At 40.8% G+C, this 50262-nt stretch carries 44 protein-coding genes, 4 tRNA genes and 1 riboswitch; of the genes, 27 read left to right on the top strand and 21 right to left on the bottom strand.

Annotated features, from left to right (window positions below):
* Positions 1-18 precede the first annotated feature (18 nt).
* The 7 genes from P255_RS14600 (at position 19) to rfbC (ending at position 6378) form a co-directional block, all read left to right on the top strand.
* Entirely contained in the window at positions 19-792 is a 774-nt protein-coding gene (locus tag P255_RS14600; RefSeq protein ID WP_051353641.1) for a polysaccharide deacetylase family protein, read from the top strand.
* A gap of 12 nt (positions 793-804) precedes the next feature.
* Positions 805-1800 (top strand): glycosyltransferase, encoded by a 996-nt coding sequence (locus P255_RS14595; RefSeq protein ID WP_004902154.1) that lies wholly within the window; start codon positions 805-807, stop codon positions 1798-1800.
* Positions 1793-2824 (top strand): ELM1/GtrOC1 family putative glycosyltransferase, encoded by a 1032-nt coding sequence (locus P255_RS14590; protein WP_004902151.1) that lies wholly within the window; start codon positions 1793-1795, stop codon positions 2822-2824. The genes P255_RS14595 and P255_RS14590 overlap by 8 nt, the downstream gene beginning before the upstream one ends.
* 83 nt (positions 2825-2907) lie before the next feature.
* Positions 2908-3987 (top strand): dTDP-glucose 4,6-dehydratase, encoded by a 1080-nt coding sequence (rfbB, locus tag P255_RS14585; protein WP_004902149.1) that lies wholly within the window; start codon positions 2908-2910, stop codon positions 3985-3987.
* Between the two features lie 10 nt (positions 3988-3997).
* Positions 3998-4906 (top strand): dTDP-4-dehydrorhamnose reductase, encoded by a 909-nt coding sequence (rfbD, locus tag P255_RS14580; RefSeq protein WP_004902146.1) that lies wholly within the window; start codon positions 3998-4000, stop codon positions 4904-4906.
* Positions 4903-5796, top strand: a complete 894-nt coding sequence (rfbA, locus tag P255_RS14575; RefSeq protein ID WP_004902145.1) for a glucose-1-phosphate thymidylyltransferase RfbA — start codon at positions 4903-4905, stop codon at positions 5794-5796. Before rfbD ends, rfbA begins: the two co-directional genes overlap by 4 nt.
* 30 nt (positions 5797-5826) lie before the next feature.
* The gene (rfbC, locus tag P255_RS14570) at positions 5827-6378 is read left to right on the top strand and encodes a dTDP-4-dehydrorhamnose 3,5-epimerase (RefSeq protein ID WP_004902144.1); all 552 of its coding nucleotides are present in this window, start codon (positions 5827-5829) and stop codon (positions 6376-6378) included.
* A gap of 61 nt (positions 6379-6439) precedes the next feature.
* Here the strand turns inward: rfbC and rffA are convergent, their stop codons facing one another.
* Genes rffA through P255_RS14555 form a run of 3 tightly spaced genes read right to left on the bottom strand, consistent with a single transcriptional unit; the run spans position 6440 to position 9092 of the window.
* Positions 6440-7573 carry a dTDP-4-amino-4,6-dideoxygalactose transaminase gene (gene rffA / locus P255_RS14565; RefSeq protein WP_004902143.1) on the bottom strand — a complete coding sequence of 378 codons (1134 nt, stop codon included), beginning with the start codon at positions 7571-7573 and terminating at the stop codon, positions 6440-6442.
* The gene (locus P255_RS14560) at positions 7560-8129 is read right to left on the bottom strand and encodes an acyltransferase (protein ID WP_004902142.1); all 570 of its coding nucleotides are present in this window, start codon (positions 8127-8129) and stop codon (positions 7560-7562) included. The genes rffA and P255_RS14560 overlap by 14 nt, the downstream gene beginning before the upstream one ends.
* A gap of 39 nt (positions 8130-8168) precedes the next feature.
* Positions 8169-9092 carry a hypothetical protein gene (locus tag P255_RS14555; protein WP_004902141.1) on the bottom strand — a complete coding sequence of 308 codons (924 nt, stop codon included), beginning with the start codon at positions 9090-9092 and terminating at the stop codon, positions 8169-8171.
* Positions 9093-9500: 408 nt separating this feature from the next.
* Between P255_RS14555 and P255_RS15670 the strand changes: the two genes are divergently transcribed.
* The 3 genes from P255_RS15670 (at position 9501) to P255_RS14540 (ending at position 11945) form a co-directional block, all read left to right on the top strand.
* Complete coding sequence (locus tag P255_RS15670; protein WP_051065280.1) at positions 9501-9680, top strand: hypothetical protein; 180 nt, start codon at positions 9501-9503, stop codon at positions 9678-9680.
* 241 nt (positions 9681-9921) lie between these two features.
* Complete coding sequence (locus P255_RS14545; protein WP_004902133.1) at positions 9922-10986, top strand: glycosyltransferase family 4 protein; 1065 nt, start codon at positions 9922-9924, stop codon at positions 10984-10986.
* 110 nt (positions 10987-11096) lie between these two features.
* Entirely contained in the window at positions 11097-11945 is an 849-nt protein-coding gene (locus tag P255_RS14540; protein WP_004902131.1) for a glycosyltransferase family 2 protein, read from the top strand.
* Between the two features lie 88 nt (positions 11946-12033).
* On the opposite strand, the gene P255_RS14535 is transcribed toward P255_RS14540, so the two are convergent.
* The 6 genes from P255_RS14535 to P255_RS14510 all read right to left on the bottom strand — a co-directional run bounded on the left by P255_RS14535 (position 12034) and on the right by P255_RS14510 (position 18401).
* On the bottom strand, positions 12034-12963 hold the full coding sequence (locus P255_RS14535) for a glycosyltransferase family 8 protein (RefSeq protein ID WP_004902129.1): 930 nt from the start codon (positions 12961-12963) through the stop codon (positions 12034-12036).
* An 85-nt stretch (positions 12964-13048) separates the two neighbouring features.
* The gene (locus P255_RS14530; RefSeq protein WP_004902127.1) at positions 13049-14098 is read right to left on the bottom strand and encodes a glycosyltransferase family protein; all 1050 of its coding nucleotides are present in this window, start codon (positions 14096-14098) and stop codon (positions 13049-13051) included.
* 42 nt (positions 14099-14140) lie between these two features.
* Entirely contained in the window at positions 14141-14359 is a 219-nt protein-coding gene (locus P255_RS14525) for a hypothetical protein (RefSeq protein WP_004902125.1), read from the bottom strand.
* A gap of 151 nt (positions 14360-14510) precedes the next feature.
* Positions 14511-15395: a lysophospholipid acyltransferase family protein gene (locus tag P255_RS14520; RefSeq protein WP_004902124.1), complete on the bottom strand. Its 885-nt coding sequence runs from the start codon at positions 15393-15395 to the stop codon at positions 14511-14513.
* Positions 15396-15707: 312 nt separating this feature from the next.
* Complete coding sequence (aspS, locus tag P255_RS14515) at positions 15708-17495, bottom strand: aspartate--tRNA ligase (RefSeq protein ID WP_004902122.1); 1788 nt, start codon at positions 17493-17495, stop codon at positions 15708-15710.
* Between the two features lie 132 nt (positions 17496-17627).
* Positions 17628-18401: a DUF4184 family protein gene (locus tag P255_RS14510; protein ID WP_004902120.1), complete on the bottom strand. Its 774-nt coding sequence runs from the start codon at positions 18399-18401 to the stop codon at positions 17628-17630.
* 121 nt (positions 18402-18522) lie between these two features.
* On the opposite strand from P255_RS14510, the gene znuD reads away from it, so the two are divergent.
* Positions 18523-20538 carry a zinc piracy TonB-dependent receptor ZnuD gene (znuD, locus tag P255_RS14505; RefSeq protein WP_004902118.1) on the top strand — a complete coding sequence of 672 codons (2016 nt, stop codon included), beginning with the start codon at positions 18523-18525 and terminating at the stop codon, positions 20536-20538.
* Between the two features lie 103 nt (positions 20539-20641).
* Positions 20642-22105, top strand: coding sequence for a phospholipase D family protein (locus tag P255_RS14500; protein ID WP_004902116.1), 1464 nt, complete (start codon positions 20642-20644; stop codon positions 22103-22105).
* Positions 22106-22322: 217 nt separating this feature from the next.
* Here the strand turns inward: P255_RS14500 and P255_RS14495 are convergent, their stop codons facing one another.
* The 5 genes from P255_RS14495 to P255_RS14475 form a co-directional block, all read right to left on the bottom strand.
* Entirely contained in the window at positions 22323-22769 is a 447-nt protein-coding gene (locus P255_RS14495; protein ID WP_004902115.1) for a hypothetical protein, read from the bottom strand.
* Between the two features lie 47 nt (positions 22770-22816).
* Positions 22817-23302, bottom strand: a complete 486-nt coding sequence (locus P255_RS14490) for a phosphate-starvation-inducible protein PsiE (RefSeq protein WP_004902113.1) — start codon at positions 23300-23302, stop codon at positions 22817-22819.
* 108 nt (positions 23303-23410) lie between these two features.
* On the bottom strand, positions 23411-25189 hold the full coding sequence (locus P255_RS14485) for an acyl-CoA dehydrogenase C-terminal domain-containing protein (protein ID WP_004902111.1): 1779 nt from the start codon (positions 25187-25189) through the stop codon (positions 23411-23413).
* A gap of 134 nt (positions 25190-25323) precedes the next feature.
* Positions 25324-27126, bottom strand: a complete 1803-nt coding sequence (locus P255_RS14480; RefSeq protein WP_004902109.1) for an acyl-CoA dehydrogenase C-terminal domain-containing protein — start codon at positions 27124-27126, stop codon at positions 25324-25326.
* Between the two features lie 281 nt (positions 27127-27407).
* Positions 27408-27803 (bottom strand): hypothetical protein, encoded by a 396-nt coding sequence (locus P255_RS14475; protein WP_004902106.1) that lies wholly within the window; start codon positions 27801-27803, stop codon positions 27408-27410.
* 143 nt (positions 27804-27946) lie between these two features.
* Here P255_RS14475 and baeS point away from each other — a divergent pair, with 143 nt between their 5' ends.
* Positions 27947-29626, top strand: a complete 1680-nt coding sequence (baeS, locus tag P255_RS14470; protein ID WP_035365740.1) for a sensor histidine kinase efflux regulator BaeS — start codon at positions 27947-27949, stop codon at positions 29624-29626.
* Between the two features lie 4 nt (positions 29627-29630).
* Positions 29631-30317, top strand: coding sequence for a response regulator (locus P255_RS14465; protein WP_004902101.1), 687 nt, complete (start codon positions 29631-29633; stop codon positions 30315-30317).
* Between the two features lie 33 nt (positions 30318-30350).
* Here the strand turns inward: P255_RS14465 and P255_RS14460 are convergent, their stop codons facing one another.
* The 5 genes from P255_RS14460 to P255_RS14440 form a co-directional block, all read right to left on the bottom strand.
* On the bottom strand, positions 30351-31793 hold the full coding sequence (locus tag P255_RS14460) for a protein adenylyltransferase SelO (RefSeq protein ID WP_004902100.1): 1443 nt from the start codon (positions 31791-31793) through the stop codon (positions 30351-30353).
* A 110-nt stretch (positions 31794-31903) separates the two neighbouring features.
* A complete protein-coding gene (locus P255_RS14455; protein ID WP_004902098.1) occupies positions 31904-33067 on the bottom strand; it encodes an acyl-CoA desaturase in 1164 nt (387 codons plus the stop codon).
* A gap of 161 nt (positions 33068-33228) precedes the next feature.
* Complete coding sequence (locus tag P255_RS14450; protein ID WP_004902096.1) at positions 33229-33954, bottom strand: glycerophosphodiester phosphodiesterase; 726 nt, start codon at positions 33952-33954, stop codon at positions 33229-33231.
* A gap of 49 nt (positions 33955-34003) precedes the next feature.
* Complete coding sequence (locus P255_RS14445; RefSeq protein ID WP_004749690.1) at positions 34004-34576, bottom strand: cob(I)yrinic acid a,c-diamide adenosyltransferase; 573 nt, start codon at positions 34574-34576, stop codon at positions 34004-34006.
* Positions 34577-34663: 87 nt separating this feature from the next.
* Complete coding sequence (locus tag P255_RS14440) at positions 34664-36541, bottom strand: TonB-dependent receptor plug domain-containing protein (RefSeq protein ID WP_004902094.1); 1878 nt, start codon at positions 36539-36541, stop codon at positions 34664-34666.
* A 34-nt stretch (positions 36542-36575) separates the two neighbouring features.
* Positions 36576-36769: riboswitch (cobalamin riboswitch) on the bottom strand.
* A gap of 134 nt (positions 36770-36903) precedes the next feature.
* Between P255_RS14440 and P255_RS14435 the strand changes: the two genes are divergently transcribed.
* From P255_RS14435 to P255_RS14410, 6 genes are all read left to right on the top strand, one after another.
* The gene (locus P255_RS14435; protein WP_035365739.1) at positions 36904-37554 is read left to right on the top strand and encodes a phosphoribosylanthranilate isomerase; all 651 of its coding nucleotides are present in this window, start codon (positions 36904-36906) and stop codon (positions 37552-37554) included.
* On the top strand, positions 37529-38758 hold the full coding sequence (gene trpB / locus P255_RS14430) for a tryptophan synthase subunit beta (protein ID WP_004902090.1): 1230 nt from the start codon (positions 37529-37531) through the stop codon (positions 38756-38758). Before P255_RS14435 ends, trpB begins: the two co-directional genes overlap by 26 nt.
* Before the next feature lie 422 nt (positions 38759-39180).
* Positions 39181-39978: a tryptophan synthase subunit alpha gene (trpA, locus tag P255_RS14425; protein ID WP_004902088.1), complete on the top strand. Its 798-nt coding sequence runs from the start codon at positions 39181-39183 to the stop codon at positions 39976-39978.
* Positions 39979-39980: 2 nt separating this feature from the next.
* Positions 39981-40874, top strand: a complete 894-nt coding sequence (gene accD, locus P255_RS14420) for an acetyl-CoA carboxylase, carboxyltransferase subunit beta (RefSeq protein WP_004902087.1) — start codon at positions 39981-39983, stop codon at positions 40872-40874.
* Between the two features lies 1 nt (position 40875).
* Entirely contained in the window at positions 40876-42150 is a 1275-nt protein-coding gene (folC, locus tag P255_RS14415) for a bifunctional tetrahydrofolate synthase/dihydrofolate synthase (RefSeq protein WP_035365738.1), read from the top strand.
* Positions 42150-43292: an SPOR domain-containing protein gene (locus P255_RS14410; RefSeq protein ID WP_004902082.1), complete on the top strand. Its 1143-nt coding sequence runs from the start codon at positions 42150-42152 to the stop codon at positions 43290-43292. Before folC ends, P255_RS14410 begins: the two co-directional genes overlap by 1 nt.
* Positions 43293-43294: 2 nt before the next feature.
* Here P255_RS14410 and P255_RS14405 read toward each other — a convergent pair whose 3' ends face one another.
* Positions 43295-43894 carry a dual specificity protein phosphatase family protein gene (locus tag P255_RS14405; protein ID WP_004902080.1) on the bottom strand — a complete coding sequence of 200 codons (600 nt, stop codon included), beginning with the start codon at positions 43892-43894 and terminating at the stop codon, positions 43295-43297.
* 125 nt (positions 43895-44019) lie between these two features.
* Complete coding sequence (locus P255_RS14400; RefSeq protein ID WP_004902078.1) at positions 44020-44661, bottom strand: peroxiredoxin; 642 nt, start codon at positions 44659-44661, stop codon at positions 44020-44022.
* Between the two features lie 282 nt (positions 44662-44943).
* Between P255_RS14400 and secA the strand changes: the two genes are divergently transcribed.
* From secA to P255_RS14365, 7 genes are all read left to right on the top strand, one after another.
* On the top strand, positions 44944-47673 hold the full coding sequence (gene secA / locus P255_RS14395; protein ID WP_004902076.1) for a preprotein translocase subunit SecA: 2730 nt from the start codon (positions 44944-44946) through the stop codon (positions 47671-47673).
* Positions 47674-47807: 134 nt separating this feature from the next.
* Entirely contained in the window at positions 47808-48125 is a 318-nt protein-coding gene (locus P255_RS14390; protein WP_004902074.1) for a hypothetical protein, read from the top strand.
* Positions 48126-48262: 137 nt separating this feature from the next.
* Positions 48263-49483, top strand: coding sequence for a bifunctional glutamate N-acetyltransferase/amino-acid acetyltransferase ArgJ (gene argJ, locus P255_RS14385; protein ID WP_004902073.1), 1221 nt, complete (start codon positions 48263-48265; stop codon positions 49481-49483).
* Positions 49484-49729: 246 nt separating this feature from the next.
* A tRNA-Pro gene (locus tag P255_RS14380) sits at positions 49730-49806 on the top strand.
* Between the two features lie 43 nt (positions 49807-49849).
* Positions 49850-49926 (top strand) — tRNA-Arg (locus tag P255_RS14375).
* 37 nt (positions 49927-49963) lie between these two features.
* Positions 49964-50039, top strand: a tRNA-His gene (locus P255_RS14370).
* Between the two features lie 4 nt (positions 50040-50043).
* Positions 50044-50120 (top strand) — tRNA-Pro (locus P255_RS14365).
* The last annotated feature ends 142 nt before the right edge of the window (positions 50121-50262 follow it).

Genomic DNA, 50262 nt, shown 5'->3' with positions numbered 1-50262 from the left:
ATTGTGCTGCTTGCGGTGATGGCATTTAGTTATAAATATGCGTGGTGGAAACCTGCAATAGACTGGAAACGTCCTCGTGTCTTGATGTATCACATGGTGCGTGAGCATATTGATGGCGCAAAATTCAATAAGCTGCGTGTGACCCCTGCCGAATTTGACAAGCAAGTGGCGTGGATGAAAGCGCAAGGTTTTCACTTTGTGACCATGCAGGAACTTCAGCAAAACTGGGGCAAGCATCCTGAAAAAACTGTGGCGATTACTTTTGATGACGGTTATCTGGATAACTTGGAAAATGCCTATCCTGTTTTAGAAAAATATCAGGCCAAAGCCACGATTTATGTGGTGGTTGACCGTCATGATCGTGACTGGTCGACTTATAAAAAAGCCCATCACAATAGTGGCGAACTGGCACGTGAGCCCAAACTGAGTGATGAACAAGTCCGATTTTTGGCAAAGAGTGGTTTGGTAGAAATAGGTTCACATACCATGACCCATGCCAATTTGGACAAGTTGACAGATGAAGAGTGTTTGCAGGAGTTGGCGGAATCCAAGCAACAGCTTGAGCAGATGATTGAGCAACCTGTGACCAGTTTTGCCTATCCTTTTGGAATTTATAGTCAGCGTGACGTTGAACTGGCCAAACAGGTCGGTTATTGCAATGCCGTGACCACCAAAGAGGGTATTGATACTGCACAGCCTGACTTTATGCAGTTACAGCGCATCAAGATGAGTGGTAAAGATTCGCTATTTGCAGTGAAATGTCGCTTGAAACTGGGTCAGCGCGGGTTATAAGAGAGAATAACAATGCATATTTGTATGGTCATGGCGGGTGACGAAGAAGGCGGTTTGGAAAAGCATGTGGTTGAACTGGCAAATGGTTTGGCACAGGCGGGGCAAAAGGTGACACTCATCGCGCATGAAAAGTATGCTGAGCGAGTCAGTGGTGTTGAATTTAAAGCCTTGGATTTAAGCAAGAGCCGTAAAAACCCGATTTTGCTGTGGCAGTTGTATCAGACCATTAAAGCCACGCATGCCGATGTCCTGCATGTGCAAGCCAACAAAGCCGTATCCATGATTGCACCCATGCTGAAATGGCTGAAAATTCCAAGTGTGGCGACACTGCATAACCTAAAACGTAATGTTCAGGCATTTGAAAAATATGATCGAATTATTGCAGTGAGTCGACGGGTCGCCAATCAGTTTAGTCAGCAAGACCGTGTGCGTGTAGTCTTAAATGGGATTCAGCCACCTGTACTTCAGGCAGCACAAAAACAGCCACATCAACTTTTACAAGCGATTGCGGTTGCGCGCCTCGTGCCTGCCAAAGGTTTTGATTTACTGGTTGAAGCATGGCAAGGCATTGATGCCAAGCTCTGGATTGTGGGAGATGGGCCAGATCGCGGTTTACTACAAGAGAAAATTCAGCAGCATGCTCTAACAGATCGTATTGAATTGCTTGGGCATCGCAATGATATTACTACACTGATGCAGCAGGCGGATTTTTTGGTGATCTCATCGCGTAATGAAGGTGGCCCTTATACGCTGGCTGAAGCGCTTTTGGTGCATTGCCCTGTGATTTCAACGGATGTTGGTATGGTTGCAGAAATTTTGCCACCTGAACTGATGTGCCCTGCGGATGACGTCACTGCTTTACATGATTTAATTCAACAACATGTGCAGCATTTTGAGCAGCTGACTGAGCGTTCAGAACCGATTTATCAATCTGCCCAGCAACAGCTAACGCTAGAAGCTGTGCTACACAATACCCTACAGGTTTATCAGGAACTGAGTCATGCATAACCAACCGAAAAGTAAAAAAACAGTATGGGTGGTCAGCGATGGTGTGCCAGGGCATTTTAATCAGTCTAAAGGGGTGTTGTTTGCTCTGGAACGTGATTTTGAATTAGAGGTGCATTGGATTGAACTGACTTTAAAGCATAAGTTTTATCGCAGACCTTTAACCTGGTTACTTAACTATAAAATTCCTAAAGCAGAAAAAATTGATCAGTTTTATCAGGGAGATGCGCTGCCAAATGCACGCCCAGATATTGTGGTCGGTGCAGGTGGAAATAGTGCCTATGCGATTGTGTGGTTGTCCAAGGCATTTGGTGCAAAAAATATTTTTTGTGGTTCACTGCGTCAACTCAAAGCTGAATTGTTTGATGCAATTTTGGTGCTCGAACCAGATTTGCCAAAACCATTTATTAGCTTACCTGTGTCGCCGATGCCTTTAAGTCAGGCAACCTTGCAACAGCATGGCAAGCAATGGTACTCCGAGCATCCACATGTCGAGCAGCAAGTGTGGACCATGCTGATCGGTGGAGATGGCGCGGGAGCACAGTATCAGGAGCAGGATTGGATTCAACTGGCAAAACAGATGAACCTGCTGGCACGTCAGCATAGGATTAAATGGTTGCTCAGCACTTCACGCCGTACAGGGAAACAGGCTGAAAAAATTCTGCAGCAGTACTTAAATTTTGAATGTATTGCAGATATAGTGTGGTGGGCAGAACAGCCACGTGCAGTTTTGCATCAGTTTTTGGCAGTTTCGACACGCGTATTTTGTAGTGCAGATTCTATGTCTATGCTCATGGAAAGTGTTTCTGCCATGCGTCCTGTAGTTGCTTATTTGCCTGAGCATTGGCAACCCGACGAAAAATTTCACAATGTACTTGAGCGCTTGAGTCAGCAAGAGATTTTGCAAGTCATTTCCATCGCACAGCTCAATAGTACATTTAAAGCCGAGCAACAGCAGACCTTGACTGTTGAGCCAAGTGAACTGTTGGCACAACAATTACATAAACAACTATTTGCTAACAGTTAAGTGAGAATCCTCCGTGATTTCTTAACTGTTGTGTATCGAGAATTGGTTATACTAAGCAGAATTTTTAGTATTCCGATTTTAAGATGAAAATTTTAGTTACAGGTGGAGCGGGCTTTATTGGCTCGGCTGTGATTCGCCATATTATTCAAAATACACAAGATGAAGTTTTAAATGTCGATAAATTGACGTATGCGGGAAATCTAGAATCCTTATCTAGTATTGCACAAAGTCCTCGCTATCAATTTTCACAAACCGATATTTGTGACCGTGCTGCGCTAGATCAACTATTTTCAGATTTTCAGCCTGATGCAGTGATGCATTTGGCAGCCGAGTCACACGTAGACCGTTCAATTACAGGCTCAGCCGCATTTATTGAAACCAATATTTTAGGAACATATCAGCTACTTGAAGCCGCTCGCCAATATTGGAACGGCTTGGTTTCTGAGAAAAAGCAGGCTTTCCGCTTTCATCATATTTCTACTGATGAAGTATATGGTGACTTAGAAGGTACTGATGATTTATTTCATGAAACGACACCATATGCTCCAAGTTCACCTTATTCAGCGAGTAAAGCCAGTTCAGATCACTTAGTGCGTGCGTGGCATCGTACTTATGGTTTACCTGTACTGATTACTAACTGTTCCAATAACTATGGTCCATATCATTTTCCTGAAAAACTGATTCCTCTCATTATTTTAAATGCCTTGAATGGTCGTGCGTTGCCTGTTTATGGCAATGGTCAGCAGATTCGTGACTGGCTCTATGTAGAAGATCATGCACGTGCGCTCTATCAAGTTGTGACTCAGGCGCAAGTCGGTGAAACCTATAACATTGGTGGGCATAACGAACAAAAGAATATTGATGTGGTGAAAGCCGTTTGTCAGCTTCTAGAAGAGCTTGCACCGAATAAACCTGAAGGTGTGTCTCAGTATCAAGACCTAATTACTTATGTGACTGATCGTCCTGGGCATGACTTACGTTATGCGATTGATGCTAGCAAGATTCAAAAAGACTTAGGTTGGGTACCACAAGAAAGTTTCGAAACAGGGCTACGTAAAACGGTTGAGTGGTATCTGAACAATCAGGAATGGGTGGCACACGTACAAAGTGGTGAATATAAAAACTGGTTAACACAGCAGTATCATACTGAATCAGCTCAGTAAGGAATGACGAATGAAAATTCTTTTATTGGGTAAAAATGGTCAGGTGGGCTGGGAGCTACAACGTGCTTTGCAGCCTTTAGGTGAGGTGATTGCCTTAGATCGCCATACCAATGCACAAGGCTTGTGTGGTGATATTGCGAATCTTGAAGCCATCACTCAACTTATTCAGCAAGTTCAACCAGATGTCGTTGTGAATGCAACGGCATATACGGCTGTCGATAAAGCTGAATCAGAACCTAAACAAGCTGACCTGATTAATCATTTAGCAGTCAAACACTTGGCTGAAAAGTGCCAAGCAGTGAACGCTTTGTTAGTTCATTATTCCACTGATTATGTATTCTCTGGTCAAGGTACACAAACATGGCAAGAGCAAGACGTAACTGCACCACAAAATGTCTATGGTCAAAGCAAGCGTGCAGGTGAAGTGGCACTTGAGCAAAGTGCGGTAAAGTTTATCAATTTTCGTACTTCTTGGGTCTACGGCACGCATGGTCAGAACTTTATCAAAACCATGCTGCGTTTAGCGCAAGCTAAAGAAGAACTCAGCATTATTGCTGATCAGATTGGTGCACCTACAGGTGCAGCTTTAATTGCTGATGTGACTGCACAGGCAATTCGCTATTACAGTTTACACGCAGCCGAACAACAGCAACAACTGTGTGGGCATTATCATCTTGCGGCTTCGGGTGAAACGTCTTGGTACGAATATGCACAATATATATTTGATGTTGCTCGATACAAAGGTTTGGTTTTGAAGTTGCAACAGGTACATCCGATTGTAACCACAGCTTACCCAACACCAGCAAAACGTCCTTTAAACTCACGTTTAAATACCCAAAAATTACAACAACAATTTCATCTGCATTTGCCGTATTGGCAGCAAGGTGTGGAACAAGTCTTAGGAGAAATCATCGTATGAGCCAAATAAAACGTAAAGGCATTATTCTTGCGGGTGGTTCGGGGACCCGTTTATACCCAATTACGATGGGGACATCAAAGCAGCTGTTGCCAATTTACGATAAACCGATGATTTATTATCCGTTATCTGTGCTGATGCTGGCAGGTATCTCTGAAATTTTGATTATTTCAACACCAGAAGATTTGCCAAATTTTGAAAAATTACTGGGTACAGGCGAAGAACTCGGCATTAAGTTGTCTTATAAGGTTCAACCGTCACCAGATGGTCTGGCACAAGCTTTTATTTTGGGTGAAGAGTTTATTGGTCAGGATAATGTCTGTCTGATTTTAGGCGACAATATTTTCTATGGTCAAAGTTTTAGCCAGCAGCTTAAACGTGCATCGGCACAGACTTCTGGTGCTACAGTGTTTGGCTATTATGTCAATGATCCTGAGCGTTTTGGTGTTGTTGAATTTGACTCAACAGGTAAAGCAATTAGCATTGAAGAGAAGCCAACTCAACCAAAATCAAACTATGCGGTGACAGGTTTGTATTTCTATGACAATAGCGTGGTCGAAGTTGCTAAAAATATTCAGCCATCGGCACGTGGTGAACTGGAAATTACTGATGTAAATAATGTGTATTTACAACAAAATCAATTGAACGTTGAGTTGTTGGGGCGTGGTTTTGCATGGCTAGATACGGGTACACATGACTCATTGCTGGAAGCGAGCCAATTTGTGCAAACAGTTGAGCACCGTCAGGGGCTTAAAGTGGCATGCTTGGAAGAAATTGCCTTTAACAACGGTTGGATCAGCTCTGATCAGTTGTTAGCGCGTGCCAATTTCTTTAAAAAGACGGGTTATGGTCAGTATTTGTTAAAACTGCATCAAGAACACCAAGCAAAATAAGCCTAAAGTAGCCAGATTGAGTGACGCAATATGAATATTATTGAAACTAAAATTAAAGATTTGTTGATTTTTGAACCTCGTGTATTTGCTGATGAGCGCGGCTGGTTCATGGAAAGTTTTAATCAAAAAAACTTTGAACAGGCTTTAGCAGAGCGTAACTTCGAGATTCCAAACTTTGTTCAAGATAATCATTCTATGTCACAAAAAGGCGTGTTGCGTGGTTTACATTATCAACTCAATCCCCATGCACAGGGCAAATTGGTGCGTGTGGTGCAAGGTCGTGCATGGGATGTTGCAGTTGATATTCGTCAAGACTCGGCAACTTTTGGTCAATGGGTTGGTGTGGAGTTGACAGGTGAAAATCACCGTCAATTTTGGATTCCTGCGGGCTTTGCCCATGGCTTTATTGCCTTAGAAGACAACACGCAGTTTTTGTATAAAACAACTGATTACTATGCCAAAGAGTCTGAAAGAGCAATTATTTGGAATGATCCAACACTGGCAATTGACTGGCCTTTAAATCAAGTCGATAAAGTATTAGTAAGTGATAAAGATCAGGTTGCTGATACATTTAACCAGTAGAGGTTGTATTTCTTGTAGTTGATTTATTATTATCAACTACAAGCTATATCGCAAAAGTATATTATTTTTGAAAAAAATTATATATTGCTTCAATAATGAACAAAATATCCTTTTTCTCTAGACCATACCATAAGGGTAATCTAATCAATTTTTCACTTTCAATAGTTGTAAAATAATCTATTCCATGAAAAATACTGTGTTTAGACCCAAATGGTGAGGTATGTAGTGGAACATAATGAAATACTGCACCTATATTTTTTTCTTTTAGGTATTCAATTAGTTCTGTTCGGACTTTTAAGTTATTTAATTTGATATAAAACATATGCGCATTATGTTTACAATCGTTAGGTATTTGGGGTAATTGAATCAGGTTATCATTTTCTAGTTGCTTTAACCCATTAAAATAAAAATTCCAGCTTTCTAATCTATTTTGATTAATTAGATCAACATTTTCTAGCTGACCCCACAAGTATGCAGCTTGTAACTCACTAGGTAAATAGCTGCTGCCAATATCACACCATGTGTATTTGTCTACCATGCCTCTAAAAAACTGGCTACGATTTGTCCCTTTTTCTCTAATAATTTCAGCACGGTCAATGAATTTGGAATCATTAATTAATAATAAACCACCTTCTCCACCGCTCGTATAATTCTTAGTTTCATGGAAGCTATAAGCAGCTAAATCTCCTATTGTACCGAGCTTTTTATTTTTGTATGAAGACATCATTCCTTGAGCTGCATCTTCTATTACATATAAATTATATTTTTCTGCCAGAGACATAATCTTATCCATTTCACAAGCAACACCTGCATAATGAACTGGAACAATAGCTTTGGTTTTATTAGTAATAGCAGATTCAATTTTGTCTTCATCAATATTCATTGTATCAGGGCGAATATCAACAAATACGATTTTAGCACCACGGAGCACAAAGGCATTTGCTGTACTCACAAAAGTGTAGCTTGGCATGATAATTTCATCGCCAGATTGTACATCAATCAATATTGCAGCTAATTCCAAAGCATGTGTGCAAGATGGAGTTAATAAAGTTTTTTTGCATGACAGATTATCTTCAAACCACTGCTGACACTTTCGACTGTAGAATCCATCACCTGAAATTTTTGTGCTTTGCATAGCATCCATTACATATTGGGTTTCACTTCCAGTATATGGTGGTTTATTAAATGGAATCATTACTATCCTTAAGGTACTCTTTCTCTAAAATTAATAAATTTTGTTTTCTGTCTTTAATTCGCTTGGCAGGGTTTCCAATATATATTCCCCATGGATTAGTGCTCTTGTTAACTAATGTCATTGCACCTACTGAACAACCTTCTTTTAAATGCACTCCTGGGAATATAATAGAGCCAGCACCAACTATGACATGCTTTCCAATAATTACTTCTTTTTTAATCTCTCTTTTATATCGGGTTGGAATTGTAGGGTTTGTTAAGCTGTTACCAGAATAATCATCTGATTGGCTAAATACTTGTACTTTATAAGCTAAACCAGAAAAATCTTCCATAATAATTCCTTTTTCGCCACCAGCTATTAGGCAAAATGGAGCAACATGAACATTTCGACCAATTTTAATTTTTCCAGATATTACACAAAAATCATCAATTCGAGAATTATCACCAATTTCAATTTCTGAACAGTCATAAATTGAAGCTTTATCGCTAATTTTTACATTTTCACCTAAGGATTTAAAACCCATATTTGTCAATTGCTCTATTGATAAGTATGCCATATAACTTATCTCTCCTATAATATTAGCAAAATAAAAATGTTATTTAGGAGCAGCATTAAAAAATTCCTCAATTTCTTGTAAACACAATAAAACTCTTTCCTCAGTTTTTTTATGCTCATTAATTACGTGCTCAAGGACTTTATGTTGAGTTGATCTTGCCCACTCTAATTGGTTCTCAGTAATTCCATAAGCTATACCAAATCTATCACTTTCATTTGGATACCAAGAGTCTATAGAAACATTTTCTCCTGGTACAACAATTGATTCACACCCACATAAAATAGCGAATATAGAATATGCTGTGTAATCATCATAACAAATAAATCTTTTAGCTCTACGAAATATAACAGATATTTCTGTGTGGGTTTTTCCATCTAATTGTATGCTATTTTCATCATGAATAAATTTTTTATAATCTCCTTTTCTTACCATATAGCATGATTCAATATCTCTAGCTGTTGTGTTTGTAGCGTTGTAAATGTCAATTGGGTAATAAATAACTTTTAATTCATTTTTAGATAGAAATGAATTTTTATTTTTAAAATCTTTGATAGCAGAATTAAACTTAAAATAAAGCTCATTCTCTCCATAATTAATTTGACCAGTATGAAAACCTGGTTGATGCAAGAGCCACCTTACTACATTTTTTATTTCTAAAGGATTATTTTCCGTGATTTCAGGGTAAATAACCACTCCTGTACTTGGGATATTTATTTTATTCCATATGGGGGTATCCCAATTTGGATTTTTTTTGTAGTTTTTAGGTTTTTTAATATTTCCTTTTAAATATGCTTTAATTTTTTTTAAAAAATCATTTTTTCTATATCCGAAAGGAACTAGATATGCATTATGGTCACTAGATTTATTAATTATATGACAAAGTCGATGCAGTGCAATCGAACCGCCACTATTATCATCATAAGAGGGAGCATATATAAAAAATAGCATTACATTAATAGACATAATTAAGATTTTAATAGATAAAATATAGCATGGTTGTATATTTTATTTCAAGCTAATATTGTTAAGGATATATGACTGATAGAGAATGTGGAAATTATATATATTTGATTAACTGGTAAATTTTGTATTATGAATGTTGTCATATGCTGTCAGAAAAAATAAATTAAAACTGAGTTTTTCTAAAAAATATATTTTGTATGTTTGTAACCTGTTTTCATAAATATATAGAAATGGTAGAAGTAAAAAGTGTTAAAAAATGCAGAGTCTGATGGAGATGAGATTGAATTTCTATATTATTAACCATAGGAAATCGAATCGGCTTGGTGATTATAATGGAATCAATCGTGCTTTGATAGAAGCTCAATAACTTATTTGCTATCAAAACATTCTTTTTAAATATGATAGAAAATGATAATTAATCAAAAAATACAAGAGCTTGAATGGCTTGATACAATATTGGTACTCGAACCAGATTTGCCAAAACCATTTATTAGCTTACTTGTGTCACCGATACCTCTAAGTCAGGCAACCTTGGAACAATATCATGGCAAGCGATGGCGCTCTGGGCATCCACATGTTGAGCAGTAAGTATGACTATACTGATGGGAAGTGTTTTCGCCGTACGTCCTGTGATTGATTATTTGCCTGAACATGGACAGCCCGACGAGTAATTCGGAAATCTATTGAAGCGTTTTGAAGTGGATTATTTTATCTATATTTCGCCTATAGCTCAGTTAAGTCAGATTAATGATAGCGAAGATAAGCTGAAACCATTAAAATATGAACCGAGTAAACAATTGGCAAAACTGCTAAAAGAAAGGTTATTCCCTTGAAAAAACTAAAAATCATAAATGCCGTTTATGGTGATGCAACGGGTGGCCGTTGGCAGGCAATGCTTGATATTGCAAATACCTTAAAAAGTTTTGGACATGAAGTGGTTTTGCTGCGTGGTACTGAAAATCAGCATCTCAAAAGTGGTGAATGGCCAATCACAGTGATTCCGAATAAAGGTTTTTATAGTGTCACTGCGGCATTAAAAATTCGTAAGTTCATCGAGCAGCAACAACCAGATGTGATTATTGCCCATAGTGGTAAGGCTGTCTGGTTATTTAAAAATGCCATGCTGGGAATGTCGAAAAAAATTCCAGTGATTGCAGTCAACCACAGCCATAACGTCAAACGTACCTTACGTGCAGATGCATTTATTCATATTACGCCGTATGTACAAGAGCTGGTGCAAAAGCGCCAAACGCCTGAAGAGCGTGATGCAAAACCACAGCAAGTGATTTCAAATTTAACATATCTACCAAAAGTTACTGCTGAGCCACGGTTAATTAAGCAACCACCAAACATTGTGATGTTAACGCGTATGGTACCCAATAAAGGTGTTCATGTGCTAATTGATGCTTTAGCAATTCTTAATAATAAAGGCTTACCATTTCATGCAGTTTTGGCAGGACAAGGTGAAATGTTAGAACAGTGCAAGGCACAAGCACAAAGATTGGGTTTAGCTGATAAAGTTGAATTCCCAGGGTGGATTGGAGGCGAAGATAAAATTGCATTATTGCAAAATGCCGATATTGTGGCGCTGCCATCAATTACTGAGATTCAGGGGATTGGTATTTTAGATGCCTTTGCATGGGGTAAAACCCTGATCACTACGGATGACATCGGGATTCGTCAAACAGCAAAGCATGGAATTAATGCTTGGTGTGCCAAAGCTGATGATGCACAAAGTCTTGCGGATGGTATTGAATACTTGATTCAACATCCAGATGAAGCTTTAAAGTTCGCTCAGCAAGGCAAAAAAGAGGCATTAGAAAAATATTGTTTTGAGCAGATTGCCAAAAAGCATAATGCATTTGTGAATGAGGTTTATGAATTTTATAGCTGATGAATAACTAAATGTCTATTTCTAAGATTCTCAATATGTTTTAGAAAATTATTTTTTTATTTAATTTTGAATGTTAGCGCATAAGATTTTATTTTTGGAGTAATTCTATAATGCCAGATAAAAAGATTGCATTAGTTGTTGTGGTATATGGGAAAACGCTAGAACAATCTTTGACGATTAAGGATTTGGTTAATTTTAAATACTCTCTTGATTATTTGCTTATTGTGAATAATGGGCCAAATTACATTATTGATGATGAAATGATCAAAAAGTTGCATCAAATCCATCACCGTGTTGACCTAAAAAATGAATTACAAAATAAACCGCTTAGCTGGATTTATAACGATTTTATTCAAGATTATGATGCTGATTATTATGTATTATTTGATGATGATACTGAAATCAATGAGCACTATCAGGATGTTTTATTTAATCTGAAAGATATAGATGTTGAATTACCTAAAATACGTTCAATTATTGATAGGGAAATTTATTATCCACGTATCGATGGTAAAATTCTCGTTGAAAAACAAAAAAATATCACTTCTGAAAATATCTTTTCTATAGGCTCTGGTTTAATTATTTCAAAAAACATTAAATATTTTTTTGAAAAAAAACAAAAAGAGGTTTTTGATTCACATTATGCATTTTATGGGGTGGATACAGCTTTTTTTCGTAATTTAAATGCATGTAGTAAGAAAGGTGATATTTTTTTGATTTCATCAACTAGTTACTTAAATCATTCTCTTTCAATATCAGAAAAAGAAATGCCTTATTGGAGAGAGAAAGAGTATCTTTATGATAATATTTTAACAATGAAGCATTATAGTAAAAATGCATTTAAAAGAAATACTAAATTTATAAAATTAGTTGCTAAAAAACTAATCAAGTTTAAATTTAAAGAAGCATTATTGATAATAAGAACATTTTTAAAAGGGAAACATCCAAGATGTGAATAAGATGATGCTTTTATAAAACTAAGTTTTTATTTTGTATGATGTATACGATGATGTTTCGTATACATCACATTGCATTAATATGTATAAATTAAAATATTTTTTTGTAAATATAGACAAGGTACCATTTTATACAATTTAAAAATTGATTTTTATTCCATAAGATCTTGGCATATTTTTTTGCCTCTTTAGAGTTTCTTGGCGCATCTAAAGGTTGATCTTTCCATGGTGACTGGTAGTAGTATTCTAAATATTTTGCACTATGTGAGGCAGCGACACTCCATGGCTTTGGAGAACTGACAAAATGTATCAGTACAGGGTCTATTTTTTCTTGAGTAAAAAAGTTAAATTTTTCATCAATAAAGTTTACTTTATTTGCTAACAAGATATTCAGCACATCTTGGTCAGGAAATTTATAATCACGTTTAGAAATAAGTTGGTTAAATTTTTCAAAAACCTGAAAATCATTCCATGCTTTGACATTGATAAATAAAACACCTGAGTTGAAGTATTTGTTGTTAGAGTTTAAACCAATACTTTTGATGTAATCAGGTTTCATACATTTATCTTGTACCGCAGCTAAAACATAATTATTTATATCTATGGAAAGCATGCCTTTTATACTGTCAACACATAAAATGTCAGCATCAAGATACCAAAAATTATCTAGTTTATCTTTTAAAATACTTGCAATTGATAGACGATAATAGATAGCAGTTGTGAAATGACCATTAACTTGCAAATTGTCATAAAATTGAGTGTTTAATATATAAACATGAATTCTAATATTATTATTTTTTTCTAATATATCTTGATACCCTTTAGGGTCAAAAAAAGTTGTGAAAATATGAAAATCAATATTAATATCAGAGTTGTTTTTTGTAATTGAATAAAGTGTGATTCCACAAGGCTTTAAATAATTCTTATCAATTGCAAATGCAATATTTATGTTTGGAACAAAGTTATCCTGCGCATTTGATAATGTATATGTTTTGCTGACAAAATCATTAAATTTGTTCATGAGACATTCATTACTCTATATCTTAATCTGGTTTGAAAATTTTTAAATCTGCCATTATTTATAGCAGATCCAATGACTTTGAGAATCAGTTGATCATTCTGTTACCTTGCTGATAAATTTCTTTTTGCCAAGGAGAATTTAATGGCTGCTGATCAATCAAATTTAACCATTGTTGCAGAATATACTTGGCTTCAAAAATTGAATGTGCAAGTGTATAACCACGCTGTGCAATTTCAACAGCCTTTTCAGGGTGTTGCTGATAGTATTTTAATTTCTCAAGTAAATCAGAAGTATCTTGAAAATATACGACGCTATCTTCAGGGAATAATTCTGCCAGACCTGGTGTTTGGGCGGTAAAGACTAGACACCCCATTCCTGTAAGCTGAGCAAGACGGTCACTACTATACATATAAATATCATTATATTTTGAGTAGTTAATGCCCATTAAACTGTTGCGGACAGCCGCTTGATATTCATGCCCAAATAAAGATGGTTGTCCTAAACATGCACCGAGCTTAAATCTGAACTCTGGAAGCTGCTCGGTTAAATGGCTAATAAATTGCTCACGTTCAGGATATTTGCTATTTGAACCACAGAAAATACAGTCATAGTCAAATTTGAGCCAGTCTTCACGCGCGTATTCAATCGAATGTAAACTCAGGTTTGGCGTAAATGCAAACACAGGATGATCACAAACTTCAGATAGATTCTGTAAATGCTGACCTGCCGTTGTGACAAAGACATGATCGACTTCACTGTGCATTTCTTTGAAATGGTCAAGACGGTGAGGTTCATTGATTGGATCAACAAACCACATGGCAACTCTGGCGTGGTTAATCGCTTTAAGTTGCTTGAGTAATTCTTTTGGTAAATGGATATGCCCAATTAAAATCAGGTCAAAGTGAACATTTTGACAAAGTTCAATCAGTTGTTGATGTGTTTTTTTATGAGAAAGGGAAGTGGTATTGAAAATGTTACTTTTTCTGACCATGTATTTATAGTCAAAAGCATGCACATAGTGTCCAAGCTCAATTAAACCATGTTGAATCTTGGCATCGGTGTTGTAAAACATTGAGCCATTATTGTCAGTTTTGAAATTTGCAATATGCAAGATTTTTAAAGATGAATGGCGCAATGTTACTGTTCCATAATAAGAAGATGAACAAGAATCGAGATTTTACTGATTATCCGCATTACCCTTGAGCACCATATAAATAAGTGCACAGAAAATAAGTAGGGCCGCAGATAAACTACTGAAACAGAAATACAAAATACGCTGATAAGTGGTAAAGTTCATGAGCTGATTATGAATGATGTAGTTCATAATGCCCCATTGGACTAACGAAAACACAATAATCACCAACGAACGGCGACGGACTTCAGGACGCATAGCCATAAGGTTGCTCATCTATCAACACAAAAACAGTGGATATTATGCCACTGTTAAGAATTGAGCTCAAATGAATAAAAATAATCGCCTCAAAGCAATACAGATTCATATCAATTTCTAGCTGAGTTTATCAATCACCAGATCTATGCACTAAAATTTAAGTAATTGATTGCTTTCGATAAATATTAATATTGCCATAACAATTTCTGAAACGTTTGTATGACCAGATGTATTGTTCGGGGGCGAGATTAACCATTTCTTGCATCGTGAGATTCAAACTATCGACAGACTGCTGTAAATCTTTCGAGAGAATCGTTTGCGGTAATTCGGTGCAATGCACATCAAAATTCGACAGTTCACTATTACGGATACAGCTTAACCCGATCACATTACATTGAGTCTGAGCCGCCATTTTAGATACCAGTGTGGCTGATAATGTATTTTGTTGAAAAAACTGAGAGTAAATTCCACCAGATGGTTTGGGCAAATGATCGGGCAAAACCACGGTCAGACCACCCTGTTTTAGATGTTTAAAAATTTGGCGTATGCCTACTTTATCTGTTGGTACTAAGGTCGCATTAAATTTTTGGCGTGCATCCAAAATATAACGATTCATTCCCTTGGTTTTGCTGGGTTTATACATAATCATCGGTTGTGTATATATGTTTAGCCATGCATTTAAGAGTTCCCAGCAACCAAAATGAGGAATAACTACAATGACGCCTTTTTTATTGGCTAAAGCCTTTTCTAACAGATCTGCACCATGAACATTCTTGAGCAAGTCAAGGCTATACTGAGGTGGCATTCCCCAGCATTTCACAAACTCGATATACGTTAGACATTGGCTTTGAATACTCAGGCGAATACGTTCTTGTAGAGCAGTCTGCTCAAGTTCTGGATAAGCCAACTGTAGATTAATTGTGCTAATCCGTTTGATGGATGAGTTGGTGTGGAAGAGAATATAAGCCGCTAAAGTCGCGATTTTTTGTAAAAATGACAGTGGAAAAATTGCAATAAATTTGAGTAATAAATAAATAGCCATATTTTGACTCAAGAATCTTTTTTAAAGATATGGTGAGAGAAAATTTTGCAAAGAAACTTAAAATCTAAGATAGATAAAATCAAAAAGAGATGAGCATCTTAAAAACAAAATAAATTGATCAATAGAATAATTAGGGCAAGAGCCGTTGCAGCAGAATATAGACTATCGCTGCGTACTGTAAGCCTGATTGGGGAAAAATTCAAAAGGAAATTTGAAAACCGATTGTTAAAAGTGACATTTTTTAAGAAGAATTTCTATGGATTCAAAGAAAAAACCCTGCACAAGGCAGGGTTTTTTTAGCGAAGTCAAAGATTAAGCTTCTTTCGCTTCAGCTTTTGGTTTTTCACGTAAACGAATACCTAAATCACGCAATTGATTTGCTTCAACTGGTGCAGGTGCTTGAGTCAATGGACATTCAGCAGTTTTGGTTTTCGGGAATGCAATCACATCACGAATTGAAGAAGCGCCAGTCATGAGCATAACTAGACGGTCTAAACCAAATGCCAAACCACCGTGCGGAGGTGCACCATATTTCAATGCATTTAACAAGAAGCTGAATTTTTCTTCGGCTTCTTCTTCGCTAATACCCAACGCTTCAAAAATGGCTTTTTGCATTTCTAAAGTATAGATACGAAGTGAACCACCACCGATTTCAGTACCGTTCAAGACCATGTCATACGCTACAGACAATGCTTCGCCTGGGTTGTTTTTAACTTCTTCAACAGAAGATTTTGGTAGCGTGAATGGATGGTGAACAGACGTCCATTTGCCATCGTCAGTTTCTTCGAACATTGGGAAATCAACAACCCAAAGTGGTGCCCACTCGCAAGTTGCAAGTTTAAGGTCATGACCAATTTTCACACGAAGTGCGCCCATTGCATCATTTACAACTTTGGCTTTGTCTGCACCGAAGAATACGATGTCGCCATTTTCAGCACCAACACGTTTCAACAAATCAAGCACGATTGGCTCGATGAATTTCACGATTGGAGATTGAAGACCTTCGATGCCTTTTTCAAGTTCGTTGACTTTGATGTAAGCCAAGCCTTTTGCACCGTAAATGCTTACGAATTTGGTGTATTCGTCGATAGCACTACGTGGAAGTGAACCTGCACCTGGAACGCGTAAAGCCACAATACGACCTTTAGGATCTTTAGCAGGGCCTGCAAAAACCTTGAATTCAACGTCTTGCATCAAGTCTGCAACGTCAACCAGTTTCAATGGAATACGCATATCTGGTTTGTCAGATGCATAGTCACGCATTGCATCGGCATAGGTCATACGTTCAAATTTGTCGAATTGAACATTCAACAATTCTTTGAACATTTTAACTGTTAAGCCTTCCATCAAATCCATGATGTCATCGTCACTCATGAACGATGTTTCAACGTCGATTTGGGTAAATTCAGGCTGACGGTCTGCACGCAAGTCTTCGTCACGGAAACATTTTGCGATTTGGTAATAACGGTCAATACCACCGACCATCAACAACTGTTTGAACAATTGTGGAGATTGTGGAAGTGCGTAGAAGCTACCATTTGAAACACGGCTTGGAACTAAGTAGTCGCGCGCACCTTCTGGGGTTGCACGAGTCAAGATCGGTGTTTCAACGTCTAGGAAACCGTGATCTTCGAAGTAGTTACGGATCAGGTTGGTGACTTTAGAACGGAAACGTAAACGATCTAGCATTTCAGGACGACGGATGTCCAAGAAACGGTATTTCAAACGAATTTCTTCAGAAATATTGGTGTTTTCGTCATTCAGTGGGAATGGAGGTGTTTCAGAAGTCGCAAGAACTTCAATTTCTTTACCCAAGACTTCGATTTGACCGCTCACCATATTGGCATTTTCTGTGCCTGCATAACGGCGGCGTACACGACCTGTAATTTTTAATACAAATTCAGAACGTGCTTTATCTGCTGTTGCGAAAGCTTCAGGAGTATCTGGGTCAATAACCACTTGCACAAGACCATCACGGTCACGCATATCAAGGAAGATCACACCACCGTGATCGCGACGACGGTGTACCCAACCGCAGAGGGTCACGGTTTGGTCAATTTGGGCTTCGGTTAAAGAACCGCAGTAATGAGTTCGCATCATGTTTTTTAAATCCAAACTATATTGGCAATAGGAGCGTATACGTAAACAGCGTACCGCGAATCAATCAGCGATTATGCCCTTTTAGGTCATGTTGCTCAAGGTTTAGTGCGAAAAAACCATCGCCAAGACGACTTAAGGCTGAGGGAACGATTTTTTAGCAGGTTGAATTTGTGAATATTTCCATAAAAACAAGCCACAACCGATGCTAAAACACAGCAACCAACCTTGTACAAAGGCTTTAAAACTCCGTCCGATTAGTTCGTCGTTATTTTCCCCAAACTCAAAATGATGCGACAGATAAACACTCAGCATGCCAATGCCACAAAGTAGAGCGCAAGCAGATAAACGCTGTAAAAATTGTCGTTGAGCGAACGGGGGGAATCTGGAGTTTTGCCGATATTTGGCAATGTAATGCTTTGACCACATCCATAGCCAAGGCAAAGCGAGCAAAGATGTACTGATTTGTAAGATGTAATGCAGCGGGTAACTATGTTGTTTAAAAATTTCAACTTGCTGTTGTAAAAAATCGTGTGCAAACCACGTGCGGACGTCTAGATGGGTGAAGCTGTCCCAAAAGAAATGACTGATTGTTCCCAGTAAAATCGCAAAAATAGTGCTTATGAAAAATTTGATACCGTATTGAGGACGAGGCGCGATGAGCCCCAAACCTGTAAAAATCACAGGACGGTACAAACCATACCATAACCCCGAAAACAATAGACCAATCAATAGGTCAGGGAAAATCAGACCTTGCCATAAATGACTGATCATTATGTTCTGTTGGGTAAATAGGCGAAACAGGTCTGGGGTCATACAACCAATGCCTGTTGCAGCAAGTGGAAACTGCCGCTGACTGAGCCGATAGATCGCAGGTGCAAACAACATGTGCGACACAGTAAATGCCATAACGATAATTTAGGAATTGAAAAGTAAAATTTTAACGGAATTCTGGATAAAGCACGAATGCGTCTTGCAAATAACTCGATACGTTATAATATAACAACAAATTTAGCACTGGATGCCTACAATGCCTTTTAAGAAACATGTGTTTGCTCTTTCCATTTTATCGCTGGCGATTCAACACGTCATGGCACAAGATGCACCTGTGGAAGAAAGCGATTTACCGACCATTCAGGTTCATGTCACCAAAAAACCAAAAGTAAATTCAACCGCTGGGGATGTTGTTGTCGATCAGAAAACCTTGATTGAAGGTGCAACCACGATTGGTAATGCCTTGAATGGTCAGGCGGGGGTCTATTCGGCACAGTACACGGGCGGGGTGAGCCGACCTGTGATTCGTGGACAAGATGGGGCACGTGTCAAAATTACCCAAAATGGTGGAGATGCCCTAGATGTATCAAGTGTGTCACCTGACCATGCGGTAACAGTTGACCCAAATTCGGCGCAGGAAATACAGATTCTTAAAGGTCCAGAAGCCTTGTTATATGCTGCGGGGTCTGTCGGTGGTTTGATCAATGTGGTGGATGACAAGATTCCAGCGAAAATGCCTGAAGGCGGCTATAGTGGTCGTGCAGGCGTGCGCTATAACTCAGGGAGTGATGAACTGCTGTATTCTGGCAATGCCACGATTGGGTTAGGTGACCAGTTTGCGCTGCGTTTGGGTGGCTTAAAACGCGATGCCAATAACTATATCTTGCCAAAAGATTTACAAAGCGAAGATCGTCGTCAGGACAGCACTTTTGCCGATTCCAAAGACTACAATGTGGGTCTGTCGTGGATTTATGACCGCGGATACACAGGAATTTCCTTTAGCCAGCGTCATGATCAATATGGTATTCCTGCCGATAACGAACTTTATAGTACCTGTGAGCGCAGCGGCAACAGCTTAGTCGGTTGCGGTACAGCAGTCGCTGGTGGGGATGATGCACAAGGCTGGATTAATTTAAAAGAAAAACGCTACGACATTAAAACTGAGTTGAAAGATCCATTTGCAGGTTTTAACAAATTGTCGGCTCAAGCCAATTATACCGATTATCAACATACCGAAATGGCGGGTGATACTCCAGACACTCGGTTTAGCAGTAAAGGTACAGATGCACGCATTACCTTGAGCAACAACCCATGGGCAGGCTGGGCAGGGCAAATTGGCACACAGTTTACCCAGCAAAAACTCAGTATCAATGGTGATGAATCGTTGATGAATCCGAACACCACCAAAAAATACAGCTTATTTGCGTTGCAACAAAAGCGGCTCAATAATCTGAATTTTGAAGTGTCATCGCGGATTGACCAACAAAATATCAATATTGATTCCACCCAAAAAGACTACAGTGGTACAGCCTATTCGCTTGCAGGCTCAACCAGTTGGGAATTTATTCCAAACTATAAACTGTCACTGACAGCATCGCATCAAGAACGCTTACCCGTTGCTCAGGAGTTATATTCTGATGGCAAGCATATGGCGACCAATACCTATGAATTGGGGAATGACAATTTAAATAAAGAGAAATCCAATAACCTTGAATTGGGGCTGCACTTTAACAATGACCGTTTGAAATATAACGTTAGTGTGTTCCAAAACTGGTTTGATAACTTTATTTATGCCAAAACGCTCGACCAATATCAGGATTTTCGTTTGATTCAATATAGTCAGGCACAGGCGCGTTTTTATGGCGTTGACGCAGACTTGAGCTATCAGTTTTCACCTGTATGGAATGCAGGTCTGTTTGGTGACTATGTGCGTGGTAAACTCGATAATCAAGGTAATGCACCACGTATTCCAGGCGGACGTTTAGGGACACGTTTCAAAGCAGACTTTGGTGATGGCTACTCAGCAACAGCAGAGTATTATCATGTATTTAATCAGGATGATATCGCCAATTATGAAACTGCCACCAAAGGCTACAACATGTTGAATCTGGGTTTGGCCTATACAGGACAAGTTAACCTGAAAACAGGCTATCGTTTATATGCTCAAGCCAACAACTTGCTCGATGCCAAAGTCTATCAGCATGAATCGTTCCTTGCCAATGTGCCACAAGTGGGACGTAACTTTACCGTTGGTGTGGATTTTAACTTCTAAGTTGCTGCCGAATTCGTGACAGGAGTGCTTCCCATCACGAAATTACTCTTGAAAAAATCTGAGAGAGAACCTAGCCTGACCTTATTGGGCTAGGTTTATTTTTATGCGTATATTTCACAAAATTCATGATAAGTTACAATGGTCTCCCCGCCATTATGCAGGGTTACTTGCTGGTATTTTCTTTATTGGCTATGCGTCTTCTGCGGTGTACCATACGGTCAAACCGTTGCCACGCGGGATTGACTATACGGGCGCATTGCACCATGCCGATGTGCAGTTTTTTGCCGACGAAACGTATGTTGATGCAACAGGAAAAGTACAACAAGATCAGCGTATTTTTAATCAAATGCTGAGTTTGGTTGAGCAGGCCAAGACCACGATTGTCATTGATATGTTTTTATTTAATGACGAAATGGGTGAAAATGCGAAGCCTCAACGACATTTGACACAAGAGCTCACACAAGCGCTGATTAGAAAGCGTATTCAATCTCCAAATATCGAAATTAAAGTCATTACCGACCCGATTAACTCGGTGTATGGAGGGCTTGCGCCTGAACACTATCGCAAGTTGCGTCAGGCGGGTGTTGATGTGATTGAAACCAATCTCACACCGCTACGAACACCTAATCCTGTATGGTCAGGTTTTTGGTATTTGTGCTGTCAAGGTTTGGGGAATAATCCGCAAGCAGGCTGGTTACCAAATCCATTTGGTCAGGGCAAAGTGACGTTGCGAAGTTATTTAAACTTGCTGAATTTTAAAGCCAATCATCGTAAAACGATTGTGGTGGATACCGATCAGGGCTGGAAAGGTCTGGTGACCTCGGCTAACCCACACGATGGTAGTTCATATCATGACAATGTCGCTTTACTGGTGTCAGGTCCTGTTGCTGTCGATATTTTAAACTCTGAACAACCCGTGGCAGAAATGTCTCAAGGGGACATGGGTGTCGTGATTATTGGGCAACAAGAAGGTGCAAAACATCTGCCACAGGTTCAGGTACTTACCGAAGCTGCGATTTATCGGGCAGCACTGAACATGATCAATACCGCGAAACCACAAGATCATATTGATCTGGCGATGTTTTACTTGTCAGAACGCAAAATTATTGATGCTTTGAAACAAGCCAAACGCCGTGGCGTACAGATTCGCGTGTTACTCGATCCAAATAAAGACGCTTTTGGTTTAAAGAAAAATGGAATTCCAAACCGTGAAGTTGCGGCAGAATTACATGATGCGGGGATTCAGATCCGTTGGAATGATACACATGGTGAGCAGGCTCACACTAAAATGCTGTTAAAGCACAATGCGACGCAATCTGAGTTGTTACTTGGCTCAGCCAATTTTACTGCACGCAATTTGAAAAACTACAATCTGGAAACTGATTTGCGTGTGATTGGTGCGACACAGACCCCTGTGTTTGTGGATGCACAGCGTTATTTTAATACGGCTTGGGAAAACCTGAATGGTCGTCAAATCAGTGTGGACTACAGCAAGTATGCAGATAGCTCGAAGCTGAAATATGCCTTATATCGTTTTATGGAATGGTCAGGGTTATCGACATTCTAAAGTTTAGACTTCCAATCTCCTGTATTTCTGCCTATAGCAGAAAATAAACAGGCTGTAATGCAAGACGCAAATTTAAACTAATATAAAAAAGAGAGGTTATATATCTCTCTTTTTTTGTATTTTAAATCATTAGGCTTCTTTCATAAGTCCTTTTTATTTCGCCCTATCGGAGACAAATAAAGAGGGTGTAGATAATTATGAAGGAAGTCTATTAACTTTAGCTTTGAGGTGGAATGAGTTGGTCAAGTGCTTTGTCATCCAGTGATTCGATTTCGCTTAAATCCGTTTTGATTTTCCACTGACTTTCATCATCAACAGGGTTGGGTAAGCGTGCCTCAAGCCAGTCACAAACCACGTCAGGTGAAAACTCGGGATGGTTGCACTGAATCACCCATGCCAGAAAGTCTTTGGCTTCACCATTCATATACGGTGGTGGAGATACAGGAAGAAACTGGGTTGGCAAACGCTCATTGGTGGACAAGTAATTCAAAACATGTCCAAGTTCCTGTACGGTTTGCCAAGCTAAAGGATGCTCAACATCAATAAAAAACTTAAACCACCACGCATGTTGTCCATCATCACCATGCCCCACAATACGGCTGGTTTGCACACTTGGAACTTTGGCAAAAAATTGCTCTAGACGTTCAAAATTTAAATTAGACACTTTCCTCAGCTCTCTTTATTTCATTCGATCAATATATCTGACAATTATTATGCCAGTTCATCATCCTGAGGCTGTAGTTTTTTACTGACAGTTTCATTTTTTTCTTTAATTGCTGATGGATAATGCCAGGAAGCATAACGCACAATAAAAACCGCCACTGCCAGAATCAAAATCGAACCTGTCACAATCAGTAAATCCATCGATGCTTTATGGTCGTGCTGAATCACGGAAATCAGCAGGCGGGTTAGGGCAGTAATCGCAACATAAATCAGGAAACGCACAGGCATATGGTTGGTTTTAAAATAAATTCCGACCATTGCTCCAAGTTCCAAATAGATAAATAACAGTAAAATATCATCAATACTGGCGTAGTTTTTTTCAGTAAAAATACCAATAGTGGTATGCACTGCTGACCATGCAATCATACAGCCAATAATAAACAAGGCCAGATAATGAAAACTCTCAACCGCTAGATGACCAATACGATCTAGGAATGGTTGAACTTGATCGGTCTTATTTTTTGGGGTGGGCATGAGATGACACCATTGCGATCTATATTTAGATTACGAGAGTATCATGCAAAAACTATAACAAAATAAAAAAATGCCTGATAAACAGGCATTTTTTAAATCTGCAGCAGATTATTGTTGCGTGAAGTATACAGGCTCAAATTGCATCATCACGCTTGAACCCGCATTGATTTTGGCAAAACGGCTGTTGAGTTCAGGTAAAACTTTGTCAATATAATACTGGGCAAGACGCAGTTTGTTGGCATAAAACTCGCCTTGTTTTTGCTGTGCCACATCCGCAATTTTGGCAAACATATAGGCAAAGCTGAGTAGACCGACTACATGCAAATAATCAACCGCAACGGCACTGGCAAAGTCTGGGTCTTCTTGGGCTTGTTCAATTACGCGTTGGGTGATGGCTTCAACTTCAAGACATGCATCGAGTGTAAAGTCTTTTATAAAATTAAGCTCGATATCGAGGTCATGTACAAAATTACGGATTTCTTCAATATATTCATATAAGAATTCGCCGTTGTTTTTAATGACCTTACGACCGATTAAATCTTGGGACTGAATACCATTGGTTCCCTCATAAATCTGGGCAATCCGCAGATCACGCACACATTGTTCCATGCCCCATTCAGCGATATAACCATGTCCACCAAAACACATTTGGGCATCGAGTACGGCATTAAAGGCAGTATCGGTTAAATACGCTTTGGCAATTGGGGTGAGCAGGGCAACACGGTTATTGGCTTTGCGGACAGCTTCGGCATCGGTTGAAAACTTGGTAATGTCGAGCTGTTGTCCCACATAGACCGCAAAGGCACGTGAGGCTTCGTTGTTGGCACGGGCATTGAGTAACATGCGGCGTACATCACCATGTACCAAAATACTGTCTGCAGGTTTGTCGGGATTTTTAATGCCTGTGTCACTGCGACCTTGTAGTCGGTCTGTGGCGTATTGCGCGGCATTTTGGTAGGCAAACTCGGAAGCACCTAAACCCTGAATCCCCATCGACAAACGCTCATAGTTCATCATCACGAACATTGCAGCCAAACCTTCATTTTCTTTGCCGACCAAAAAGCCTTTGGCAGCATCGAAGTTCATGACACAGGTGGCTGACGCTTTAATGCCCATTTTATGTTCGATGGAACCTGGCGCAACATGATTACGCTCGCCCAAATATCCATCTTGATTGACCAGATATTTCGGCACAATAAACAGTGAAATCCCGCGTGAACCCGCAGGTGCATTTGGGGTTTTGGCCAAAACAAGGTGAATGATGTTTTTCGTGAGGTCGTGGTCGCCACCGGTAATGAAAATCTTGGTACCCGTGATGTTGTAACTACCATCAGCATTAGGTTCAGCTTTGGTTTTAATGATCCCCAAATCCGTGCCAGCATGTGGTTCGGTTAAGCACATGGTGCCTGACCATTCACCCGAATAGATTTTTGGCAAATAGGTTTCTTTTTGCTGTTGTGAGCCATAGCTGCTGAGCGCCATACCTGCACCTACAGAGAGTAGTGGATACAGCATAAAGGCAGGGTTGGTGGCAAAAATCATTTCATCTGAAAGTACAGTCAGCATTTTTGGCATGCTTTGACCGCCCCATTCTTCATCGGCACTTAAACCAATCCAGCCACCTTCGGCATATTGTTGAAATGCGGCTTGAAAACCTTCTGGCGTAGACACTTTGCCATCGGCATAGCGAGCGCCTTGTTCATCACCGCTACGGTTGAGTGGCAGGGTGATATTTTTGGCAAATTTCGCCATTTCTTCTAAAATTGCCTCGGCAGTTGCAGCATCTAAATGTGCCAGCTTTTCATTGCTTTGCCAAAACTGTTCTGCGTCAAAGACCTCATTTAAAATAAACCGCATATCGGCAAGTGGGGCATTATAGATTGGCATTGTTGTTCACCTGTTTTTTGTGTTTGTTTTAACTCTAGCAATTTTTATAGTGATGGATTGTGTATCGCCACCAGAATATCGTTGCAAGACATTTCATAAAAAAGGCTGCACAGTGGCAGCCTTTTTTCTGTGCATTAGAATGCAAAGTGTTCGGCATCCAGACTCATGAGAGGTTCTAAGCCGCCTGCAATCACGGCAATATGTCCATGTACGCGTGGTAAGACTTTCTTGAAGTAGAATTGCGCGGTGGTGATTTTGGCTTTGTAAAATTCAACTTCGCTTGCGCCTTGAGCCAGTTGTTGCTGAGCAACCACCGCCATGCGTGCCCATAAGTAAGCCAAGGTCACATAGCCTGCAAAGAACAGATAGTCAACAGCCGCCGCACCGACTTCTTCAGGGTTTTGGCTGGCACGTTCACCAATACGGTTGGTGAGTTGTCCCCATTCTTTATTCAGGCTTGCAAGCGTACCAATCAGCTCTTGCAATTCAGTGTTGTTTGCTTGCTCTTGAGTAAAGTCATAAATGATTTTGGTGAAATCGCGTAGCAATGCACCTTTGGTTTGTAGCACTTTACGACCAAGCAAATCCAGTGCCTGAATTTCGGTTGTACCTTCATACAAACAGGCAATACGGGTATCACGTACGATTTGTTCCATGCCATGTTCGGCAATAAAACCATGCCCACCAAATACCTGAACGCCTTTGTTGGCCGCTTCATAGCCTGTTTCGGTCAAGAAAGCTTTGGCAATTGGTGTGAGCAAAGACAAGATATTGTCGGCAAATTCACGTTCTTCGCTCGTTGCAGCACGTTCTACCAAATCGGCATATTGAGACAGTAAATAAACAAGGGCACGACCACCTTCAGCAAAAGCTTTTTGGGTCAAGAGCATGTTGCGTACCGCAGGATGTACAATAATCGGGTCGGCTTCTTTTTCAGGTTGTTTTGCCCCAGAAAGCGCGCGCATTGCTAGGCGCTCTTTGGCATACACCAGTGCCCCTTGGAAGGATGACTCAGAAGCAGCTAACCCTTGTACCGCTGTACCAATACGTGCCGTGTTCATAAAAGTGAACATACAGTTCAGACCGCGGTTTTCAGGGCCAATCAGGTAGCCTGTAGCTTTGTCAAAATTCAAGACACAGGTGGCATTGCCATGGATACCCATTTTATGTTCGATTGAGCCGCAACGGACATTGTTGCGTTGACCTAAAGACCCATCAGCGTTGACATGGAATTTTGGCACAATAAACAGTGAAATCCCTTTGGTGCCTTTCGGTGCATTGGGTAAGCGTGCTAGTACGATATGCACGATATTTTCAGCCATATCGTGTTCACCCGCGGAGATAAAGATTTTCTCTCCTGAAATGGCATAGCTGCCATCGGTATTTGGTTCGGCTTTACTGCGAATAATCCCGAGGTCTGAACCTGCATGTGATTCGGTCAGGCACATGGTACCTGTCCATTCACCTGAAACCAGTTTTGGTAAATAGGTATTTTTTTGTTCGTCTGAACCGTGGTCTTCAATGGTACGTACAGCACCATGTGACAGGCCAGGGTACATGCCCCATGCCCAGTTGGAGCTGCCGACCATTTCTGAAATGACAGTGGCTAGCGAGTTTGGCAAACCCTGACCGCCGTATTGTTCTTCTGCTGAAAGGGAAGGAAAGCCCAGTTCAATATATTTTTGATAGGCTTCTTTAAATCCTGTTGGGGTTGTCACAACACCATCATGCCATGTACAGCCTTCACGATCACCAATTTGGTTGAGTGGAGACAGTTCATTTTCACAAAAATCTGCGGCAGCCTCTAAATATTGATCAATCAATTCACGGCTCACCGTATCTTGAAATGCAGGCAATTTGGCATAGTGCTGCTCGGCATGTAGCAACTCATGCAAGACAAATTGCATATCACGTAAAGGTGCTTTGTATTGTGGCATGATCATATCCTCTTGTACTGGCAAACCCCAGTTTTATGTCTTTAAAATGTGCCTTTCCCAGCACTTTGTATGGATTACATCGTGCAACAAGTTGCAGTGTTCGACAAGAGTGGAATCGTGGAATCTATGTGACTATAAAGTCAAATTAAATTGAATTTACTATAATAAAATATTGAATAATATTGATTTTATATAATAATTTAATGTGCGTTTAGCCAATCGGCTGAGTGACAAACAAAAACGGCAGACCAATATGATCTGCCGTTTTTGTTTGTGGTGATTTATTTTGTCGCAGGTGCAGACATGGGCATATTTGCCGGATACATTGAATGATCTTTATTCATATTTGCCGGATACATTGGATGGTCTTTATTCATATCGGGTTTAAAGCGTAGTTCGCATGTACCTGTAATGGTTTTATCTTCAAGTTTGACCTGAACTTTAGCACCAACAGTTTGGTTGTTACATGCTTGTTTAAATTGTTCAAGTGCCGCTTGATGTTTTGCCATTTCCTGTTCTGACATATGATGTTGCCAGTGATGGTGATGGTGTGGTTCTTCCGAGCCTGCTTGCATACCAGCAGGATCATGGTGTTGCATCATGGATTGACAAGCGGTTAACGTTCCCATACTGAGCAACGTAACACTTACTAAAGCAACTTTGGCGAATCGTTTCATTTTATTGTCCTTTTTTTGTATACGAGAGTTAAAAAACTTTACTGTGTTAACTTTAACCAACCAACATGAAGGAACAATGGAGAGTTTTTTATCCACATGTTAGTTACAATGGAAAAAATCAGGCTATTGATAGAGTTGAATTTTTGAAAAACCTGCGTGTTCCTATTGCCTTACGCTTATTCTTAACTGTGTTGTTGACCACCGTTATTATTACGACGGTGAGTTTGGGTGTGTTTCAATGGACCATGAAGGAAAATTTCACCAAGTATGTTGCTGATGTTGAAATGCAAAAACTGGATCATCTCATTGAAAATCTGGCTGGGGTATACAGTATTTATCATGATTGGGGCAATGCCATTCAGGCGCAAATCTTACAGATAGAAGGCAAGCCTAACCCTGATGATTATGATCATCTTTCACGAGTTTGGTTGCGCCGTCAATATGATATTGCTTTTCAGCAGCGCTATTTTAAAGAAAATACCATTTTAAATGTTCCGACTGGCGTTGAGCAGCAAACAGCCGTCAAAAAAGAAGGGTTGTCTGTAAGCGAAATCCGATTATTACAAGAAAACCTGCCCTCTGAATATCAACCTTTTGAAGGTCTGAGCTTTCCCCTAAAGAATGGTGCGCTCTGGAATCGTAAGCCGCCACAGGACGACTCTAAGCCTAAAGGGGGCGAATCTTTGCTCGCTAATGCGCCACCTGAAGGCAAAAAACGCTTTATTCCGATGCCTGATAAATTGGGGTTAAGTTCGCGTTTATCTTTGTATGATGCGAAAAAGCATTTTATCGTCGGTGAGCAAAATACAGGTGCAGTTTCATTTCGCCCGATTACTGTCAATAATCAGGTTGTTGGGTATTTGGGCTTAAAACCTGTTCTTGATCAGGAAGATGCACTCAGCCTCAATTTCTTTAGTACTCAAAAGCAGGTTTTACTGCTGATTTATGCCGTCACGGTATTTGCCAGTTTGCTCCTTGCCCTGTTACTGGCGACTTATTTTAAGAAACCGATTCACCAACTGTTGCGTGTTGCCCGTGAGTTAACAAAAGGGCACTATGAATCCAAAATGCAGGTCAAACGTAACGATGAACTGGGTGATTTGTCCAATCAAATGAATCAGCTTGCCGAGATTTTGCATCAACATGAATTATCCCGCCGTCAGTGGGTTGCCGATACCTCGCATGAACTCAAAACCCCGCTTGCGGTGTTGCAGGCACAGATTGAAGCCATGCAAGATGGTATCCGTAAACCTACCCCTGAACATTTTGCTTCAATGATGAGTCAGGTGAGTAGCCTCAAAAAACTGACTCAAGATCTGGCAGACTTGGCACAGGTTGAAGCACAACAGCTGACCTGTTATTTTGCTGAGGTTGATCCGTGGCAGGTCGTGGTGCAAGAGGTGATTAATTTCACTCCTAAATTTGAACAGGCTCAATTACAAGTCGAAGTGGATGGTACGGGTGCGCTATTGTCTTTAGATGTTGATCGCTTTAAACAGATTGTGGTGAATTTGCTCGGCAATAGCATTCGTTATACTGAACAAGGCGGCACGATTCACATTCATAGCGCACAAAATGAGCAGACATGGACATTATTTATCGATGATAGCCCATTAGGTTTAAGCGATGAACAGTTGCAGCGTTTGGGCGAGCGCTTTTATCGTGTTGATGATTCGCGTACCCGTAGTACGGGCGGCACAGGTTTAGGTTTGGCACTCTCAGTCAAGATTGCGACAGCTTTAGGGGGCAAGCTCAGTTTTGATCACTCACCTTTGGGTGGTTTGCGTTGCCAGTTAACTTTCCCAAAAATTTCTAGGACATAAGTTTATGAAACATATTATTTTGGTTGAAGATGAGGTCGAATTAGCGGGGCTGGTTCGTGACTACTTGGAAGCAGCAGGTTATGAAGTCAGTATGTTTCACGATGGGCAAGAAGCCTATAACAGTTTTTTACAACGTAAACCGAGTCTGATGATTTTGGATTTGATGGTGCCACGCATGGATGGCTTGACCATCTGCCGTAAAGTCCGCGAACAGTCTGATTTGCCAATTATTATGGTGACTGCGCGTACTGAAGAAATTGATCGGGTACTGGGCTTAAATATGGGTGCAGATGATTATGTCTGTAAGCCTTTTAGCCCAAAAGAATTGGTTGCACGTGTGCAAGCTGTGCTGCGCCGTTTGGAGCGTAAAGCGGAGCCTGAGGACAATGATCTGTTTCGTATCGACAAGTCTCAGCAACGCATTTGGTATAAACAAAAAGCCTTGAATTTGACCCCAACCGAATTCCGCTTATTAGAACTATTTTTAGAGCATGTTGGACAAGTCTATTCGCGGATTCAGCTACTTGATCATATTAACCCTGACAGTTTTGATGTAGCTGACCGTGTGATTGACAGCCATATTAAAAACTTGCGCCGTAAGATTTCTGAAGTTGCTGAAGATGATAATCGCCATGAATGGGTACAAGCCGTGTATGGTGTCGGGTATCGTTTTGAATATCCGAATGAGTAAATAAAATAAAAAGGAGCGATAACGCTCCTTTTTTTAAGATGAGCAACTCACCATTACATCAGGCACATCACTTGGCAGTGGCGCAAGATCGGCAGGGCGTTCACGTTCAGGCTGATGGGTAAATGGCTGCGCCAATAAGTCAAATAAACGCTCCACTTCGCTAAAGTCATCACGCTGTGCGGCTTCAATCGCTGTCTGTGCCATGTGATTGCGTAAAATATAACGCGGGTTGACCAAACGCATGGCTGCATCAAGCTGTTGAGTGTCTTGGTTTTCACGAATTGTATGATACTGCTGTAGGAAATTCTCGACCTGACGGGTATTGAGGCAGTCATCTTGAATCGCGCGATATTGTTTGTCTTGTAAAAGCAAAAAGCTTTGCGTGTAATCCAGTTGCTCGCTTTGCATGATTTTTAAAAATGCCATGCCGCAGTCAAAGCTGTCTTTATGAAAATCGGGCAGTCCCATTTTTGCAGCCAACCCTTGCTGATAAAACGCCAGAAATTTCGGTTCAAACTGTTCTAAGGCTTTGACCAAGTCCTGCTTAAACTGTTCACGATCTTCAGCTTTGGCAAGTGGCACAAGATTATTGATCCAGACCCATAAATTCCAGTGTCCAATGCTTGGCTGATTTTGATAACTATAGCGTCCCTGATGATCAGAATGGTTATTGATCCAGTTGGGGCGAAAGCGCTCCATAAAACCGTAAGGGCCAAAATCTAGCGTTGAACCTGTAATGTTTAAATTATCGGTATTCATCACGCCATGAGCAAAACCCACCAGTTGCCATTGCGCAATCATTTTAGCTGTACGCTCAATCACCTGATCCACAAAAGCAAGAATGGGCTGTTCCGCAGTCAGACATTCAGGGAAATACCATTCGATAGCTTTTTGAGTGAATTCATTCAACAGTTCAGGTGCGTACTGATTAATCCATTCAAAATGCCCAAAGCGAATATGACAATCTGCTGTACGCAGGAGCATTGCGCCTTGTTCAAGTTGTTCGCGCTGCACGGCATGTTGAGATGTGGTAAATCCAATCGCATTGCTTGACGCAATCCCTAAAGCATTCAGTGCGTGTCCTGCCAAGTATTCACGAATCACGGAACGTAACACTGCGCGACCATCACCCATACGTGAATAAGGCGTTTTACCAGCCCCTTTTAAGTGTAGGTCAATGGTTTTACCTTGCTGATCTAGAACTTGTCCAATCAGCAAACCACGGCCATCACCGAGTTGTCCTGCCCATTGACCAAACTGATGCCCCGCATAAACCATCGCCAGTGGTGGAAACTCAGCAAAGGTTTTTTGTCCACTACAAATGGCCACCCAATCCTGCTGTTCTTCTATAGTCCATTGCAATTCATTGGCTAAGGCAGCATTGAAGTGTCCCGCACGGGCGCCTTGCAATGGTTTAGGGGCTTGCTGATGATAAAGCTTGGCATTTAAAGAAGGGTACAATGGATTAAAAATCATAGTCGGCAGGTTTTGCAAATGTTCAGAAAGACTATAACAAAACTTCGCTTTGGAATGACAAAATAAAAAAGAGATGCACTGGCATCTCTTTTTTAAATCGCGATATAAGATTAAGTTGAAATCTTACGCAGGCTTTTCACTAATACTTCCAAACGGTCACGATGGTGCTGTAAACGCTGTTCGATCAATTGAAAATCCAGTTTTAATTTGTGATCAAATTTCTGAAATTTTTCAGTGACCGCTGCTTTTTTATGTTGTAACTCAAGCTCTTTGAGTTTTGCCATATCATTCAGCGTGTGGGTAAATGCTTCGTATTCCTGTGCAATATGTTGTTTCATATTACGCATGTCTTCATTAATGTCATGTCCATAGACCGCGAGGTCTTGTTCGGCATATTTAAATTTCATTGCCAACTCTGCTTTTTTAATATTAAAGCTTGGAATACGGCGCAGATTTTTTGCCAAACCGACTTTTGAACACGACCAGATCAGCCATTTGGTTGGGTCATATTGCCACCATTTCACACCATTACGGTAGTCATACTGAAAGATATGGTGGTAGTTATGATAACCTTCGCCCCAAGTTGCAATCGCTAACCAGAAGTTGTCACGTGCGGTATTTTCGTCGGTATATGGACGTTTACCAAACATGTGGCACAGAGAGTTAATAAAGAAAGTTACGTGGTGACTCAGGATCAGGCGGAGCAAACCACCTAATAAAACCACGCCCCACAAATCGTCTACTGCCCAACCAATTGTACCCAAGATCACCACATGTACGGCAATCACCAAAGGCACATAGTACTTGTCTTGGAACATTACGACTTTATCATTGAGCAAATCAGGCGCATTTTTATAGTTTGCTGTAGCCGCAGGATAATCACGAATCATCCAGCCTAAGTGGGCATACCAGAAACCTTTTTTAATCGAATACGGATCTTGTTCAATATCATCGACATGGCGATGATGAGTACGGTGTCCAGATGCCCAGTACAAAATACTGTTTTGCACAGCAAAAGTACCACCGAGCATCAGGATAATTTTTAGTGGGAGAGCCGCTTCATAGGCACGGTGTGCCCATAAACGGTGATAGCCCGCTGTAATACTTAAACTACTCAGCGCGAGTAGAAAAAATAGGCTTACCCACGCACTGACAGAAAAATCGTGGTAATAAGCATATAGCGGTATGGCAATCAGGGCAGCAATGGGAGTCCCCAACAACGTAATGGTTGCTGTCCAGTTAATCGGTGCTTTTGCTTGGGGCAGGGGAGTCATATGCAGCGACGCTCCTAAGAGTAAAATAGGGTCAACCTTCAAAAATTTAATACTGATGGCTGTTCAGAGACATCTTTATAGAATAGATGCTTTAGCAATATTATACACTTGTATTTTAAAAGCTAAAGATAAACTTTCGATCAATATCTTCTGTCTAAATATTACTCTAAAATACCTAGCTGTTGTTGCATTGTTTTTGGAAAATCGGTGATTAACCCATCAATGCCTTGATCTAGTAAGTTTTTTGCTCTGGATACATCATTGACTGTCCAGACACTCACTGCAAATTTTGCCAGTTTTGATAATTCAATCATATCAGGCGTGGCGAGTTTATCTTTCCAGCCAATCCGCGTACAGCCATATTTTATTGCTTTTTCAATAGCTTGGGTTTTAATGTTGTCTTCTATTAGTAAGCCGCGTTGAAACTGGCTTTGGCTGCGCTGTAATGCCTGTAAGATTTTTTCATCGAAGCTGGTAATGGTCGCTGATCGTTCAAAACCTTTTAGTTGTTGTTGTAATGCCTCAGTAAGACGTTCTGCTTGAGCTTGATTGGCCACAGCTTTAATTTCAACTTCAATATGCTGAAAGTCCTGCAATAAATCGAGAACCTGTGATAGACACGGGGTTGGTTCATGATTTTCCCAGTTTTTCCACTGGGAGCGATGATCATGGTGAGCCAGATCATGTCGCTGGCTTTGGTAAACGGAACCCACTTTTCCTGACGTCCGAAAAAGATTGTCATCGTGTATGACAATAAGCGTGTCATCTGGAAGTTGGCGGACATCGAACTCGACTGCTCGAATGCCCAGTTGTTTTAAATAAGCAAAACCACCGAGAGTATTTTCAGGTGCTTCACCACGCGCACCACGATGACCAATAATTTGCATTCATTTGCCAAATCAAATAGATGATGAATTTATTTTACGCTGAAAAATACTACTTTTGTCTTTGCCAGTACATTTCTTTGCCGTGTTCTTCAAGTTGCAAGCTGCGAGATGCCACAAATAACCAGTCAGACAGGCGATTCAGTAACAGAAGTGACGTTTTTTGAATATTTTGATCGCGCTTTTGCAGGCTAATCAGGCTACGTTCAGCACGGCGACATACAGCGCGTGCCTGATGTGCATAACTGCATGATAATGAGCCTGCTGGCAAAATAAACTCTTTGAGCATTGGCAGATATTTATTCATGGCTTCAATATCTGTTTCCAAAAATAGCAAGGCAGATTCTTGAACCATCGTAAAGTTAGGAATACAGACTTCGCCACCCAGATCAAATAACCAGTGTTGGATCAAGCTTAAGCTTTTATCCCAGCGCTGTTTTTCATCTGCCTGAATATTGCTGTTGACAACTTGCGCACGTAATACACCGATGACGCTATTGAGTTCATCGATGTCTCCGAGTGTTTGGATACGTAAGTCATCTTTTTCAACACGTGTTCCATCTCCAAGCCCTGTGGTGCCATCATCACCAGTGCGGGTTGAAATTTTACTTAAACGGTGACCCATAAGTAGTTCCTTTTAATGATAAAAAAGGATAATGCCTTTACAAACATTATCCATAAAAATGCGCTGATTAAATACTTTTTTTAAAGTTTAGTAGTGTAGAGTGACTCCAATACTCGCTAGACGGCCACCATTTACATAATAGTTTCCATAGCCATAGTATGCGGTTTTGTATTTAACATCGCCGATATTCTCTATATTTGTGAAAAGCTTTAAGTATGGAAGTACATTCCAGTAGGCATTGAAATTAACAGTTGTATAACCTGGATCATTATTTAAAGTTGTTGAAGGCCAATCAGCAAAGTCTTTTGAATGTGATTTTGCAACAAGTGACGTGCTTAGACCATAAATCTGATTTTCTAGACCAACCGTTACAGTAAAGCTTTGACGTGGACGACGATTTAGATCTGTATTTGTTTGTTTATTGGTTGCTTTAACATAGCTATAAGAGGTTTTTGCAAATAGCTCGTTTTGTTTCCAATTTAAGTAAACTTCACCACCTTCATAGGTCGCTTTATTAATATTGGTTAGAATATTATTGCTTCCTGTGGCAATCAAATGATCTACATCAGTATGATACAGTGAGAGGCCTGTAGATAAGCCATGATTTAGCGTTTGATCTAAACCAATTTCATAAGACGTACTTTCTTCAGGTTTTAAATTAGGATTGCCTTGATAAGCATATAACTCATTTAGAGTTGGTGATTTAAAGGCTGTTCCCGCATTTGCATATATGCTTGTCATTGGTAAAATTTGGTAGCGAATTGCTGCTTGACCAACAGTATGCGAACCATATTTTTGGTTGTCTTCTAAACGAGCACCTACTTGGGTACTTAAGCCATTATTATTATATTGATGTTGAATATAGTAACCAGCTGAATCTATGCTTTCTTTATACGGTAAACCATAAGAGAGAACATCTCCATCAAGATTACGATAGGTTGATCCAATTAATAGATTTTGACTTGGAGTAAATTGCCATTTTCCATAAAGCTCTGCTTCTTGAGTTTTACTATGAACAAAATCAAAAGCACCTAGATAGTTAGGATCATTTTGATCTAGGTCATCGTTGAATTGAGATAGACGAGCATTTAAAGACAGAGTATCGAGTACATTAAAATGACCTTTAATATTGATCATCTGATTTTTAAAGTCTTCAGAAATTAGAGAACCATCACCATTCCCTGTGTCATATGCACTTGTTCCCTTATTTTGAGAAAAGTCAACAGAAGCACCAAATCTCTCTTTTTCTACACCAATTTTGGTGCTAAAGCCTTTTTGATCATAGCCCGCAGATTTAATTCCATTCCCTGATAGGTCAGTAACTTTTGTGCCATCTGTTTCAAGGCTTTGCCCTCGAACTTGTGCATAGAAACCATTTGAAGCTAAGTCACCACCAATAATGGTTTTGTAAGTATTATTTTCACCATATTCTGTAGTAAGAAATGCTGAGTTTTTTTGAGGGATTTTAGAGATAAGTTGGACAACACCAGCAATAGCATCAGAACCATACAATACTGAAGCAGGGCCTTTAAGGATTTCTACTTTTTCAATATCTGAAGTATCTAAAAAGGCAAGGCTCGCTGTGCCTGATGATGCTGAGTTTAAGCGAACACCATCTTTTAAAACTAACGTATGATCGGATTCAGCGCCGCGTAAAAATATAGAAGACTGCTGACCATAGCCACCGCTTTGCACCATATTAATAGAAGCATCTTGCTGCAATAAATATGGTAAGCCTGCTATCGGTGTTTGTTCAATCGTCTTGCTGTCAATCACATCAATTCGGGCAGGAACATTCTTGATGGACTCTGCGGTACGAGATGCCGTTACAACAATTGTATCTAAAGGTGGGACATCTTGTTGGTCGTTGTTTGCGGTTTGGTTATCTGCTGCATGAGCTGCTGCGAAAAAACTTGTTGCAAGTGCAATCGCACCGGCTAACGCAGTGGGCTTAAAAAGAAACATGGTTGCTCCATACATTCACTCCCCGTGAATGATTCATCGAAGTAAACAACAAGCAGGTCTTCGGACTTTCAATATAGGTTACAGATATAACCAGCATATTCGTCTTCCCATTTTAAAAAACAGTGACGTGAGTGAATGACTCAAACAATATGCGTTTCATTGTTACCGCTGCGGGGGCAGTGTTGGGTTTTCACCAACTTCCCTAAAACTTGTTGCTATAAATTGCGCCAAAGTATACGGGCTTTACATGAGTGAAACAATCAACAGACACAGATTGTGTTGAAAGCTGAAATTGTCTCTAGATTTTAGGGGCTGTTTTCCGTTTTAATCGGCAGTATGCTTTTTATTAAACCAGATGATCTATGCGAACCAGAGCAAAAATTTGTGGAATTACCCGAGTAGAGGATATTCACAGTGTGGTACAGGCAGGTGCAGATGCGATAGGCCTAGTGTTTTATTCACCCAGCCCTCGTTCCGTCACTGTAGAGCAAGCCCAGCAATTGCTCACACATATTCCGCCTTATGTACAAACGGTCGGGTTATTTGTAAACGCCAGTCCTGAAGAAATCTTGGCTGTGCTGCAAAATGTTGCACTCGATGTTTTACAGTTACATGGCGATGAAAGCCCTGAAATGTGTCAGCAAATTGCACAACTGACCAAACGCCGTTGGTATAAAGCGATTCAGGTGAAACCTGATTTAAATCTAATTAACGAAATTCAACGCTACCAACACGCGGGCGCAAGTGCTATCTTACTTGATGCTTGGCACCCTGACTTAAAGGGTGGGACAGGTTTACAATTTGATTGGTCGCAATTCCCTAAACTCGATATTCCACTGATTCTGGCTGGGGGCTTGAACCCTGACAATATTGCCGAGGCAATCACACTGACACAACCTTTCGCGGTTGATGTGAGTGGTGGTGTAGAAGCCAAAAAAGGGATTAAAGATCAACGATTAATCAAAAAATTTATGCAAGGAGTCCATTGTGGATCAGCAAAACGAAGTGATTGACTATACACAATATCCAGATGCTAAAGGACACTTTGGCATTCATGGCGGACGATTCGTGTCAGAAACATTGATGGCTGCATTACAAGATTTAGAAAATCTGTATAACAGAATGAAAAATGACCCACAGTTTTTGGCAGAATTTGACCGTGATTTGGCTTATTACGTTGGCCGCCCAAGTCCACTTTATCATGCTGAACGATGGTCTAAACATTTAGGTGGTGCGCAAATTTACCTAAAACGTGAAGATCTTAACCATACAGGCTCTCACAAAGTAAACAATACAATTGGTCAGGCATTGCTGGCTAAACTCTCAGGTAAAAAACGCATTATTGCTGAAACAGGTGCGGGTCAGCACGGCGTAGCAACTGCAACTATTGCAGCACGTTTGGGGCTGGAATGCGTAGTTTACATGGGTGCTGAAGACGTAAAACGTCAAGCCATGAACGTATATCGTATGCGTTTACTGGGTGCAAAAGTGGTTCCTGTTGAAAGTGGTTCAAAAACACTCAAAGATGCACTAAATGAAGCGATGCGTGACTGGGTGAGTAATGTTGATACCACTTATTATGTGATTGGTACAGTTGCAGGGCCACATCCGTATCCGCAATTGGTACGTGATTTTCAGTCGATCATTGGACGCGAAGCACGTCAGCAAATTTTAGCGCAAGCAGGGCGTTTACCTGATGCACTTGTTGCCTGTGTTGGCGGTGGTTCAAATGCTATGGGCTTGTTCTATCCATTCCTGAACGACTACGATGTCAAAATGTATGGTGTTGAAGCTGCAGGTCATGGTATTGAGACAGGTAAACACTCAGCACCTTTAAATGCTGGGCATGTTGGCGTATTGCATGGTAACCGTACTTACCTGATGAGTGATGCTCAAGGTCAGATTATTGAAACCCATAGTATTTCTGCGGGGCTTGATTATCCTGGTGTTGGGCCAGAGCACAGCTTCTTAAAAGATATGAAGCGTGTACAGTATGTCCCAATCAACGATGAAGAGGCTTTACAAGGTTTCCGTGACTTGACTCAGATTGAAGGGATTATTCCTGCGCTTGAAAGTTCACATGCTATGGCTTATGTCACTAAACTGGCACCAACTATGTCGAAAGATCAGATTATTATCGCGACCGTGTCAGGCCGTGGTGATAAAGATTTGCTGACAGTTGCACGTATAGATGGTATTCCGCTTGTTGAACTGTAAAACAATATTTTAACCAAAAGAAAGGCGGGCTGATTACAGCCCGCCTTTTGTTTTTGAGACATTTTTACAAAAAAGCAGAATACTGATGATGAATAGGCTGAATAAAATTTAAGCGTGTGCAAACATTTTGCCATGTGAGTAAAGCTTAGACATTTATTTAATCCATTGTTTTATATATTTTTATTAATTATAAATTCCGTGTGAAGTCAAAAAAGCAATTCAGAATATGCCTAAAAATTAGGAAGGTTTGATCATTGAGAAAAACTATCAAATATTGATTAATGTAGCTTGCGGATTGTTTCATAAATGTTGAATCAAATCAGGCAGCTTTTGGCGCTGTGCAATGTATAAAAAATAGCGTTACAATGCGGTGTCATGTAAACACAGCACACACTATTTTTCATGCAAGGAAAGTAAAATCTATGTCTCGTCTAGCCACACGTTTTGAACAGCTTCAATCTAAACAACAAAAAGCTTTGGTTTCTTATGTTATGGCGGGCGACCCTCATCCAGAGGTTACAGTACCATTATTGCATCGTATGGTTGATGCAGGTGTCGATGTGATCGAATTGGGCTTGCCTTTTTCTGATCCAATGGCAGATGGCCCTGTAATTGCACTTGCTGCAGAGCGAGCGCTTGCGGGTGGAACAAATACCCTAGATGCTTTGGCTATGGTCAAAGAATTTCGCCAAAAAGATCAAGAAACACCAGTAGTTTTGATGGGCTATTTAAACCCTATAGAAGTTATTGGTTATGAGAATTTTGTTGAAAAAGCCCATGAAAGTGGTGTCGATGGTATTTTGTTGGTGGACTTGCCGCCAGAAGAATCTGAGCAGTTTAATCAGGTGTTAAGCCAATACAACATGAATCAGATTTTCCTGTTAGCACCAACGTCAACTGATGAACGTATTCAACATGTCATAAAACAAGCCAGTGGTTTTATTTATTATGTGTCACTGAAAGGTGTAACAGGCGCAGCAACTTTAGATACGTCTGAAGCAGCAAAACGTATCGAAAAAATTAAAGCACAAACCAGCATTCCTGTTGGGGTTGGTTTTGGGATTAACGATGCACAATCTGCAAAAGCCATGGCTGCAGTTGCTGATGCCGTGATTGTCGGTAGTGCTCTCGTTAAGCCTTTTGCAACGTTGCCACCGGAACAAGCCGCAGAACAAACGGTTAATAAAGTCAAGGAGCTTCGAGCTGCGCTCGATGAGTGAATATGAATCAAGAAGTTAAACCAAGTAAAGTTCTGAACCCATCGACACCTTGGACTGATCGCCCAGTTCCTGGAATCCATGTGCCAGATGCTCAAGAAACATTAAAGGCAAGTTTTACTGAACCGACAGTTGAATGTCCAGAGTGCCATTCACTGATCACACTAACAGCAATGAGCTTTAATGCTTATGTTTGCCCACAGTGTGATGAACATTTACGTATGCGCGCACGCGAGCGTTTAACGTGGTTCTTCGACCAAGTCGATCATGAACTCGGTCAGGAATTTATTGCCAAAGATCCATTGAACTTCGTAGATAGCAAGCCATATTCTGCTCGTATGCAAGAAGCGCAAAAGAAAACTGGCGAGTCTGAAGCATTGGTGGTTTTACAAGGTACTTTAAAAGGCGTAGCAATGACAGCTTGTGCTTTTGAATTCGACTTTATGGGCGGTTCAATGGGTACAGTGGTCGGTGATCGTTTTGTACAGGCAGCTGAAAGTGCGATTGCGAAAAAACAACCGTTCATCTGTTTTGCTGCTTCAGGCGGTGCACGTATGCAAGAAGGCATGTTGTCTTTGATGCAAATGGCGCGTACTTCTGCTGCAATTGAAAAAGTGAAAGCAGCAGGCTTGCCTTATATCGTGGTGCTTACTCACCCTGTATATGGTGGTGTGACTGCATCATTGGCAATGTTGGGTGATGTTCATATTGCTGAACCGAAAGCCATGATTGGTTTTGCAGGTAAACGAGTTATTGAGCAAACTGTACGTGAAAAACTCGAAGAACCGTTCCAACGTGCTGAATACTTGCTTGATCATGGTGTAGTCGATCAAATTGTTCATCGTCATGCATTACGTGATACTGTATATCGAATCGTAAGTAAGCTGATGAATATCTAAATTGAACACAATAGCACCACAAGCTACGGATAGTCTTTACACATGGCTCAACTATTGGGGTCATGTGCATGTAACAGGAATTGATTTGGGCTTAGAGCGCGTCATTCCTGTTGCGCAAAAATTAAATGTGACTCAAACTTCTGCCAAAGTCATTACTGTTGCAGGAACCAATGGTAAAGGTTCAACCACGACCACCACCGCTGCTATTTTACAGCAGGCAGGTTATAAGGTAGCACTTTACCAGTCTCCACATATCTACCGCTTTAATGAACGCGTCAAAATTTCAGGCCTGGAAGCAACCGATCAAGAGTTAGTAGATGCCTTTGTACAAGTCGATCAAGCCCGCCGAGAGTGTGGTTTAAGCCTATCATTTTTTGAAGCCACAACGCTTGCAGCATTTCTGATTTTTCAGCAAAAACAATGTGATGTCTGGGTGCTGGAAATCGGGCTGGGTGGGCGTTTAGACGTTGTCAATGTTATTGAACCTGATGTTGCCGTGATTACCAATATTGGTTTGGATCATGTCGATTGGCTCGGTGATACCATTGAAAAAATTGCCTTTGAAAAAGCTGGTATTATTCGTCCAAACATTCCTGTGATTTTTGCGGGACAACAACAGCTTCCACAAGCGATTCAGAATAAAGTACAGGAATGTCAGGCGCAGTTGCATGTGCTCAATCGCGACTATTTTTATCAGGAAGATGATTCAGAAACATGGTTATTTGCGACACCTGCATCGACTTTACGATTACCTAAAGGGCATTTGGCACTCGATAATATTTCAACCGCGGTTGCTGCTGTTTTGGTGAGTGGTTTGGCAATTTCTGATCAGGCAATTCGTGCAGGAATTCAAGCCGCAAAGATTGCTGGGCGTTTTGAAGTTCGTCAAATTCAAAATAAAACGGTGATTTTTGATGCAGGGCATAACCCGCATGGTGTTGAATTTTTGTTAAAGCAATTGCAGAAATTTATGCAATACAATAAACAGTATTCTGAAGTTGTTACCGTTTTTTCAATGCTTGCCGATAAAGATATAGATTCTGTCGTTGAATTACTCAGCCCTGTGGTGTCTAAATGGCATATTGCGGAGTTGACTGTACCTCGTGCGGCAAAACTTGAGAAAATCCAACAAGCTTTACACAACACAGCGACACAACATTTTGCAAATGTGAAAGAGGCTTTTCAATCTGCTCTGGATCATGTAGAAGATCAACAACTGATTTTAGTTTGTGGTTCGTTTCATACCTTAGAAGCGGTTTGGGAGTACATTGAATAATGTCAATGAATAACAAACAACGTTGGATGGGAGGCGTTGTTTTATTGGGAGGTGGTGTGTTACTTGCCGCACTGCTGGTCAAAGGCACACAAGAATTAAAGCATAAGCAAGCTACTCCCTCAGCTCAGATGACAACAGCCCAGCAACAAAAAACAATGCAAAAAGCTGGCAATATGCAGGCTTTGCAGCCATTAACTGTGGATGTTGAAACCGAAAAACGCTTGCTTGAAGAACAGAAGCGCTCACGTGAGCGCGCAGTAGCCGAACAAGAAGCGCGTACTCAGCAATATCTACAGCAACAACAACAGGCTGAGGCGGACGCTGCACGTAAAGCAGCTGAAGAATATGCCGAAATTAATAAACGCCGCACAGGGCAGGGTGATTCTGACAATATTCCACCTGAGGTTAAGCCTGACAGCAAAAATAAGACCGCAGATCAACAACATCAGGTAGATTCTACTGCAAAAAAGAAGTTCGCTGATGATGAAGCAGCCAAGCATCAAGCAGCTGTAGATGCTAAGAAAAAAGCAGATGCAGAAGCGAAAAGACAGGCTGATTTGGAGGCGAAAAAGCAGGCTGAACGAGAAGCTAGGAAAAAAGCAGAAGCAGATGAGCAAAAGAAAGCAGATGAAGAAGCTCATCGTCGTGCAGTAGCCAAGAAGAAAGCTGAATTAGAAGCACAGAAAAAAGCGGATGCAGAAGAAAAGCGTCAAGCAGATGCAGAAGAAAAGCGTAAAGCTGAGGCTGCAGAAGCAAAACATAAAAAGGCACTAGAAGCCAAACATAAAGCTGCTTTAGATGCGAAGAAAAAAGCAGATGATGATCAAGATACGGAGATTAAGAAAAAAGACAAAAAAGCTGATGCTGACAAAGCACGAGACTTGCTCGAAGGCAAGAAAAAGTGGATGGTACAGGTATCACTTGCAGCAAACCAAGCCAATGCAGATGCTACGGTTTCCAAGTTACGCGCTAAAGGTTATAAAGTGGTGACTAGTCCAACCTCGAAAGGTATTCGGGTGATGGTAGGGCCTGCGAAAGATCGTGAAACTGCAGATACAGCACGTCGAAAAATCCAGGCCGACAGTAGCTTAGGCATGAAATCAGCGTGGATTATTGACTGGGTACCACTCGATCAGCGTTAATTTTATTGGGTTGGATGCGCCAGTTGCTGACGCATCCAGTCAATATTTTTAGTTTTAAATAACCCATCAATATTCATCCAGATAGGATGAAAGCCATAACCTCCATGTTTCATCTCGTTGATTGCATCATCACTTGACCAGTTCTCGAGTAAAATTCGTGACATGGCAACCATCGTACCTGTACGGTCTGAGCCATGATAACAATGAATCAATACCCTCTTATGCTGTGCCTTTGCTGCCTGTAAAATCTGCATGACTTTGACAATATCTTGTCGTTCAATATCCCAGGTATTGATCGGAATATGGGATAACTGAACTGGAACATGTTGTAATAATTGACGGTCTTCATTATGAATCCGCAGATTAATGACAATATCAATCTGTTGCTGTTGCAAGTAGGGCAGTAATTCGGATGAAGGTTGTTCACTCCGATATAACCATGAGTTAACACGATAAAAATTGTAGTGTTTATCGACAGCAACTCCCCAATTTGTAGGGCGCTGAGTATCGGGTAAAGCGCTGCTTTGCATACAGCCTTGTAAAAACACACCAGTGGTTATGGCGATGATAAACCAGCGATAAGATCGAACCTGCATGATCATGAACATTCGTCGTAGAATTTCTTTAAATTAATAAAAATTTCGGCATGTTGCAGCAGATTTTGTGTAAAAAAAGCCTATTAAAAAATAGGCTCGGAGAAATTTACATACAGTTTTTTTATAAGAATTTAGTCCAGATTGGGTTGTGGCGTTAAACGTAAATAGGGTTTTACGGCAGTATAGCCTTTAGGGAAACGCTGTTTTAACTCATCTTCGTCTTTTAAGCTCGGTACAATCACCACATCATCTCCTTGTTGCCAGTTGGCAGGGGTGGCGACTTTATAGTGGTCGGTTAATTGTAGCGAATCGATGACACGCAAAATTTCGTTGAAATTACGCCCTGTCGATGCAGGATAAGTAATGATTAAACGGACTTTTTTATTTGGGTCAATAATTACTAGAGAACGAACCGTCGTGGTTTCACTGGCATTTGGATGCAAGAAACCATATAGCTCAGAAACTTTACGATCTTTATCTGCCAAAATTGGAAAGTTAACAGTTGTCGCTTGAGTTTCGTTAATGTCCTTAATCCAGCCCTGATGTGACTCAACATCATCGACAGACAAGGCAATCGCTTTGACATCACGTTTTGCAAACTCATCGTGTAGTTTCGCAGTATAACCAAGCTCGGTGGTACATACAGGTGTATAGTCCGCAGGGTGTGAAAATAAAATCCCCCAATGCTCACCTAAATATTCATATAAATCGATTGGCCCTTCGCTGGATTGTTGTTGAAAATTCGGGGCAGTGTCGCCAAGACGTAAACTCATGTGAAACCTCAAAACTTTTTATGGGTTGATGGGTTTCACTATGAACCAGTTCTTTTGCATAGAAAATACAGCTTTCTTATGTTGATATGAATAAAAAAGATAAATAAGAAGTTTTTAGATTAAATTTTCTAGGGGCGATTGGTGTGATTTAAAGTGGATACGTTGAAAAAAAATGCGGCTTTTTACGTAAAAAACTTGTACTTCAAAAATCTAACTCCATAATAACGTCTTATTAGAAATTCATTTTTCATTTTTGACTAGCAAAATTTAGAGAGCTTATCCATGTTGGCAGGTCTGATCGGAGGTATCTTCGGTACAAAAAATGAGCGCGAACTGAAACGCATGCGTAAAATTGTCGAGAAAATTAATGCGCTCGAACCGACGATAGCCGCTCTTAGCGATGCAGAGTTGTCTGCAAAAACTCAAGAATTTAAAGATCGTTATCAAACTGGGGTAAGTTTAGACGACTTGTTGCCTGAAGCATTTGCGGTCTGCCGTGAAGCTGGTAAACGCATTATGGGGATGCGTCACTATGATGTGCAGCTCATCGGTGGTATTACCTTGCATGAAGGTAAGATTGCCGAAATGCGTACAGGTGAAGGTAAAACCCTGATGGCGACCTTGGCGTGTTATTTAAATGCCTTAACAGGTCAGGGTGTGCATGTCATTACCGTGAATGATTACTTGGCACAGCGTGACGCAGAGTTAAACCGCCCATTGTTTGAGTTCTTGGGTTTGACGGTTGGCACAATTTACTCAATGCAAGCGCCAGATGAAAAAGCACTTGCCTACAAAGCAGACATTACCTACGGAACCAACAACGAATTTGGTTTTGACTATTTGCGTGACAACATGGTTTTTTCTCTAGCTGAGAAAAAACAGCGTGGTTTGGTTTATACCATCATCGATGAAGTCGACTCTATCTTGATCGATGAAGCGCGTACACCGCTGATCATTTCAGGTCAAAGTGAAGATTCATCACAACTTTACGCTGCAATTAATGCGATTGCGCCAAAACTGCATCCACAAAAAGAAGAAAAAGTGGCTGATGGCGGGCATTTCTGGATCGATGAAAAACAACGTTCAGTTGAAATGACCGAAGTCGGTTATGAAGCTGTAGAGCGTGAACTGATCCAGATGGGGCTATTGCAAGAAGGCGAGAGTCTGTATTCTGCGGCTAATTTGAATTTGGTTCACCACGTATCTGCGGCAATTCGTGCTCATTTCTTGTTTCAACGCGACGTACACTACATTATTCACAATGGTGAAGTGGTCATTGTCGATGAGCATACAGGTCGTACCATGCCTGGTCGTCGCTGGTCTGAAGGCTTGCATCAAGCCGTAGAAGCCAAAGAAGGTCTGGAAATTCAGCCAGAAAACCAGACTTTGGCAACCACAACATTCCAGAACTATTTCCGTTTATACAAGAAACTTTCTGGTATGACGGGGACTGCCGATACAGAAGCGGCAGAAATGAAAGAAATTTATGGTTTGGATGTGGTTCTGATTCCAACGCATCGTCCAATGATTCGTCAAGACCATAATGACCTGATTTACCTCAATCGTAATGGCAAATACAGCGCGATTGTAGCTGAGATCAAACGCATTCAGGAAACCCGAGCGCCGATTCTGGTGGGTACTGCAACGATTGAAGCCAGCGAAATTCTGTCACAAAAATTGACAGCAGCAGGCATTAAGCATGAAGTGCTGAATGCAAAACAGCACGAACGTGAAGCGGATATTATTGCCCAAGCAGGTAGCCCAGATTCAGTGACTATTGCCACTAACATGGCGGGTCGTGGTACTGACATTTTGCTTGGTGGTAACTGGAAAGCTAAGCTTGCAAAAATTGAAAACCCGACTGCAGAAGATGAAGCACGTCTAAAAGCCGAATGGCAACGTGATCACGAGATTGTCCTGAATGCAGGTGGTTTGCATATTATCGGTTCAGAGCGGCATGAATCTCGTCGTATCGATAACCAGTTACGTGGTCGTGCAGGGCGTCAGGGTGACCCAGGTGTTTCACGTTTCTATTTGTCTTTAGAAGATGATTTGATGCGTATTTTTGCGGGTGATCGTGTGGTTGGCATGATGCGTGCGATGGGCTTAAAAGAAGATGAAGCTATTGAACATAAAATGGTCAGTCGCTCTATTGAAAATGCACAGCGTAAGGTTGAAGCCCGTAACTTTGACATCCGTAAGAACTTGCTGAAATACGATGATGTTAACAACGAGCAGCGTAAAATCATTTACTCACAACGTGATGCAGTCTTGGCAGAAAATACCCTGCAAGAGTATGTTGAAGAAATGCATCATGATGTGATGCAGGGCTTGATAGCCAACTTTGTTCCACCTGAATCCATTCACGATCAGTGGGATATTGAAGGCTTGGAAAAAGCTCTCAGCACGGATCTAGGCATTGAGTTGCCAATTCAACAATGGCTGGATGAAGAACGCCGCCTCGATGAAGAAGGCTTGGTTGAGCGTATTGCTGATGAAGTGGTTGCACGTTATCGTGCGCGTCGTGAGCAGATGGGAGCAGATTCGGCAGCGATGCTTGAGCGTCATTTTGTCTTAAATGCACTCGATCGCCACTGGAAAGATCACTTGGCTGCAATGGACTATTTGCGTCAGGGGATTCATTTGCGTGGCTATGCGCAGAAAAATCCTGAGCAGGAATACAAAAAAGAAGCCTTCAACCTGTTTGTGAATATGTTAGGTGCGATCAAATCTGACGTTGTGACAGACTTGTCATTGGTACATGTTCCAACACCTGAAGAGCTTGCAGAAATGGAAGCGCGCCAGCAACAGCAGGCAGATTCGATGCGTTTGTCATTTGAACATGACAATGTTGATGGTCTGACAGGTGCAACATTGATGGACGGTAGTGAGGAAGATACAGAGTCTGAATTTAGCTTGGCTAAAGATGCAGTGATTCCGCCAGCCAGCCGTAATGCGCCATGTCCATGTGGTTCAGGTCTAAAATATAAGCAATGTCACGGTAAAATCTAAGCCTGACAGTAGTTTTACAAAAGCAGAACAAGATGTTCTGCTTTTTTATTGCAAGGTCATAGGCTCAGTCACCAAATTCCAGTACACTTTTAGGCAAAATTCACTGTGTAAAACCTTAAAGTATTGGTGTGACCATGAAAAAAATTAAACAGGCAATATGGCTGTCTCTATGTCTTGCTCCAAGCTTAAGCTTTGCTGCAGATACACAATCGGTTATTACAACTGCACAAACTATTGTGCAAGGTAATACGACTATGGTGATTAGCCCGCGTACTGGAATCCGTTATGCATTGGGTGATACACAAGGACGCCTGATTCAAATTCAGACAACAGCGATTGCACCTGCAAACACCGCAACAGTAAAGCGCATAGTGGCAACAAATCCAGCATTATCTGTAGAAAGCCAGCAAAAAGCGGAGCAGTCCTTGCTCAGTATGGAACAATCCAAATAGTCGATTTGTTAAACCCTATGAAAAAACCAGCCATATTGGCTGGTTTTTTCATAGGGTTTGTTTTGTAGAGGCTCGATTTTTACTGACATATCTAATAAGCTAGAGCTTTATTTAACTTCTAAAAATGGATTATTAAAATGGCTGTTGGTGACGTTACAATGCCACTTATGCATGTGGTAAAAGGTGTAAAAATTGGCTCTACAGAAGCGCATGTACGTTACCCAAACCGACGCGATCTAGTGATTTTCGAGTTTGCTGAAGGCTCACACGTTGCGGGCGTGTTTACCCAAAATGCTTTTTGTGCAGCACCAGTGCGCATTTCAAAAACTCATTTACTAGAAAAAAATGCCCGTTATTTAGTCATTAATACAGGCAATGCCAATGCGGGTACAGGCACATTGGGTCTACAGAATGCTCAAAAAATCTGTGAAGCATTGGCTGGTATAGCTGGTGTAGTAACACAAGAAATCTTGCCTTTTTCAACAGGTGTAATTGGTGAGCAATTACCTGTCGATAGAATTATTGCTGGCTTAAAACCTGCATTTGACAGTTTGCAAGCCGATGCTTGGAGTGATGCTGCAAAGGGTATCATGACAACAGATACCACACCAAAAGGTGCATCTGAACAGTTTGAGCTAGATGGTGTTACTTACACCATGACAGGTATCAGTAAAGGTGCGGGTATGATTCGCCCAAATATGGCAACCATGCTGTCTTTTGTAGCAACAGATGCACCTATTGCACGTGATCTTGTACAAAAACTTTTAAAAGATGCTGCAAATCAATCGTTTAACCGAATTACCATCGATGGCGATACCTCAACCAATGACTCTTGCATCTTTGCGGCGACAGGTCAGGCAGGTGGTCAGGAAATCCAGTCCGCAGATGATGCTCGTTATGTAATCGTTGCAGAAGTTTTGACTCGTGTCATGAAGCGCTTGGCTCAACTCATCGTGCGTGATGGTGAGGGTGCAACTAAATTTATTACCGTAACAGTTGAAGGTGGTCAAAACACCGATGAGTGCTGTGAAGTTGCCTATAGCATTGCACATTCACCATTGGTTAAAACTGCGATTTTTGCATCAGATCCAAACTGGGGGCGTATCTTGTGTGCAATTGGCTATGCCAAAATTCAGGATTTGGATGTGGAAAAAGTTCAGGTCTGGTTGGATGAAGTTCAACTTTGCAAAGATGGTGGTGCAGCTGCAGACTATACCGAAGAAGCCGGTGCACGTGTGATGCAACAATCTGAAATGACCATTCGTGTGGACTTGGGGCGTGGTACAGCAAAAGATACCGTCTATACCTGTGACCTCTCGTATGATTACGTGAAAATCAATGCCGATTACCGTTCATAATTTACGATTTTGATTTTTTACAAGCCTCATCTTCTGATGGGGTTTTTTAATTTAATACAGTAGATGCTTGAAAATAAGAGAAAAATGTCTAAAAAAAACACAAAAATGATAAAAATGCTGAATAAATAAGCTTTTGAGTAAAGAAAAGCATGTTTTTTTGATTTAAGGTATTGACCAAAACAGGACTCACGCCTAGAATGCACACCGTACCGCACGATGTGCGATACAGCGAAAGCTGAGATGAATCGGAGCATAGCACAGCCTGGTAGTGCACCTGGTTTGGGACCAGGGGGTCGTAGGTTCGAATCCTACTGCTCCGACCAATTCCTCAAGGCAGTCATCGCATGATGTTTTATCATCGATTAAGCGCCTGTAGCTCAGTTGGATAGAGCATCCGCCTTCTAAGCGGATGGTCACAGGTTCGAATCCTGTCAGGCGCGCCATTTTTGGTAGTCTGGTAAATAGAACCAAAATGCTGTGGTGGATGTAGCTCAGTTGGTAGAGCCCCGGATTGTGATTCCGGTTGTCGTGGGTTCGAGCCCCATCATTCACCCCAATTTCGGAGCATAGCACAGCCTGGTAGTGCACCTGGTTTGGGACCAGGGGGTCGTAGGTTCGAATCCTACTGCTCCGACCAATTATTAAAGAATCCGCTTAAATGCGGTTTTTTTATGTCTAAAATTTCTTGCATTTCTGATTTTATATATTATTCGCTATTCGCTATTCGCTATTCGCTATTCGCTATTCGCTATTCGCTATTCGCTATTCGCTATTCGCTA

It is taken from the genome of Acinetobacter brisouii CIP 110357 (assembly GCF_000488275.1).
Classification (GTDB): Bacteria; Pseudomonadota; Gammaproteobacteria; order Pseudomonadales; family Moraxellaceae; genus Acinetobacter; species Acinetobacter brisouii.
Note: the sequence above shows the minus strand (reverse complement) of the source record. Positions and strands in the feature narration are given on the sequence as shown.

Excerpts from the sequence above, each read along its gene's own strand:
- P255_RS14600 (WP_051353641.1), top strand. The coding sequence starts at position 19 with ATGGCATTTAGTTATAAATATGCGTGGTGGAAACCTGCAATAGACTGG.
- P255_RS14595 (WP_004902154.1), top strand. The coding sequence starts at position 805 with ATGCATATTTGTATGGTCATGGCGGGTGACGAAGAAGGCGGTTTGGAA.
- P255_RS14590 (WP_004902151.1), top strand. The coding sequence starts at position 1,793 with ATGCATAACCAACCGAAAAGTAAAAAAACAGTATGGGTGGTCAGCGAT.
- rfbB (WP_004902149.1), top strand. The coding sequence starts at position 2,908 with ATGAAAATTTTAGTTACAGGTGGAGCGGGCTTTATTGGCTCGGCTGTG.
- rfbD (WP_004902146.1), top strand. The coding sequence starts at position 3,998 with ATGAAAATTCTTTTATTGGGTAAAAATGGTCAGGTGGGCTGGGAGCTA.
- rfbA (WP_004902145.1), top strand. The coding sequence starts at position 4,903 with ATGAGCCAAATAAAACGTAAAGGCATTATTCTTGCGGGTGGTTCGGGG.
- rfbC (WP_004902144.1), top strand. The coding sequence starts at position 5,827 with ATGAATATTATTGAAACTAAAATTAAAGATTTGTTGATTTTTGAACCT.
- rffA (WP_004902143.1), bottom strand. The coding sequence starts at position 7,573 with ATGATTCCATTTAATAAACCACCATATACTGGAAGTGAAACCCAATAT.
- P255_RS14560 (WP_004902142.1), bottom strand. The coding sequence starts at position 8,129 with ATGGCATACTTATCAATAGAGCAATTGACAAATATGGGTTTTAAATCC.
- P255_RS14555 (WP_004902141.1), bottom strand. The coding sequence starts at position 9,092 with ATGTCTATTAATGTAATGCTATTTTTTATATATGCTCCCTCTTATGAT.
- P255_RS15670 (WP_051065280.1), top strand. The coding sequence starts at position 9,501 with ATGATAATTAATCAAAAAATACAAGAGCTTGAATGGCTTGATACAATA.
- P255_RS14540 (WP_004902131.1), top strand. The coding sequence starts at position 11,097 with ATGCCAGATAAAAAGATTGCATTAGTTGTTGTGGTATATGGGAAAACG.
- P255_RS14535 (WP_004902129.1), bottom strand. The coding sequence starts at position 12,963 with ATGAACAAATTTAATGATTTTGTCAGCAAAACATATACATTATCAAAT.
- P255_RS14525 (WP_004902125.1), bottom strand. The coding sequence starts at position 14,359 with ATGGCTATGCGTCCTGAAGTCCGTCGCCGTTCGTTGGTGATTATTGTG.
- P255_RS14520 (WP_004902124.1), bottom strand. The coding sequence starts at position 15,395 with ATGGCTATTTATTTATTACTCAAATTTATTGCAATTTTTCCACTGTCA.
- aspS (WP_004902122.1), bottom strand. The coding sequence starts at position 17,495 with ATGATGCGAACTCATTACTGCGGTTCTTTAACCGAAGCCCAAATTGAC.
- P255_RS14510 (WP_004902120.1), bottom strand. The coding sequence starts at position 18,401 with ATGGCATTTACTGTGTCGCACATGTTGTTTGCACCTGCGATCTATCGG.
- znuD (WP_004902118.1), top strand. The coding sequence starts at position 18,523 with ATGCCTTTTAAGAAACATGTGTTTGCTCTTTCCATTTTATCGCTGGCG.
- P255_RS14500 (WP_004902116.1), top strand. The coding sequence starts at position 20,642 with ATGCGTATATTTCACAAAATTCATGATAAGTTACAATGGTCTCCCCGC.
- P255_RS14490 (WP_004902113.1), bottom strand. The coding sequence starts at position 23,302 with ATGCCCACCCCAAAAAATAAGACCGATCAAGTTCAACCATTCCTAGAT.
- P255_RS14485 (WP_004902111.1), bottom strand. The coding sequence starts at position 25,189 with ATGCCAATCTATAATGCCCCACTTGCCGATATGCGGTTTATTTTAAAT.
- P255_RS14480 (WP_004902109.1), bottom strand. The coding sequence starts at position 27,126 with ATGCCACAATACAAAGCACCTTTACGTGATATGCAATTTGTCTTGCAT.
- P255_RS14475 (WP_004902106.1), bottom strand. The coding sequence starts at position 27,803 with ATGAAACGATTCGCCAAAGTTGCTTTAGTAAGTGTTACGTTGCTCAGT.
- P255_RS14465 (WP_004902101.1), top strand. The coding sequence starts at position 29,631 with ATGAAACATATTATTTTGGTTGAAGATGAGGTCGAATTAGCGGGGCTG.
- P255_RS14460 (WP_004902100.1), bottom strand. The coding sequence starts at position 31,793 with ATGATTTTTAATCCATTGTACCCTTCTTTAAATGCCAAGCTTTATCAT.
- P255_RS14455 (WP_004902098.1), bottom strand. The coding sequence starts at position 33,067 with ATGACTCCCCTGCCCCAAGCAAAAGCACCGATTAACTGGACAGCAACC.
- P255_RS14450 (WP_004902096.1), bottom strand. The coding sequence starts at position 33,954 with ATGCAAATTATTGGTCATCGTGGTGCGCGTGGTGAAGCACCTGAAAAT.
- P255_RS14445 (WP_004749690.1), bottom strand. The coding sequence starts at position 34,576 with ATGGGTCACCGTTTAAGTAAAATTTCAACCCGCACTGGTGATGATGGC.
- P255_RS14440 (WP_004902094.1), bottom strand. The coding sequence starts at position 36,541 with ATGTTTCTTTTTAAGCCCACTGCGTTAGCCGGTGCGATTGCACTTGCA.
- P255_RS14435 (WP_035365739.1), top strand. The coding sequence starts at position 36,904 with ATGCGAACCAGAGCAAAAATTTGTGGAATTACCCGAGTAGAGGATATT.
- trpA (WP_004902088.1), top strand. The coding sequence starts at position 39,181 with ATGTCTCGTCTAGCCACACGTTTTGAACAGCTTCAATCTAAACAACAA.
- accD (WP_004902087.1), top strand. The coding sequence starts at position 39,981 with ATGAATCAAGAAGTTAAACCAAGTAAAGTTCTGAACCCATCGACACCT.
- P255_RS14410 (WP_004902082.1), top strand. The coding sequence starts at position 42,150 with ATGTCAATGAATAACAAACAACGTTGGATGGGAGGCGTTGTTTTATTG.
- P255_RS14405 (WP_004902080.1), bottom strand. The coding sequence starts at position 43,894 with ATGATCATGCAGGTTCGATCTTATCGCTGGTTTATCATCGCCATAACC.
- P255_RS14400 (WP_004902078.1), bottom strand. The coding sequence starts at position 44,661 with ATGAGTTTACGTCTTGGCGACACTGCCCCGAATTTTCAACAACAATCC.
- secA (WP_004902076.1), top strand. The coding sequence starts at position 44,944 with ATGTTGGCAGGTCTGATCGGAGGTATCTTCGGTACAAAAAATGAGCGC.
- P255_RS14390 (WP_004902074.1), top strand. The coding sequence starts at position 47,808 with ATGAAAAAAATTAAACAGGCAATATGGCTGTCTCTATGTCTTGCTCCA.
- argJ (WP_004902073.1), top strand. The coding sequence starts at position 48,263 with ATGGCTGTTGGTGACGTTACAATGCCACTTATGCATGTGGTAAAAGGT.